We start from the raw sequence: 46107 nt of genomic DNA, 5'->3' as shown, positions 1-46107 counted from the left end.
GGTATTTGTTTTTCCGGGGCGTGTGTCCTGCGCGATGCAGGATACATTTTGAAGTTTACTGATATCCGTGGTTTGAGTCCATGTTGCACCGCCGTTTGTTGATCGCCAAAGGCCGCCGGAATTTGTGCCGGCCAGGATAATATTTTCATCGGTCACATCAATGGCTAAGGCACGTGTACGCCCTCCAACATTATAGGGGCCGCGGGGATTCCAGTTCACCCCTGCTGTTTTAAGATTTCCGGAAGCAAGCATCGCGTCATTGGGAAGGGTTCGTGCAAAAGCCAGTTCAAGTTCGCGTATATGATCAGGTATACGGCCGGTAGCCGGATCGCGCAGGCGCATTAATTCATAGTTATAACGGGCATCTGTGTCATCGGACGATCCGATGCTCATGGGTTCTCCGGCAGGCATTAATTTTATCTGTGTATGCGTGGATACATTATAAAGGAAAAGAGTTGCCACAAAAGCTATAATTGTGGAAAGAATAAACGAATATGATAGTTTCATTGAATTAAAATTTGATCAAATATAGTGAAAATGCTATTCGGTTACCCGGCCTGAAATGCTTCCATTTTCTGCTTCCACAAAGGGGGGATTTCAATTGTCTGGTTTGTTTTGTAGTTTATGCAAACCAAAACCGTCATGCCAGTGGCTACTTCTGTTTCCTGCCCGTTTTCCGACTTCACAATTGAGCAATTCATGTCAAAACTTTTAGTGCCAAAGCGTGACACCCATACATAAACAAAAACTTCATCTTCGAGCAGGATAGGCTGCTTAAAAGTTAGTTCAACTTTTGCCATAATAATTCCTTCTGTACTCCAGTCAATGGTTTTAGTGCCCATCACGGCTTTGAAAAAATTTACACGGGCCAGTTCAAAGTAAGTTAGGTAATTTGCGTTGTTTACATGGCCAAGTTTATCGAGGTCTTTGAAGCGGAGTTGTATTTGGGTTCTGTGGTGTTTCATAATATCAACGAATAACGAATAAAAAACGAATGTGCGAATAAGTCAGGGGAATAACTTCAGGTTAATTTATTGTTTTGCCGGAAGATTAATGATTCTTTTATGAACAACACCCTGATTTGTAAAGTTAATTAGCAATGCAAGTTTGTAATTCTTTGTTTTCAGATATTCCAATACCTGGTCGATATGTGACTTTGAAAATCGACTGTGTTTTTTCATCACGTTTTTTATTCGTTATTCGTTGATGGTGTATCCAACTTCTCGAATACGGAATTATTACTCTTATACTCCGGCACTATATGTTTCATCTTTCCAACAATTGCGAAGTTGTCCTGCTTATCAAATAATGATATCAGCGAATCAATTTCGCCGGAAATAATTTCGTAATCATATTCCCGCACTTTGGCGATAAGTATTTGCGCATGATGCGTTGGTACTATGTTCTCACTGTTGTTCAACAATTCTTCGTAAAGCTTTTCACCGGGGCGAAGGCCTGTGTATTTAATGTAAATGTCTTTGTCAAGTGTCATGCCTGACAGTTGTATCATTTTTTTTGCGAGATCCACGATCTTAACTGATTTACCCATGTCGAAAATAAATATCTCGCCCCCTTTTCCCATAGCACCGGCTTCAAGGACCAGCTGACAGGCTTCAGGTATGGTCATGAAATAACGGGTAATGTCGGGATGTGTAATAGTTACCGGGCCTCCGTTTTCAATTTGCTGACGGAAACGGGGTATCACGGATCCGCTTGAACCTAATACATTTCCGAAGCGGGTGGTAATGTATTTTGTGGTCGACTTTTTGTTCAACGACTGTACATAAATTTCCCCGATCCGTTTTGACGCGCCCATGATACTCGTGGGGTTTACGGCTTTGTCGGTTGATACCAATACAAATGTTTCAGCTTTGTATGTATTGGCGAGGTCGGCAATGATTTTGGTACCTAAAACATTTGTAAGTATTGATTCCGATGGATTGTTTTCCATCATGGGTACATGTTTATACGCGGCGGCATGAAAAATGAGCTGTGGTTTAAATGTGCTGAATAGCTTGTCCATACGCTCTTTAACGCGTATATCACCGATGACGATCTCGAATTGACCGGGTTTTAATTTTTCAAGTATTTCCAGGTCGATCTCGTAAAGCGGGGTTTCGGCCTGGTCGAGCAGGATCAATAATTTGGGTTCATATCGTATTACCTGCCTTACAATTTCACTGCCAATTGAACCGGCTGCACCTGTAACCAACACCACTTTATTGTGAATTTGCTGCCTGATATTATCCTCATTCAGTTTGATCGGGTCGCGTTCAAGTAGCTCTTCAATTTTTACTTTACGTATTTGTTTAAAACTAAGTTCGCCATTGATCCAGTTGTGTACAGGAGGTACATTCAAAACTTTGGTATTGTACTTTAAGCACAGTTCAATGATCTCCTGCTTGCGCGATGGGGGGATGTCCTGCATCGAGATAATGACATGCGCTATATTCCCTCCCTGTAGAAAAGTTTCGAGTTTATCGGCTGGGTGAATGGTAATACCTTCCAGTTTGCGATCTTGTTTCTTTTTATCATCATCAATAAAGGCCACCACTTTGTATTTCGTTCCGGCATCGCGGTCGAGTGTGCGTTTAGTAATAATTCCCGATTCGCCGGCGCCAAAAATAACGACATGACTTTTTCCGCGGCTTGGATTTTTAATTTCGAAGTAAAGGGCCTTGAACATCACGCGCAGACTGATCATCAGAAATGTGGTGGCCATGTAATCGATAATGATAATGGAGAAGGGGATAGGGAATGTATGGTTTACAAACCTGTAGTTCACTAAATTAAATAACACGAAAAATAAACTTCCGACAGTAACTACTATAAAGATCCGCTGGGCGTCTTTTGACCCTGTGTATTTTACAATGCCTTTGTAAGTCCTTGATATAACAAAGCTTAACGCGCGCGTTGCCAGTACAACCGGGAAAACTATTTTAAATGCCTGTATCTCAATAGGAGGAATGGAGAAATTGAAACGCAATAAATAAGCCAGAACAAGGGAAAAAAGGCATATTCCCAGGTCGATTGCGAAAATGATCCACCGTGGAGTATTCCGTTCAAATAGTATGTTTAAACGGTTTGTCATAGGTTGATAAATGCAGTTTTTTAGCCACTAAGGCACTAAAGCACCAAATAGCACTAAATTTTTTTGTGGGATTTAGTGTTTTTGTGTTTTGGTGGCATATATTTATTGCTTTCATAACCGCAGGATTTATTCGCATTAAACTGTATAGATAAAGATAGTACATTTCTTCTTTTTAATTCCGAATAGTTTATATTTGTACTCCATAAAAAAATCCTAATCTTGTGGTGAGCGAAGTCGAACCACCTTTAATCCAACAATCCTAAATCACTAAGTCATGGAAGCAACAGCAACAGAATTAAAATCGACAGCCTTAGAGCAAAAACATATTTCATTAGGAGCTAAAATGGTTCCTTTTGCCGGTTACAATATGCCTGTATCCTACACAGGTTTAAATGAAGAGCATGCTGTTGTGCGTAATGCGGTTGGAGTGTTCGATGTATCTCACATGGGCGAGTTTATCCTCAAAGGCGATAACGCGCTTGACCTGATACAGCGTGTTACATCCAACGATGCTTCAGTATTGACAGATGGAAAGGCTCAATATTCCTGTCTGCCAAATGATAAGGGTGGTATTGTTGATGACCTGTTAGTGTATCGTATTGACGCGAAAACATATATGCTTGTTGTGAACGCATCGAACATTGAAAAGGATTGGAACTGGATTCAAAAGTTCAACACTAAAAATGTTGAAATGCATAATATTTCTGATAAAACATCATTGCTTGCAGTTCAAGGTCCTAAAGCGGTTGCGACATTGCAAAAGCTAACCAGTGTTAAGCTGAGCGAAATCCCTTATTACAGTTTTGTAAAAGGCACATTCAATGGAGTGGACAATGTTGTTATTTCCAACACAGGCTATACAGGTGCAGGAGGTTTTGAGTTGTATTTTGAAAATAAAGATGCGGTAAAAATGTGGGATGCCATTTTTGAAGCCGGAAAAGAATTTGGAATAAAACCAATTGGTTTAGGTGCACGTGATACTTTACGTTTGGAAATGGGTTTCTGTTTATATGGAAATGACATTGACGATACAACATCTCCACTTGAAGCGGGTTTGGGTTGGATTACCAAGTTCACCAAAGAGTTCACCAATTCAAAAGCTTTGCAAGAACAAAAAGAAAAAGGCGTGACAAAAAAATTAGTTGGCTTTGAAATGATCGATCGCGGCATTCCCCGCCACGATTACGAAATAGCTGATGTAAGCGGAAACATAATTGGTAAAGTTACATCGGGCACACAGGCTCCGTCATTACAAAAAGGTATTGGACTTGGCTATGTGGCTACTGCTTTTTCAAAGGCGGGTTCTGAAATTTTCATCAAAATACGTGATAAGGCTATTAAGGCGCAGGTGGTGAAGATTCCGTTTTATGGGAAGAAGTAAGGTCATTATTTAAAATAACGACATCTGGCTGTCATCGTCAGCAGGGGTTTGCTTTTTAACACGCAATTGCTTGGTTGATTTGGTTCCTTCGGTGTAAATTTCCTGCCTCCCATCTGATTTAACAGTTACAGTTTCAACATCGGCAATAGCTAATTCAATTTCGGATAATGTGTCTGGAATATTATTTTCTGCTTTATATGTGCGGGCTTCAATTATTATGCGTTCCATAATATTTAGTAATTCTCCTGCTTTATCGTTACCTGCTTTTTCTGCAAGTAAGTATTGCTGATGGTTGATGCGTAAACGTTTTTTTAGTTTTGCAGCTGATTCTGAAGCATAAAGTTTTACCCACTTATCAAAGTTTTCTGTAGCAAGTTGTATTTTATACTCTGTGGGGGTCATCTCTTAAACTTCAATGGATTTTGATAATGGGTTGTTCCTGAACTATCCATAGAAATATTATCGTTAGATAGTATGGAGGAGTTATCTTTGTAAGATATATCGATTATTTTAATTGATTGGGTAAATTTTTCCTTGTGCTCAGTTTGCAATTTCAAAAAAGCATTTTTGCAACACGTCAAAAATGGAAATAAAAAAAGTGTATTAATTATTGGTTCACCCTTATCACTATTCGCTAAAGAATACCATTCAGAATTGTCTTTGCCAATCTTTAAATAATACCCAGCTGGAAGAGTTAAATTATGAACTAATTTGCTGCGATAGCTTTCATAAAAAGCTTCAAGTACTTTAGAATCTATATCGGAATTATTAAAATATTTTAATTTAATAATTCCGAATGTTTTTTTGTCGCAATCAACCTTAACTCCGTCAATTACTTCTCCATAGAATAGATTCCCAAAGGCATTAACAAAAGAAAAAAGTAAAATAGCTGCAGGATAACCAAGGCAACCCTCATCGTCATTATTCCATCCGGTAGTGTGCGCAGTTTTTGAATAATTTATTAACTCATCTACTGCAATCAATGTTTCATGCATTGCTTCTTTATGTAATTCAAATTTTTCTAAGTGAATAGCCATTTTTATTTTTCTTCTATTATTTTAATTTCTTCTTTCGTTAAATTATATAATTCGTAAACCAATTGGTTTATTTTTTCTTCGCTGTGAGCAATGTGCTGTTTTAGTTGCTCAACATTGCTTTGGAGTTTTGATACCTTTAGCTCCTCATTTGATGCTAATAGCGCATCCACATACTTTATAATTTCAGTTTTTGTTTTTTCTGAAACAATTGGAACTGGTACGGTTTCAACATATTGACTGAAAAACCTCAAATATCCTCCTTGAATACTATTGGTAATACTTGAAAAATAATACTGGAATAAATTTGAGTTAATGATAGCTAACAAATATTTGTCATCAATACCAATATTATAAACGGTATTTACTGAAAAAAATCCCTTTTTATCATAAATTGCCTGTGCTCTAAGTGCAATATCCGGATACATTATCTTTGGTGATTCAAACTTGATAAGATTGTCTGGGCTTGCTTGTAATTCATACCAAGCTTGTTTCCCAGCTCTTGCCTCCAATTTCTTTTTAAACCGATGTAAATGATTTTTTATGGATGGATAATTGGCTATATTCATCCCTCGAATTGTAATAATTAAAAATTTGTCGCTTTGAGGCAATTGATATCTTTTAATATCTCTTCCAGCTAAAAAAGGCTTAATTATTTCGACACATTTTTTATCTTCCTGGATGAGTTTTTTTCTTGTTTCATAATCAATAACAAAAGCTAGATTTTGTTCGTTTTCAGAAGAAAGATTCCAACCTGTATCATCAAGACCGTCTTGGTGTACAAGAGTTTGAGATTCGTTAACAATTTTTTCAAGAGTTGAAAACTGAAGTGTTTTAATATTCGCAACCTTAAAATGTTTGCTGGGGAAAGAGTTTCTGTATATTAAAATACAAGGATAAGCGATGGCTCCCTGAAAAACAGGTAAGTCGCCAAAATCCGTAATTTCTGTAATATCAATCTGCTTTAACCATTTTCTTAATGGTTCTCCATAGTTTGCCCGCATCCATTTGTTGGCAACAATTACTCCGAAGTATCCATCTTCTCTTAACAGAGATTTCCCTTTCTCAATAAAATAGGTATACAGATCACCTGCTCCGTGAAAAACCCGATAATGTTTTTCAAAATATTCTTTATAATCAGCGAGCAGCTCTTGTCTTACGTAAGGTGGGTTGCCAATAACAACATCAAAACCTCCTGCATCACCATATTCTACGATTGGTTCCTCAACTTTTCCGGATAGCTTGTCTAATAAATCATTTGAGGCAGTAGCTTGGTCTTTTACTTTGTTATAATGCTCTTTTAGTTCTTGTTTAGTTGCATCAATAGCAGATGGTCTTTTTTTGAATACGTCCGGAAATGCTTGTTTCCAATTAAATGGTTTAAGTTTTTTCTCTTCACCAAAATTTAACTCATCATCAAAATCTACTAAACTATTTCCGCATTTAATATTATTATCCAAATCGGGTAATACGCGTTCGTGAAAAACGCTTAACTGCTGTTTAACAGAAGCAGCTGTTTCACCATCCATACATTTAAGTAATAAACTAAGCTTAGTTACTTCTACTGCATTGGCATCAATATCTACACCGAAAATATTATTGAGTAGTATTTTCTTTTTCTCAATAGTGGTAAGAACCCCACTTGGTGAAAGTGGATTGTTGTTCCCTTTTTTATCTAAGTATCCTTTTTGTATGTACCAATTTGCATGATAGTTTAAAAGATAATGAAAAGCTCCCAATAAAAACGAACCGCTGCCGCAGGCAGGATCAACAATTTTTATTTTTTCAATTTCTTTGGGAGTTTTACCTTCAATTAATTTACCAACTGTATTTTTTACAATATATTCAACAATGTATTGCGGGGTATAAAATACGCCACCTGCTTTGCGTACTTCGGGCTTTTGCTCAATCCGTGCACTGTGCCCTGGTGTAATGCGTATTACTTTACCAAGGAATTGCTCGTAAGCATTACCAAGGATTTCAACCGGCATTACAGAAAATTCATATTCGCATTTTGGATAGTAAAGTTCGGAGATAATATATTCAAATACTTTATCAGGAATTTTAAGTCCGGGCGTTATGGTGTCTTTCTTGAAATCAAAGAGTCCGGAATTGTATTTATCATCCGCTTGTTTGAACAGGTCGATCAGGTGATTATACGCATTTCCTTTTATTTGCACTGCTTTTTGCAATTGACCGTATTGTTCAACTGCACGATCTTCGCAAAAGCGAAGGAATATTAAACGATCAATTGTTTGTTGAACAGCGTAATTAAGTTCTTCTTCGTTAATTTTTTTGTTGCTTGAAACAATGCTCTTCGCTAAATAGATGCGCCATTCATCAAGGCTGGCAACAAAATCTTTGTCAAGCGTTTGTGTTCCCTTTTTATGTGTATCGCTTTGAACAAATTTATCGAAGCGGCCTTTGGCAACGGCTTCACGAGAAAATGTGTCGTAAATAAAATCAAACTCGGAAGCGTACTGCTCAAAATTAATGAGTTTTAATCGTGCGTTGCTTGCACTATCATTATAGTTTGGTCGTTTAGTGCAATCGTAAACGATAAACTCTTCAAAATTTGTTAGTATTGAAACGGGGGTGTAGGCACTGCGTCCGTACCGCCTGATCTGATAGGCTGATTCTTTATTAACCTTTAACGGAACGGATGGTTTTTTCGCTTCAACAAAGAAAAGGCGTTTATCACTCCCGTTCATACGGAAACCATAATCGGGAGCTTTCAGTTTACCGTGAACTCTTGTTTTGTCTTCGTGTATTACTTCTCGGTATGCTTCGGCAAATCCTTGTTCGTTGTCAATATCCCATCCTAAAGCCTTGAAAAACGGATCAATGAAGTCGCGCCTTGTTTTTGTTTCGTTATAATCGGGCAAATGGTATTCCTCCCGATGTTCGCGGAACCGTTCAACAAGTTTTTGGATTATATTTTTAGCTTCTTCTTTAGTCATTTTTTAAGGAGGATAAATATACGATTTGAGGGGGTATTTTTGGGAATAAAAACGTAGGGGTTTTGAACAATTGGCTATATTCTGAAAGCCTTGACAGGAGTGTGTTTTATGTATTTTTAGGGTAAGGTTATTATACTTTTCAACAGGAATGCTATGGCATGAATACTGTCAGATCATAGTTTGTGTGGCTGTTCTTGTTCTTCGGGATTTGTCTACCGTTGATTTATTTTTAACAAATTGTGCCTAACAATGTTATATCAGTATTACGCAGCACCTCAATTTCGGCACGATGTACATATTGCTCGCATTCTACTTATTCATTATATCAAACACATCCTCTCTCTTAATCCGCAACCCTTTCGCTTTTCCCACAGCAAATTCATAAATATCACCAGCAATAGCAGGCATGGCTTCTTTTAAAAACTCAGCAACGGTAATGCCACTGTGTGTTTGGGTTTTATCAGATATTCTGTCGTGGCCAAGTTCGGTATCAACGCCGGGAGGAGCAATTTCAAATACTTTTATGGATGTCTTTTTAAGCTGGTGACGTAATGTTAATGATAAAGAATGTAATGAGGCTTTTGTAGCACAATACACGGGTATGGAAGCGAGAGGAGCAAAGGCTAAGCCGGAGGTAATGTTTATTATAGCGGACTCGTTTTTTGTTTTTAAAAGTTCAATAAATAATGAGCTTAAGTGCAGCGGTGCAATTAAATTTGTGTCGATCTCCAAGCTCACCTTTTGCATATCCAGCGGCACTGCAATTTCTGTGTTTAACTGAACTCCTGCATTGTTTATTAACACATTTATATCAGAATGGTTTTCTTTGATCCAGGAATAGAGTTCCTCCCGCTGTTGTGCAACAGACACATCACATTTACGGGTAATAATTTCGGGGTGTTTCTCTTTTACTTTGTTAAGCCTGTCTTCTCTGCGCCCGCAAATGATAATTTTATTTCTGAGCTTCAAAAATTCTTCCGCAAATCCCAACCCGATCCCCGCGGAACCTCCGGTGATTAATATGGTGTTGTTGGTTGTTTGCATGTTAGTTTGATGCGCTCCCCTGTTCTCGACAAGCCCGAACTGACTATCGCGCGCTTGTCAGTTCGAGCTTGTCGAGAACGTGCGAAGGTGTGAGATCATTTTTAGAACGGTTCCTCCTCAATATCATTCATCTTCGATCCGCGTGTAATAGTATTTTGAGGAGGTGAGTTGTCAAAATCCGCGGAAGGTTCAATTCCCGCAGATGCATTGTAGTTAAAGTTGTTTGATTCCATATCAGTAAACTTGGCCAGGCGATCAATGAATTTAAGATTGACGCTTGTAGTTGGTCCGTTACGGTGTTTGGCAATAATAATTTCGGCCACGCCATTCGTAGGGTTGCCAGCCGCATCTTCTGTTAAACCATAATATTCCGGACGGTGGATGAAAATTACCATGTCTGCATCCTGCTCAATAGCGCCTGATTCACGTAAGTCGGAGAGCTGCGGTTTTTTATCTCCGCCGCGTGTTTCAACAGCACGACTTAATTGAGAAAGCGCGATTACAGGTATCTCTAATTCTTTAGCAAGGCTTTTAAGCGAACGAGAAATGGTGCTGATCTCTTGTTCACGGTTAAAGCTTTTGTTATCGCCGCCGGCATGCATAAGCTGAAGGTAATCGACAATGATCATGCTTATGTTGTGCTGCTGCTTGAGTCGTCGTGCTTTTGCGCGTAACTCAAACACAGACAGGGCAGGGGTGTCGTCGATAAACAAAGGAGCTTCCGCCAGCTTATGTATTTTGGAATTCAACTGTTGGAATTCATGATCTTCCAATTGTCCCTTTTTTAATTTTTCGGCCGATATTTCCGCTTCGCTGGCTATTAAACGATTCACCAATTGTACAGAGGACATCTCAAGTGAGAATACCGCTATCGGTCTTGTAAAATCAACTGCCGCATTGCGTGCGAGTGAAAGTACAAGAGCGGTTTTACCCATGGCAGGCCGGGCCGCTATAATGATCAGATCGGATTTTTGCCAACCGGATGTTGCCCGGTCAAGTTCTGTAAAGCCGCTTTCGACGCCGGTAACACCTGTTTTCGCGTTACGAGCTGTTTCGATTTGTGAAATGGCCAAACCGATCAATGAACTCATTTTGTCGTAATTCTTACGGATACTGCCTTCAACGACAGAGTAAAGATTTCCTTCGGCTTTGTCGAGCAGGTCGAATACATCCGACGTCTCTTCATACGCGTCGCGGATAGTTTCGGTGGAGATGCGGATTAACTCGCGTTGAATGTATTTTTGTACAATGATACGCGCATGAAACTCAACGTTAGCAGCCGATGCGACACGGTTGGTGAGCTGTGTGATATAATATGCGCCGCCGGCAAGATCAAGCTCCCCTGTTTTTTTCAGTTCCTGGGTTACAGTTAAAATATCAACGGGTTCAGACTTTTCGAACAGCCGGTGTATTGCGCCGAATATGCGCTCATGCGATTCCTTGTAAAAACTTTTAGGTCTTAAAATATCGATCACATTGGTAACAGCGTCTTTCTCAAGCATCAGGGCACCCAATACCGCTTCTTCCAATTCAACAGCCTGGGGAGGCATTTTCCCGATCTCATTCAACTGCTGACTGATTAATCCCGGTTTAGTGGTTCTTCTGCGTGAACTGTCTTTTACATCTACTTCGGCCATTTTAATTCTATTATTTTAAATATGTCTATATTTTTCTTTTTCTTTCAACCTTCAACTTTGAACCTTGAACCTTGAACCTTGAACCTTGAACCTTTTTCAAGGAAGCCAAATGTAGTTTATTCATTCATGCGGTTATTAACATTAGGTCAACATGATTTGAACAAGCCGAAACTTAGCAAAAAATAAAAATGGGTTCAATTCTCGAATCAAATCCGATTTCTTAAGTTATGGATTTTTAATTGTAAATTTAATAGATGCGGAAAGGACTTATTAACATTATTCCCGGTTTCATTTTAATGATGTTACTTATCCAATGTAAGAAGGATAGCGACATTGTTCCGCCAGTTGTAAAAATTTTATCGCCTTATGAAAATCAGATATTCAGCGTGTATGATATATTCACAATTAAAGCCGATATCAGTGATGATAAGCAGTTAACCTCCGTAAATATTAAGCTGTTAAATGAACAGCAGGCCATAATGCAGGTTCCTGTAACATTCACCGCAAGCGGCAAGAAGCTGGCACTCGACCGTAAGTACGAGCTGTATGATATACATTTACCAACGGGTTATTATTACCTGCGTATTGAAGCAACGGATGGAGTGAATTCTGGAGTTGGATACCTGAAGATATTTATTCACGAGGCACCCACATTCAGAACCGGCATTTATGCCATCACCCGATCTTCCTCTCTTTTAAATATAGTTAAGATCGATTCTTCGTTTAATGCGTTGAATAAATTGAGTTATACAAGTGATTATGCCGGCTCAGGAATAAGTTCGTATTACAGGTGTTTATATGTGAGTGGAAATTATACCGGAGCAATAAAAGGCATTGACCTGGAAAGTAATACTGTTAAATGGTTAGTGGATCCTGTGATCTCCGGAGATCCATGTTTCACTTCTTTATACAACAAAGGTGACCGGAATTATGTTTCGTATTATTCAGGTTTTGTAAAGGCGTACGATCATTATGGGATATCGACCTACGAGACACTGCCCGTACCCGCAGGATTTTACCCAATAAAGGTTGTTGAGAATGGGAGCCATGTTTTGGTGGAAGTGAAGGACAAATCCGGCCCGACAAAAAAACTGGTGACTTATCTTTCAGCTACAGGACTTGGGATACAGGAGATCTATATGTACAGAGATGTGGTGGATTATTTGATGAAAAATTCTAACGAGGTATTCGTTTTCAGTAATAACAGCGGACAGGGTACGATGGAAGTGTATGACATTGCAAACAATAGTTTTTTTTCCCCACATGCTTTGAACACAGGTAAAATATGGTCGGCCGTGCAGATCGATGCTGACAATTATCTCATTGGACATGATGATGGCATTATATATCGCTACCAATATTCGCAAAACAGTTTAACAACGTTGGTGAGTGGTGTAAAAGCTTACAGGATGAGGTATGATGTTGTGAATAATCAGTTAATTGTGGCTCAGGCAAAGGATGTGAAACTGTATACTTACTCTCCCTCTGTTACTACCCTTGACAACACAGTCGCTTTAGCCGACAGTATCCTTGATATACACATTTTGTTTAACAAGTGATTTGCATCATGGCGCAGTTAGGTTCACATTTATGCTGCAGCCGTTTTTGTCTTTAATATTTATGGTGTAATTACCCGGGCAAAGTTGGCTCTTGTACCTGTTCACATATCCATCAGGCCATAGGTAGGAGTATGGGCTTGTGCCCCCGATTGCGTTTATCATGATCCATTCTTTGCAACTGCAGCCTGTGCAGTTGGAACTACCTTTGGCATACTGTACCGAAAGGGGTGGGGGTGAAAGAACATCTGCAGATGCGGTGTTAGTACAACCATTTTCATCTGTAACTGTTACGCTGTATGAACCGGCTGAGAGCCCTGAAGCTGTTTGGCCGACTGTACCATTACTCCAGTTGTAAGTTAGCAAGCCTGACCCACCAGACGCTGTAACGACTGCATTCCCATTTGAATTTCCACAGGAGGAATTGGTAATTGTAATTATGGGACTGTTTATCGCCGGAAGGGGAGAAAGTGTAAAAGTTGCCGTTGTTGATGTGCCGGATGCATCCTTGATTGTTACGGTATATGTCCCTGCAGTAAGGTTATTCAATGTATTTGAAGGGGCGTTTGTAGTTGTGCTGGCTCCTGTGCTCCAGGAATAGGTATAGGATGGGGTTCCATTTGTAACAACGACGGTAGCGCTTCCGTTATTGTCTCCGCCGCAAGGAACATTTATTTGTGATATGTTTGCTGAAAGCACTCCACAAGAGTTAACAGTAACCAGTACGGTATCGCTTAGGCTACCACATAATGCATTCATTGTCACAATATATTTAGTTGTAACTGTCGGGGTAGCCACAGGCGCTGTGCAATTTGTGCAGCTCAGACCTGCGGATGGCTGCCAGGAATAATTGCTTCCTCCTGTCACATTTAACACGACACTCCCTCCCGAACAGAGAACAGTGTCTTCCCGTGCTGTTATCAAACAAGCTGCCTGCATATCAATAGAGCTTAAAAACCCTTTCCCACATGCTATTATTTCAGAATTTTTACCAATACATAATCCGTAAACTGTATCCGAAACAGCGGCGCTCGTTATCAGATTAAGATTGCGGTCGTACTTATGAACTTTTTTACCACTTCCAACAAATACATTGCCACAGCTATCGACTGCGATGCCTGAATTAAATTCACTTCTCCCATTGGGAATAACTACCGAGTCCAAAGGAGAACCGGTTCCAATATCGCGTTTAAAAAGGGTGGCTCCATCAGAGGTATAAATGGCACACTTATTTACCGCAATTCCATTTATCGCACCATATCCAAGCGGAGCATACCCTAATTTATCGTAGGTTAGTTTATAGCTGCTTGAAACTGAATAAATAATTGCAAGATTAGGATCAAGAGCGATTAATTTGCCTGCTGTATATGTCCCGGAAAAAAAGTCTTTTGTTCCATGTGTTAAACAATAATAATTGCCGTTGGCAGCGGATGCGGTTGAGCGAATTTCGTTTTGGGCATGCGATGTAGTTGAATTTATCGCTCCGTTCAATAGGTTTACGTCCATTCCCTTACATGTTCCGGAGCCGCCAAATATTTTAAGTTTGCTGTGGATGTTATTATATGTTATCGTCCAGTATTCCCATACCAGATTTCCGTTTCCGGTGGTATTTGTCCAAACGCTAACGCCTCCCGGACTTACTTTTTGAATGTTGATCATGTCGGTAATTGTTGCGTTACCCCCAGGTTCAACAACCAGGTCTCCATAAAAAAAATTATTGTTGGCGCTCGTAAATGACCAGATTAAAGTACCCGATGAGTTATACTTTAATAGCGTATATGGAGCATTACCGCCATATACATATATATTTCCTGCGTTATCTCTTTCAACATCATAAGCTTTATTTGAGCCGGGTAAAATTGGAGTAGTCGTCCAGGGATCAATTGTAATTGTCCGGGATCTGTCATATTCAGCTGTTTTAAAGTTTATAATATTTCCATCCAGGTTGAAGGAAGAGGGAATAATGGTTTGGTCATCATTGTAAAATGTTATTGGCGCACTATCAACAATATCTCCTGCGATAGCAGTAATGCGAATTGTGCCATTTTCTTCAATCCGAATGTTCTTTTGTCCGGTAAATTGAATTTTAACAGCATTAATATCTGCGCCCGGGTGAAGGATCAGAGAATACTTGATCCCATTTTTCTCATGTATTGAATACTCAACATCAATTCCCGGATATAAATTTTTATAAATGATTTTTTTAAAGCCATTGCTTATAATAGTAGAATTTGTTTCGGGAATAAAATAATTATAAGATCCGGCTACTTTGTTCTCGGCAACTATTTTAACATCCGGATTCGCATTTATCCAAGTCATTGTTATTTCTTCCGTAACACTCACCATGTTTTTTATGTGGTCTTCATCTTCGCTCACGTTCCTCATTTTCCTTTTTATGTCGGAGGCCTTTTGTTTAGAATCCGGCATTGTAATAAGATATGTTAAACCTGAAGGCTCAAAAAATACCCGGGTTCCGTAATTATTAAGTTCATATTGAATTTTATTGTTTCCCTTGTTTTTGCCTGGAATAAATTGGCCTTTATTTTCCACAAAAGCTGTAGCCCGTCCAAAGTCCGTATGCCATTTTTGTTTTGGCATTGTTTGAGAGCAAAGTGTGAGCAAAGAAAAAATGAAACTTAATACAGCTAAAACAAGTCGGGAATATATTCCTTTTGATAATTCTGAAAAAGACAGGTTCATTATAATGAATTAGCTATTTAATAATGACAAATCTAACAAAATGAGGAAGAAAAAGGAACTAAAATTCGTTCAGTCAGAATGAAATCTATGGAGCCCTAAAGGTTCATATTTATACTTCAGCCATTTTTATGGCTTACTCCCTTGCCTTCGCCGAAACGGCTATATTCAGGCAGACCGATTTCCACAATGGAAAGAGGGTTGATTTGTGTAACAGCTATCATGGTGCATTTACTAATACATATATGTTACAACCATTTTTATCTGTAATCTGTATGTTATATGCTCCCGGGCAAAGTTGATTCTTGTATCTTTTGACATATCCATCCGGCCAGGTATAGGAATACGGACTTGTACCTCCTGTCGCTGATACCAATAGCCATTGTTTGCAGCCGCATGCTGTACAATTGGCTGTGCCTTTTGAAAATTGACCAAGGAGTGCAGGGGGAGATAATATTGTCGCAACGGAAGTTGCTGTGCAGCCTTTGCTGTCAGTAATGCTTACTGAATATATACCTGAGGATAAACCTGAAACCGAGGAACCTGAAAACCCGTTACTCCAACTATAGGTATATGGTAAAGTTCCGTTGCTTCCTGTTGCTAAAACGGAACCGTTCGTTCCACCATCGCAGGTAATGTTGGTTGGAGTGGTTGTGGCAGTTACTGTGGGGTTTATTGTTGCTATTGCGGTAGAAGTAGCTGTGGCTCCTGTATTGTCGGATATGGTTACTGTGTATGTTGTTGTCGAGGCAGGACACGGATTGATATTTTGAGTAGTGGCACCCGTGTTCCATAAGTAGGTATATGGGCCAGTACCATTACTTGCGGAGGATGTTACGGATGCACATGAACCGGAACAAACCGAACTTCCTGTTGCGGTTACAATGGTGCCGGAGCAATTTACTACAGTAACCGTGCTTGTTACCACAGCCCAACAGGTACCGTCAGTATTTCTTTGAGTAATGGTGTATGTTCCTGCTGTTAAGAAGGTATATGAAAAGGCAATAGTATTCCCGTTTTTAATAGAAGGGGTATTAACGGACCAGTAATGAAATATATTAGTGCCTGTAGAACCGGTATTTGTGAAGTTGACCATTGTGCCCGCACAAATTGTACCTGTTGGAGATTGTGTGAATGTAGCTGTAACAGTGTTTACTGATGCGGCAATAATGGCAGTGTCTGTTTTAACACAACCTGTATTAAGTTCTGTTACTATTACTGTGTATATTCCGGGAGGTGTGTTTATCAAACTCTGGGCTTGTGAACCCACACCTCCGATTGGGTTCCAGGAGTATGTATACATGCCGGTACCAGTTGTTGCGACAGTAGCTGTACCATTGTTTGCCCCGCATGATGTAGTTTTTCCGGTGGCCGAAATAGTGAAGGGGGCAGATTGAGTAATTGTAAGAATGGTTTTTATGGTGCACCCGCTTGCATCGGTAACCGATACAGTATATGCGCCCGCATTTAAGCCCGTAGCCGAAGCGCCTGTTTTCCCTGAAGGGGACCATGAATAAGTATAAGGTGATGTTCCTCCTGTAACAGATATAGTAGCGACCCCGTTGTTTGCTCCGTTACAGATCGGAGATGCAGAGGTGCTTGAAACGGCAAGGCCGGTTGTTGTGGTGATCGTAACTGTAGATGTAACAACTGCTCCTTTTCCGCTTCCCAAACAACTGCCAGGAATACTATTGTCGGATACAAACACAGTATACGTGCCTGCAGCCAATCCTGTGGCCGTTTGAGTAGTCTGTCCATTGCTCCACAGATATGAATAGGAGCCACTCCCGCCGGTCACTGTTGCAGTTGCCGTTCCGTTGTTAGTGCCGGCTCCGCATGAAACGGGAATGGTGTTAACTGTTAAAGTTAACGGAGGCTTAGGACAAGAGACTATTGTGGAGAATGATTTAACAAAACCAATACCGCATGCGTAGAGCGTATTATTAGGAGCCAACTTTAGATCGACGGGGGTATTTGGAACCGAGAACGTATTTATTTGAGAAAGAGCCGAGTTGTATTCTTTTATTGATCCTGCATTGGTAAGATAATTCCCAACACCTGCGTAAACATTATCGCAATCATCGGCAGCAAGTCCCCCTGCACTGTATATGGTTCCGCCTGTATTCACCTGTGCAATAAATGCACCTGTCGTTTTATTCCATTTTTTCAGTATGGAACCATCATAGGTATAAACAAAATTCGGACTAATTGCAATACCATTAAACGCAAATCCTCTTGTATTGCTTGTTGTACCCATTACTGAATTGTGCGTACCAAAATAGTTGGCATTCCCTGTTTCAACAAAGCCATATCCTGTTGGGACAGAAAAGGTGGAGGGGATGATCGTTGAAACAGGAGCTTTGAAAAGTTTGTTAGCTTGTGCTGTGCTCCCTGATGTCGGGATCCCGGGAATGAAATAAAAATAGTTTGGATCATAATCATCTTGTGCTAAGAGATTTATATCATTAAACGGGCAACAGGAAGCAACTGCATTTTTTGGAGATATTATCACGTTAAAATTTGTATCGAGAATCGCGGATTGATTGGTTTGAGCTGTACCACCTCCTCCAATGATCAATTTATTGATACATCTGTTGTAATCAAGCCTGATGATCTCAAGCATAGTGGCTCCGAAGCCTGCAAAGGAACCTGTTAAATTACCTGCTGTATTTATTTTAAACATTCGGGCTCCTGTTGTGCTGCCATTTCCGCCAAATCCATCTGAATAATACGTTGTGCCGCTAACTTCATCTGTAGCAATATCGCCGTGATAGTTTTCACTGAAAAGTGAATAGACCCACTGAATGACTCCGCCGCTATTGAATTTTATTAATTGCGGAGATTTTAGCGATCCGCCGTATACATATACGTTTCCTGAAAGATCATATTCCACTTCATAAGCCGAATTAAAGATTGAAAAATTCGGATTTGTCAGCCAGGGGTCAATTATTAATGTTTTCGAACGGTCATAGTTGCCATTAAGTGTAAAGCCTACTTCATCACCATTAACATTAAATGAGGAGTTCACAACAGATCTGTCCGATTCATAAAAGCTAAAAGGGGTATGATCGGTAAAATTTCCAAAATCACTTTTAATAATAATATTTCCCAACCTGTCGGGTGTAATGCTTTTTGCATTTTTATATTTCATTTTAATTTTTGAAATGTCGGCTCCCGGTTGAAGGGTGAGTGTATATTTCAAGCCTCCCTGTTCATGAAATATGTATTCAACATCTATCCCTGGATATACGTTTTTATAAATAAGTTTTTTGTAGGCTGAGGCTTTAAAGGATGATCTGTCATCACCATAGCAATAATATTCGGTGGCGATATTTTCAGAAATTAACTTCACCTCTGGATCTGCACCTTCCCATTCCATATCGAGGGTATAGCTATATATTTTCTTGTTTTTTACTCTTTCCATTTCCCGTTCTGCTTCATTTTCTTTTCTTTCGTTCTCCTTTTCTTCAGGAAATTCAGTTTTATCAAAATGATAAGTTAAGCCTTTAGCTGTGAAATAGATCTGTACCCCGTGATCAATTCCGCCAAAAAGAATACGGGAGCAGGTCCTTTTGTCAATTTTGTCAAACTGCCCCTTGTTTTCAATAAATACATTATGTTCAAATGGGTTTGTAACGAAGCCATTGATACCTGAAAAAACAGTGTGGCATAACAGTAAAAGGGCTAATGTAATCAGGCGGGCATATTTCATCGAATGCATTTTTCTCTAAAGTTCATCTATTTAAAACAGAAAGTCAACCCAATATTTCCCAATATTCAGGTGAGTACGGAAAGGTAATCGGAAAAAAACAATTATATTCGGTATAACATTGGTTAAAGGTATGGCAAAAACATCATCCGACGAATTGTACAAGTTGATAAAATCCTTGTCAAAGAGGGAAAAGATATATTTTAAAGTACACCTGAAATCTGTTGATGGTACTGTGCCTGTTTATATGCAGTTATTTGACTTTATTGATAATCAAAAGCAAAATGACGATGCACTTATTTTGAAGCGATTTAAAGGACTTAATATCCAGCGATTATCCGCGCAAAAAAAATACCTACATGATAAAATACTTGAACAGATCAGTTTTTTAAATAATGGGCCGGTTAAAATCATTTCCGATCTGCTCGTAAAAGCGGATATGTTGTATGATAAGGCGTTATACAGGCAGTCGAATGCATTAATAAAAGAGGCAAAAATGCTGGCTGTTAAATTGGAATTATTCCCCGAGCTATTAATTATACTGGATTTTGAGCGGAAACTGATCGTAAATATTACTCCCGACACGGCTGTTTTGGAAAAAAATTACCGTGATAATTTTAACGAAAAAAAAACCACTCTTAAAAATATAGCTGATCTCGAGACATATCAGCAATTAAACGATAAGATATTTATCTCTCACTTTTCTCAATCCAGGCTAAGAGATAATGCACATCTGAAAGAATTGAAAAAGTATGTCAAACATCCCTTGCTGAATATAATCCCCGGTGACCTTTCATTAAAAGTAAAGGGACTGATATATTCGACGAAGAGTATTTTATTGGCTTCATTAAATGATTATAAGAACAGCTATAAATGGAGCAGGGAAAAGCTGAATGTGACTGAACAATTGACTGAAAGGGGTTTGTATTACACGGAAAATTATATAAAAACACTTGCTAATTATATTCTTGCATGTTTTTATGTGAAGAATTATAAAGAAGCCCTGCAAGCCATCGAAAAGCTTAAACAGGTAAAGGCCGTTGAGAAAACACTGGATGGGATAAAGAACGATTATGTTTATACCAATACAATATTTTTACATCTTGCAACTTTTCAATACTCAAAAATAATTCTGCTTGAAAAGGAAGTTGAAAGTGTATTTGCCCGTTTCGGAGATATAATAAATAACAAGCGACGATCTGTGATCTGTTTTTATATGGCTTTCGCGTATTTTTGCGGGAGTGATTTTGCGGGATCAAAGAAATGGGCCCTGAAAATTATTAATGAGGTGAGAGATTCGGAGGCAAAAGAATTTGTTAGCGCCGCAAGGGTCTTGTTGCTTTTTGTATATTATGAATCAGAAGAATTGAATTTCATGCAATCACTTGTAAAAAACATATACCGGTTTTTTAAAACGAGGGACCATTTATATAAAACGGAAAAACTTTTGCTTGCCTTCATGAAAAAGGATATTTATAAAATAAACAGCAGGGAAGAAGAGAAGCGCGCCTTTTTAACGCTTAAGGCTAGATTAGCTGAAATAATAAAAGATCCCTTAGAACAGAATTTTCTTAAGATATTTGATATTCTTTCCTGGATCGACAGTAAAATAGAGGACCGCTCCCTTGCGGAAGTGTTGAAGAGAAAGAAGTGATTTTTATAATCTGATTTATGGTTTGTTTTCCTAATGCTAAAATAAATATCGGACTAAATGTTATAAAGAAACGTTCCGATGGTTACCACGACCTCGAAAGTGTTTTTTATCCTATTGCTTTATGTGATATATTGGAAGTGATAGAGAATCCGCGAGCCTCAGAGCCTGTTGAGTTTTATTCCACCGGTATTTCTATTCCCGGGAGCGTGAATGATAATCTGTGTATCAGGGCCTATAATATGATTGTGAAGGACTATCAGTTACCTAAAGTGAAAATTCATTTGCATAAGATCATTCCGATCGGAGCCGGCCTTGGTGGAGGTTCGTCTGATGCAGCTTTTTTTATTAAGTTGCTGGATGAAAAATTTGAGCTTGGATTAAGCTGGGGTGAGCAGCATAACTATGCCCGGCAATTGGGCAGCGATTGTTCTTTTTTTGTTATTAATAAACCTGTGTTTGCCGAGGAAAAAGGTGATAAATACGAAAGGATTGAACTTGATCTGAATGGATATTATCTGGTACTGGTCTATCCAAACATACATGTTAATACCGCCAATGCTTATGCCGGTCTTGTCCCAAAGAAGCCGGTTTCGTCATTGGAAAATGATGTGCTAAAGTTGCCGGTTGCCAAATGGAAGAGTGTGGTTAAAAATGATTTTGAAGAATCTGTATTTGCAAAATATCCTGTTGTGAAAAATCTAAAACAATCATTGTATAGACATGGCGCTGTTTATGCTTCTATGAGTGGTAGCGGTTCGGCGCTATACGGGTTGTTTGAAAAGGCAGTTGATCTGGGAAATGAGTTCAAGGATTGTTTTGTGTGGATGGAAAAGGTTTCAGGTTCAAAGTTTCAGGTTCCGGGTTAAATATATTCCTCATAAATTTAATTAAACACCGATCTGCATGTGCAAACAAACTTGTAACTTGAAACCTGAAATCAGTCAACCTGAAACCAAACAATGAATCAAATAGAAGTATGTTTCACCCCTAATAATTTTTCTCTGTTTTACAATGAGAAGGCCATTGTTGTTGTCATCGATATTTTGAGAGCTACTTCCGCAATCTGTACTGCCTTTCATCATGGCGTTGAAAAAATAATTCCGGTTGCCACTGTTGATGAGGCCAAGGCCTATCTTGCTAAAGGGCACTTAGCCGCCGCTGAACGAAATGGTGAAGTAGTTGAAGGGTTTACACTTGGCAATTCTCCTTTCAGTTATATGAGTAATGATATTAAAGGCAAAACACTGGCATTGACCACTACAAACGGTACGCTGGCCATTGAAGTGGCGAAACATTCGCATAAAATAGTTATCGGTTCGTTTTTAAATATGGCTGTGCTTGCTCAATGGCTGATCAAAGAAGGTAAAGATGTTATTCTCCTTTGTGCTGGCTGGAAAAATAAGTTTAACATCGAAGATTCTATGTTCGCAGGCGCGGTTGTTAAAAGCCTTTTAGCTTCGGATAAATTTGTTACCACGTGCGATTCGGCTGTTGCATCGCGGTATTTATATGAGCGTGCCGAAGGTAATTTGTATGATTTCCTGGAGTGTTCCTCTCATCGCCGAAGGCTTGAAAAGTTAAAACTTGAAAAAGACATTCGTTATTGCCTTACACCCGATTCTGCCCCCGTTATTCCTGTTTTGCAGGGTAATTGCCTGGTTAAGATGGTTTGAATTCTAACGTATTTATCATGCGTAAGTTTTTATTTGCCACATTAATTATTTTTCTTCTTGGTCTTATTATAAGACCTTTCGCTTTTTCCTGGGGATTTTTTGCGCATAAACGGATTAACCGTATGGCTGTATTTACCCTGCCTCCGGAAATGATCGGCTTTTATAAAAAACATATCGACTTCATTGCCGAGCATGCAGTTGATCCTGACAAGCGAAGATTCCGGAATGTGAATGAAGCCCCGAGGCATTATATTGACATTGATCATTTTGGTGTTTCACCATTCGACTCAATGCCGCAACAATGGAGCAAAGCGGTTGAGAAATACTCTGAAGATACATTGAAAGCTCACGGCATCCTGCCCTGGCACCTGGAGCGTATGTTGAATAATTTAACAGATGCCTTTAAGGAACAGGATGCACAAAAGATCTTGCACGTTTCAGCTGATCTGGGTCATTACATTGCAGATGCGCATGTGCCATTGCACACCAGTCAGAACCACGACGGGCAGCTCACTAAACAAAAGGGCATTCATTCTTTTTGGGAGTCACGCATACCTGAGCTTAAGGCGGACAGTTACGATTATTTTGTTGGCAGGGCCGGTTACGTTGATAAACCAAAGGATATGATCTGGAAAATTATAAAGGCGAGTCATGCTGAAGTGGATTCGGTTTTACTATTTGAAGCTAAGTTGAATGGGGAGTATGCGCAGGATAAAAAATATTCTTTTGTAAACAAGGGAAAAAAGACCGTTAAAAGTTATTCTGAATCTTATACGTTGGCCTATGATAAAATGCTAAACGGAATGGTTGAGCGAAGAATGCGCAGCGCCATTCATATGATTGGATCTTTTTGGTATACAGCCTGGGTCAATGCCGGCCAGCCTGACCTCGGAAAATTAGATGATAAAACCGTTCGTGATCCTGTAGTAAAAAAGGAGGATAGTGTCGCGGTTAGAATCGGTGTTGAAATTTTAAAGGGGCATGAGGAGTGAGGGGGGCGGTTGTTAGTTGTTAGGTGTCAGTGATCGGTAATTGGTATCTTTTTAGCACCTAACAACCAACAACCAACAACCAATCTCTCCCAAAAATGTATTACTTTCGCTAAAACGATCTTAAAACAAAGGACTATGAACAAGAAACTACTTATCATTTCATTCGCTGTTTTGGCTCTGTTCGCTAAGAAGGTAGCTGCACAAGAAGCACAGGAGTATGCAAAAAATATTGTAAAGCTTAACCTTTTTGGGTTAGGTGTAAGCAATATTTCATTACAATATGAACGGGCGCTGCACAAAAATATTTCAGTGGCTCTTCAGGCTGGTTTTATCCCTTCTCATGGCTTACCTTCACAAATAAGTTCAGCTGTGCCTTCAGATGTAAGCAGTATTAAAATTTCAGGATTTAATATATCTCCTGAATTTCGCTGGTATCCGGGTAAAAAAGCTGTAAAGCAGGCTCCGCGCGGATTTTATATCGCTCCATACCTTCGTTATTCAAGTTATACTGCTGCCGGTTCATTTACCTATGATGATTCTACATACTATCCTGCTTTTATCCAGAAAAAGGTCGCTTCAATGAGTATTACTTATGCGGGATTAGGTTTTGGCGGCATGATAGGTTATCAGTGGGTAATAAACAACAAGATATCCATTGACTGGTGGATAGTAGGCGGTCATGGTGGTGCCAGTAAGGTAACCGCGCGCGTAGATGCTGAAAATGCGGGACAAAATGATGATATCAGGAAAAATCTTGAAGAGATGGATGTAAATGGTGCTACAAAAACAATAACGATGTCAGGCAATACTGTAAAACTGGAAGTTGCCGGGCTGCCTTTCGCGGGTATGCGAACGGGATTGTGTATTGGTATTGCATTTTGATCATAGTTAATAAACTTTTGGAAAATGTATTCTGTAATGGAAGGCATTTTTGTCTAGCCCGTGTGTTCTGAGTTCCTGCGGGAATCGAAGGGTATTTATGCCTGTATAGGTTTTGCATCTTTCCCGGAAGACAGGCATTTGCGACAGTTTGTCAGTTTATTGTTGCTGGCACATGGTTTGACATAAGAAAGCGTAAATTTAAACCCATTTAAACCGTATATCAATATGAGTACCGGAAAGATCAATGTACAAACCGAGAACATTTTCCCTATTATTAAAAAATTCCTTTATTCCGATCACGAAATATTTTTGCGTGAATTGGTTTCAAATGCTGTGGACGCCACGCAAAAGGTAATTGCTATCTCCAAGTTGGGCGAATTCAAAGGTGAAGTTGGTGAAACCGCCATCGAAATAAGTATTGATAAAAAGGAGAAGACCATTACCATTAAAGATAAAGGTATCGGTATGACGGCTGAAGAGGTTGAAAAGTATATTAACCAGGTAGCTTTTTCAGGTGCCGAAGAGTTTGTGCAGAAGTATAAGGATAAAACCGATGTAAATAATATCATAGGTCATTTTGGTTTAGGCTTTTATTCTTCTTTCATGGTGTCTTCTAGGGTGGAAATAATTACAAAGAGCTATAAAAGTGAAAAAGCTGTTCACTGGGAGTGCGATGGCAGTCCCGATTACAAAATAGAAGAACACAAACGTAAAAAGAGAGGTACTGATATTATTCTTCATATCGCGGAGGATTCAGTTGAATTCCTTGAGCCGTCACGTATACAAACACTTTTAACCAAATACTGCAAGTTTTTACCCGTTGAAATTAAATTCGAGGATAAGGTTATTAATAACACACAACCGGCCTGGACAAAAGCGCCCACCTCTTTAACAGATGAGGATTACAAAAAGTTTTACAAGGAGCTTTATCCGATGACGTTTGAAGATCCCTTGTTCCACATTCATCTGAATGTTGATTATCCTTTTAATCTCACGGGTGTTTTATATTTTCCTAAAATAAAACAGCGTTTCGAAACACAAAAAGACAAGATACAATTATACTCACGCCAGGTTTTTATTACCGATGAGGTTGAAAATATTGTGCCTGATTTTTTAATGTTACTGCGTGGAGTGCTTGATTCACCGGATATTCCTTTGAATGTATCCCGCAGCTATTTGCAAAGTGATGGTAATGTGAAAAAGATAAGCACACACATCACCAAAAAAGTTGCCGATAAGCTGGAAGAGTTGTTTAAGAAGGATAGAAAAGATTTTGAATCCAAATGGGAGGATATTAAGGTTTTCATCGAGTACGGCATGTTGTCGGATGAAAAATTCAATGAGCGCGCGAAGAAATTTGCCATGTTTAAAACGACAGATGGCAAGTTATATACAATGGATGAGTTTGCCGAAAAAATAAAACCTTTACAAACAGATAAAGACAAACGTTTAGTGTACTTATATACAACCAATGAAGTTGAGCAGCATAGTTTTGTTGAAACAGCAAAAAGCCGCGGATATGAAGTACTGGTGCTTGACACGGCGATCGATTCACATTTCGTTAATTTTCTTGAAACCAAACTGGAGAATGCCAGTTTTGTTCGAGTGGATGCGGATACTATTGACAGGTTGATCAAAAAAGAAGAGGCCCAGCGATCGAAATTAACAGAACAACAGCAGAATGCATTAAAACCAATTGTTGAAAAAGTTGTTCCTAAAGAAAAATTCACGGTTGTGTTTGAAAGCCTTAGTGAAAAGGACAGTCCGATACTTGTTACTCAACCCGAATTTATGCGTCGTATGAAAGATATGAGCGCACTTGGTGGCGGTGGGATGGGTTTTATGGGTGCGGCTCCCGAAATGTATAATCTGGTTGTAAACTCAAATCATCCGCTCATAAGTAAAATAGTTGCGGAGGCTGACGCTTCAAAGCAGGAACAGCTGACAAAACAAGCTACAGATCTGGCACTTTTATCGCAAAATCTTTTAAAAGGAGAAGAACTTACAAAATTTATTAAACGAAGCGTGGACTTGATAGGATAGAAGTTATTAAGTTATTGAGTTATTCAGGTAGAAATTTGAAAATAATAACCAATTAACCCAATAACTCAATAACCCAATAACCCAATAACCCAATAACCCAATAACTCAATAACCCAATAACTCAATAACCCAATAACCCAATAACTCAATAACCCAATAACTCAATAACTCAATAACCCAATAACTCAATAACCCAATAACTCAATAACTAACCAACTAACAAAATGAAAAAAAATTTAATAATAATTGGAGGTGTCTTAGGATTTATCTTCGTCATCTTTATGATGTACAGAAATTCTTATAACACTGCGGTAACTTTGCAGGAAAATGCGGTAGCAAAATGGGGTGATGTAGGTGCCATGTATCAGCGAAGAGCAGACCTGGTACCACAATTGGTGGCAACGGTAAAGGGTGCAGCCGCGAATGAGCAAACGATACTCACTAAAGTTACTGAAGCGCGTGCCGGAATAGTAAGTGCCAGGACCCCCGAGGATATGGAGATTGCCGGAAAAAAGATAAATACAGCGATCAACCTGGCTTTTGAAGCTTATCCCCAGATCCGATCCACTGAAAATTTTGGCGCTCTCCAGGCTCAATTGGAAGGAACGGAGAATAGGATAGCTGTTGCCCGCCAGGATTATAACGATGCAGTTAAAAGTTACAATTCGCATGTACGTGGTTTTTTTAACAGCATGTTTTTAAATAAAGATGTATTTGCTAAAAAAGAACCATTTAAGGAAGCTGCCGGAACGGAAGTTGCTCCAAAAGTGGATTTTGAAAAGAAGTAGTATTTGAAGGTAGTTATCAGTTGATAAACTATTGAGTTATTTAGGCTGTACCCATGTTTATGAACCCAATAACTCAATAACTAAATACCCCAATAACTTATCCATGCCTACTGCAAAAGATTTTTTTACACTTCAACAGCAGGACGCTCTTAAGCAAGCGATAATTGACGCAGAGGATAACACTTCCGGCGAAATACGATTGCATATTGACAATAAGTGTCCCGGCGAGCCAATGCAAAAGGCGGTTGATGTCTTTGCCATACTTAAAATGCAAAAGACCGAACTCCGGAATGGAGTTTTATTTTATCTCGCTGTGCAGGACAGGAAATTCGCTATACTTGGTGATGCAGGTATCCATGCAGTTGTTCCTGATAATTTCTGGGACAACATCAAATCAGAAATGCAAAGCTATTTTAAAGAAGAAAAGTTTACCGAGGGATTATGTATTGCAATTGGAAAAGCGGGTGAGCAATTAAAAAAGCATTTTCCCTATAAGCAAAACGACGTGAATGAATTAAAAGACGAAGTATCCTTCGGCAAATAACTCCCCTCTTTGTATGGCCTTGTGTGTAGGCGAGGGGGGTAGCGTAGGCTTATGTGTTTGCGGGGGTGTGTTATTTCCAATTTATGATAAAATCAATTAAATACATATTAGTTTTTCTTTTTAGTACATTCAACTTTTTATTGAATGCGGCTGATAGTAATGGTTTGCCCGAAAAGCCAAATCCTCCCCGTCTTGTAAATAATTTATCAAAAGAGTTCCCCGATTTTATATCCGCTTCCGAACAAAATGATCTGGAGCGGAAGCTCTTACATTTTAATGATAGTACTTCCAATCAAATTGTAATTGTTATTGTCGATGATCTGAATGATATGGATCCCGAACAGTTTGCGACAGGTGTAGGCAGAGCCTGGGGCATTGGTCAGAAGGACAAGGATAATGGAATTGTAATATTGGTTAAGCCTACAGGGGGCAAAGGAGATCGAAAAACTTTTATAGCGGTTGGCAGGGGTCTGGAAGGAGCAATTCCGGATATTATTGCCAGGCGTATTGTTGATCGGGAGATCATTCCACATTTTAAGGCAGGTGATTTTTATGGAGGTTTAAATACCGCGACGGATGTATTAATGAGCCTTGCAAAGGGAGAGTATAATTATAAAGATTATCAGAAACAACATCGTACTGAAAAGTATATGCCCGTAATAATTGTTATAGCAGTTATACTTCTGATTATTTTCAGCACATTAGGAAGACGTTTTTCCGGTTATACAATGGGAAGGCGGGGTATGTATCATGGCGGCACATTTTTTGGTGGTGGTCGGAGGACGTTCATCAGGAGGCGGCTTCGGAGGCTTTGGAGGCGGTAGTTTCGGAGGCGGTGGGTCGGGGGGAAGCTGGTAATATTTATATTACAAATAAATTTTTCAAACGACCTTATTTTTTTGGATTACTAATGCGATATAATAGAGCATTGGTCGGGATGTATTGTGTATACATCGTTAATTTTTTAATCTGTTTGTTATCAACATATTGTGTATATTTTTTGCTTTAATTATGTAACTTTATTGTGAGTTATTGCGTACACATGGCGTGTATAAGGTGTTTTTTGGTTTTGTGAGTAGAGATTGGGTATAAATACCAATGAATATTAGTAGGAGTTAATACCAGGCAGTCAACAAGAATGCCAAATGCCGAGGTATAAGTATCTATTGGAACTAGAACAGTATTAATCAGTAAATAAAAAGGCGATGAAACAGACAAAACTTACGTTATCAATAGTAGCAACCACATTATTCGTTTTTTTGTTAAGTCCAATGGCAGATGCCCAGGGCTTTGGAATTGGAACACCTAACCCTACCGAAATCCTTCATTTATTAAAGAATGGTGATGCCGCTGTTCGTTTCCAGGGACAAACATCAGGCGGTGGCGCAACAGACGGCCCTCAGAGTCCTACTGTGGGAGCAAGCGCGGGTGGCGGTTCAGTGGCATGGACAAGTCCGACAAATATATACCTTAATGATGGTGTTAATTACGCCACAGCAACAACTGGTGTTTCCCAGTATCTTAAAGCTACAGGATTTAATTTTTCAGGAATACCGGTAGGTGCTTCAATTGATGGAATTGAGGTTACTGTAGATCGCAGCAGAAATGATATTACTTATGTTGCGCCGTTAAGCGCATGGACCTTTGATGATGATCCTTCGTTTACACTGGACGCAGGTACAGGAACGAATCGGTTAGTTGTGCTTTTTGTCGGTACAATTGAAGCTTCTGCTTACCAGACTGTTTCATCGGTTACTTTTGGTACACAAAGTATGATATCAGCAGGGATGGTGGCTCAAAATAACGGTGATGGTGAATGGGTAAATTTTGAAGTATGGTACCTGCCTGAAACACTTATCGCAGCTGCCGGAACAGGAGTGCAAACAGTTACTGTTAATGGAACAGGAGGATCTGATTCGCAGTTATTTGCTATTGCCTCTTTCCAGAATGTTGATCAAACTAATCCCATTTCAGATACAGAGCCGCGATCTGCTACCACTACAAATCCGCTTTCATTCAGTTCCGCTCTTAGTTGTGTTAAGGGCGACCTTGTTCTTGCAGGTGCTTTGGCAAGTGACGATACTAATTCAAATCTGGATAATGATAATACTGATGATAACTTTGATAATACCCCGGCCGGGTATACAGAAGTTGGTGATATCAGTGATGACCAGGGAGGAAATGATGAAGACGAATTGGCAATGAGTATAGTTCAAAAAGCTGATATACCGGCTACACAAACGGAAAATCCGGCTTTCGATTACCAACCGACAGCGGATGACGACCCAACCAACTTTTTAATTGAAGGGATTGTGCTCCATAGCGTCAGAACCGTTTACGATACAGAAGTAAAGCTTATTAAGGCGGATGGAACGGTTGCAGGAAGTAATAAAGCCGCTACTTCAACCGATTGGCCTGCCGCGGACGCTTCCGTTACTTATGGATCCAGCACCGACATTTGGGGACTTAGCTGGACTGATACAGATGTTAAAGATGCTGATTTTGGTGTTGCTCTTTCCGTTACCGCAAATAATGCTACTGCCAATGTCGACCATGTTACAGTTAAAATTTACTATACTCCATCAGGCAATTACACAAATTTTGCAATAGGTATTGATCAAAGTGCCTCTGGTAATTTTGTAATCTCTAATAATGCTTCACTGGGTACGAATGATCGTATAATTATTGATGCCGCCGGAAAAGTTGGTATTGGAAGGGTGCCATCTGCCAATATGTTTGAAGTGGAAGGAGATGCTTCAAAAACTACCGCAACTGCCTGGTTAGCCAATTCTGATAAAAAAATAAAAACCGATATTAAAGACATTGAGAGTGCCATCGAAACAATTAAACTATTACGTCCTGTTACATTTAAATACACAAATGAGTATAAGTTAAAGCATCCTTCGGTAAAAAGCTACAATTATTACAATGTAATTGCACAGGAGTTTAAAAATGTTTTTCCTGATTTTGTTAAAGATGATGGTGAAGGCTTGTTGCAGGTGGATACATATCCGGCTCTTATTGTAGCCATTGCTGCGATTAAGGAACAGCAAAAAATAATAGATGGACTTAAGTTAAAGTTGGAGGAGACTTCTGCTAGGGCCGCTAAATGTGATGCGCTGGAAATACGGATTTTAAAAATTGAGGACATGTTAAACACGTTGAAGAATGTTTCTGTGGAAGCTAAAAAATAAAGCAATTGATCTTTTGTTTGATATGTTGCAAATAAAACTACATTATTGTTTCGCGTATATATTGGGAATTATTTTCCTATGTCATCCGCTAAATGCACAACTTATAGCATATAATGACGGATTGGCCGTTGTGACCGTTGCATCGGGTACATTAATCACGATACAGGGAGGCTTGACCAGTAAACAGAATGGAGTAGACGGTCAGATCGACAATCAGGGTACAATACAACTTACCGGCTCTGTTATAAATAATAATTCTTCCGCAAATATTTTTCTTACGTCTGTTTCCGGCACAGTTATTCTTAACGGAACATCTATGCAAAATATTGGCGGTTCCGTTGTAAGTGATTTTTATTCATTGAATATTAATAATACCAGCGGGCTATCGAATGGAATTACATTAGACAAAAGTATTACGGTAACCAATACTTTGGATCTTAATACCGGTGTGATAAATACTTCGTCTGCTAATATTATTACACTTAACGATGGCGCAACAACATCTATTGGAAATGATAGCAGTTATATTGATGGGCCTATGAATTATAAAATGGGTATTGCTTCATCACGGACATTAAATATGCCTCTTGGGAAAAACAATGACTGGCGACCGGTTGAACTCACGCCCACTCATAGTGCCTCAACCGTTTATACATATACGTCCGAATTATTTAATGGTGATGCAAATAATTTAGGAAACACTTTGCCGGGTACTTTTGACCATGTTTCTCATCTGCATTATTACCAGATAAGCCGTTCAAGTGTATCTGATTTAACCGGTGCTGTCATTAAAATATATTACAGCGCGACAAATGGAACAGATGACAAAGTACTTGATTCGCCTAATTTGGGTGTTGCCAAAAGCAATGGTTCAGGCGGCTGGGTTGATTATACATCGGGAGCCGGTAGTGCTAACGGTACTGGCAGTATTACCTCCGCGAGTTTTACTTCTTTCAGTCACTTTTCTTTAGCGAACAAAATCGGATCAAATAATCCTTTACCTATCGAATTATTAATGTTCTCTGCAAAGCCAAATAAAAGCGTGGTTGATATAAATTGGTCCACTGCAACTGAAATAAATAATGACTACTTTACAATAGAACGTTCTTCAGACGGATTAAACTTTGAATCGATCGCCAAAGTCGCCGGTGCGGGTAACAGCAGCAAAAAATTAAATTACTCAACAATAGATCAGAAGCCGTTAATGGGTGTTTCCTATTACAGGTTAAGGCAAACCGATTATGACGGGAAATACAAGCACAGTGATCTTGTAGCTGTTGAGTTTAATCCCTCCGAAACTTTATTATTTACAATTTATCCCAACCCGGCATCTGCGGGTGAAGCACCTCAGTTAAAATTTAATTCAGATGAAACAAAAAATGTATTGGTAGTTGTATTTGATGCTGATGGTAAAGAAGTGTTTTCTAAGGTTACAATTGTAGAAAAAGGTCCTGATCAAGTAGTGGCGATTGATCCTTCCAATATTTTGCCTGCAGGTATATATGTTATTTCGGCTTCATCCGACAATACGATGTATAGGCAGAAATTGATTATCAAATAAAAATAGTGCTTCTTTTTTACGTGAAAAAATAAAGTATAACTCATTTTTCATAGGAATACCATTGTAAATCTATCCTTCAAATATTTTCTTTTGGACCCATGACTTCTGATATTATGTGTTGTAAATCAATAATTTAGCGATGATTCATTTCGATCAGATTGTTATTAACAACTTAAGTTAATATTATACAGTCGAAATGGGTAACTTTCCTCGGCTTCTTACGTATAAGTACTTAGTTTATATTGATAATGGATATTTGTGTCCAACTTAATTTTGCCTTAAAATCAATTATGGTATGATATCTTTTTTAAAGAAATTTTTTTTTATTTCAGCACATGCCTGTTTGATCTTTATGTTTCAACCTAAAGAATTAAGTGGAGCCAACTATTATTTAAAAGTTAATGGCGGAGCTTGGAATGCCGCTGCCACTTGGTACACCGATGCCTGTGGAGGCGTCACTGTTGCCGGTTCTGCACCTGGTGCCGGAGATAATGTTTATATATGTTCGGGTATTACCGTTGATATAGATAATTCAGGTACTCCTCAATGCAATAATCTTACTATGCAGGGTGGAACCATTTCTTATTCCAATAATAAAACTTTAACTGTAAATGGTAATTTGACCGTTACCGGTGGCGTAACAAGTACTGTCGTTATTAGCGGCGGCGGAGCGAACCCCAATAGAAAGTTTAATGTGACAGGCATATGCCAGATTGATGCAGGTTCAACTCTGGACATGGGTGGGGCATCATGGACCCAAACGGGTGCTGTAAACATTGATGGAACGCTTAATTTTACCGTTACTGCAACGGGTAACAAAACGTTTAATAATAATATTGTTATTTCTGTAACAGGAACATTCAACAATAGTACAGGTGAAACGCCGACAATAAACGGAAATATTACAAATAATGGCAGCTGGATAGGATGTACCGGTGGAACATGTACATATACCATGGGATCTGTGGCGGGTACGTATACAATAACCGGAAATGCAATTGCGATGTCGGTACTTAGCGTTTCAAGCAGCACGACTGTTATTAATACAGGCATATTGGTTCTGGATGGTACTCCCGGTAACATTTTGACCGGTAATGGAACATTTACAAACAGTACAAACGGAATATTATATGTTTCCGGAGGAGTTGGCGGTTCCCCTGTTACCGTTACTACTTTTAATTCTACAGCTTCTCCCAATACGGTTTATTACAACGGTTCAGGTAACCAGGCTGTCCGCACTCCGACAGATGGAGGATATTATGATTTGGTTATCGGAAATAGCGGAATCAAAAACTATCAGAATGCTGCTACTACTATTGTTATTTCTAATTCCCTGATCATAAAGGATGCAGCTGTTTTTGATATTGATGGCAATACATTAAATGGAGCGGGTTCCTTAACTATGACTGAAACTTCCGACTTTCAAATCTCAAAATTAGCTACAACGGTTCCGGAGTTAACCGGCACTTATTCTCTTACAGCAGGCACTATAACATTGGATGGCGGTGGAGCCCAAACTCTCAGAACTTCAACAACAGGGGGGACTGCCTGCTATAATTTGATATTGGGTAATAGCGGCGCTAAAACAATTACAGGTTTACTTACAGTAAATGGCGACATGACAGTTTCCGGTAATGCTACTATTGCTGCTCATTCTGCCTTTGTGCAAAATTGTTCAAAAACTTTCACATATTCATCGGGCGGCACCACTACATTAACTGCGGCTACAGATATAGGGGTGGGAAATTTTTTGCAAACTACAGGTACTTTGAACGATAATTCCAATACCATTACTTTTTGCGGTTCAACCTTTGTATATAACGGAGGCACATTCACGGCCAATGGCCGGGCAACGTTTAATGCCGCAGCAACAACAGTAAGTGGTTCGTCAACAACAACATTCAATAATGTTACCATAAATGCAGGCATGACGCTTGTTGGCCATGCCACAAGTATGAACATAAAAGGAGCGGATTTTACCAATAATGGCACTTACACGCATAATAGCGGAACAGTTGCAATTACAGGTAACGTTACCATTGCAGGGACAGCCACAACTTCGTTCTTCAACCTCAGACTGACAAGTGGAATCCTTACCGGGCACGCCACTAATATGAATATTGAAGGGACCTTTACAAATAATTCAACTTTTGCTCACAATAACGGGAAAGTTACATTTACAGCCGGCAATGCTCAATCCATTGCAGGTTCTACAACTCCTACAACATTCTATAACCTTGAGATCAATAAAACTGCAGGCACCACAGTGACTCAAACTGTAACTACAGTTACGGTTTCCAATTTACTTACTATGACTGAAGGGATATTTGATATAAACACCCTTACATTAAATGGTGCCGGTGGTCTTACCGCCACAGGTGGTGATCTTCAGATTGGAAAAACGACAACTGTAGTGCCGGAACTAACAGGAACTTATACTCTTACAGGCGGAACTATTACCCTTGATGGAGCCGGAAACCAAACTTTGAAAACTGCTACATCCATTCCTTCTGCAGTAGGGGCAGATGTTTATTACAACCTTGTTTTTGGCATAAGCGGGGCTAAAACAATTGCCGGCCTGTTAACTATTAATGGTAACGCAACGGTTTCTGGTTCTGCAACTATTGCTGCCACCAACTCCGCGTTTGTTCAGGCTTGTGCCAAAACATTTACATATGGTTCGACCGGAAATACAACATTAGCCGCAGGCGTTAATGTTACAGTTGGCAGCTACACGCATACCGGATCCGGCCAATTAAATAATGGTAGCAATAGTAATTTCATTGTTACCGGCAGTGCCTGGAATAAATCAGCCGGCACTTTTTCAACCGCCGGAACAGGTAGAGCAATTTTCCAGGGATGCGCCATAGCCCAAACATTTACTGAAACAGCTGCGACTACTTTTATTTACGTAACGATTAATAATGCAAGCGACATCACATTGAATAATAATATGACCATTAGCGGCGATCTTAATTTTACTGCTGGAAATATTGTTACCGGATCAAATTTTGTTATACTTAATGCTACAACTACTACTGTTACCCGTACCAGCGGTCATGTATACGGTAATTTGCGCAAAGCAATTGTTGCCGGGGTTTCAAGCAGAACATTTGAGATCGGTTATGGTGCTGATTATTTGCCAATTGATTTTACTTTTGGAGGTGCAACTACAGCCGGAAATTTAACATGTTCCGCCAACAACGGCGATCATCCATTTGTATTTTCCTCTACAATTAACTCATCCAAATCCGTAAACAGGTATTGGTCTGTAACAAACAATTCAATTGCAACAATTAATTACAGTGCTGTATTTAATTTTCTTGCAGGAGATGTTGATCCTGGCGCAACAACAGGTAATTTTGATGTGCAGCGTTATGACGGGGTTGCATTTTGGACTGCAACAACGGTTGGAACTAAAAACGCAACCAATACACAAATTACCGGGGAATCTGTTCCGGCCAGCGGAACAACCAGGGCTTATGGGATAGGAGAAAATTTTGGCACACTGTATACTTACAACCGGCTGTCGAACGGAACGTATAATTGGAGCGATCTGACAACCTGGATCCAGGAACGTTCAAATTCTATTACAGCCACAAATGGATCTGTCAATGTTGTTTGTCCCGGAAGTAACTGCAATTTCACAACAAGTTTAATAGCGGGTGATGTGCTGATGTTTCAGGCAACGCCCGGAACAGTTATTGGTGTAATTTCATCAATTACAGATGACAATAATTTAGTTTTGACTGCCGTATATGGAGGTGCCACCACAACCGGCTCATATGGACGTGAAAAGGTTCCCACATCAACCGATATGGTAAGAATTGGAAATGATAATGCGAATGCAGGGGCAACAACAATTACTGTTGATGTAAATGGAAGCGCTGTTAGAATTGAATTTTTGGCAACGACTATTGCCCGCAACAATATTTTACAGCACAATTCAGGGGTTGATCTTGCTATTGGCAGCAGTATAATTATTAATCAGCCGAGCTCAGCCACAAATGCGCACCAATGGGCAATTAATGGCGGTACAGCGACTGTTCAGGGTAATGTTCAAATTGGAAGCGGAATATCGACTCCAAACAGGGTATCAAGGGTTGACATTACCACCGGAACATTAACTATTGTAAGTAATCTGGTGTTTTTTCCGTCAACAACGGCCGCAAACGCGGTTTTAACATTAAACGGCGGTGCCGGAACAGCAACGGTTAATTTAGCCGGAGTTCTTAACCTTGATGGAGCCACATATTATGGAACTTTTACAGCCGGATCAAACAGTATTTTTAATTATAATGGGACATCGGCTCAAACTGTTAATATGGGAGTTAATTATGCAAACTTATATATAAATAATACAAATATCGCAAGCGGAGCTACGCTGGCTGCAGCGGTAACAACAACCAATGTAACTCAGAATTTGTTTGTGCAATCAGGTACCTTAAAAAATGGTGGTTTTCCGATAGCCGGGAATGGCACCAAGACATTCCAGGTTTCAAACGGGGCAAAGTTTTATATGACGGGGACTTCAACTTTTCCCACCGGTTTTGGAACATTTACTTTTGGAGCCAGCAGTAATACTTATTATGAACAAACTACAAATCCCATTACTATAACTAATGTTGCTTCTCCGGGCTATGGCAATTTGTTCCTGCACCCTGCAGGAACGGCAACGCAACGTTTTTCTAATACTACTTATTACATGCAGGGTAATTTAACAGTTGGAGATGCTACTAATACTACAACAGTAAATGCTACAGGTGCTACCGCAACTGTTAATATTTCCGGAAGTGTTATTATAAGCGCCAATGCTACATTAAATTGCAGTACCAATGCAATGGATCTGAATGTCGGAGGCGATTGGACAAACAGCGGAGGAACATTCACACCCGGAACAAGGACTATTAAATTTAATGGGTCAGGTGCGCAACAAATCAATGGGACTGCTGCGTCACAAACATTTTATGATATTAATGTTGATAAACCGGCCGGAGCCTTAACTGTTGGCGGATCAACGATTGCTATAACATCTAATGATATTACACTCGCAGCTACAAATGTGGGAAGCTTTACAGCACCGGCCAGCTTAAGTCTTAATGCAACCGCATCAGCTTCTGATCTGATCCTGTCAGGCGGGACATTTATAGCCGGTGCAACCATCAATATTACCGGTAATTGGACACGTAATAGTACTTTAACAGCCTTTACTCATAACAGTGGTACGGTTAATTTTACAGGCACTGCAGGGCAGATCATCAATGGCACTAATTTATCTGAAACGTTTAATAATATAGTACTTGCAAAAACTGCGGGTCAGACATTGAGCACCGCAGGAAGCATTGCCACAATTACAACAAATAACTATACCCAAGCTACCGGTAATTTTACCGCTCCTGCCACAATGAACATTGGTGGAAATATGCTATTGACAGCTGGCACTTATACAGCCGGGGCTAATACTAATTTATCCGGCAATATGACTTATAATGGAGGGACTTTGACACCGGGAGCTAATACATTTACATTTAATGGAAGCGCAAGTCAATCGGTCAGCGGAAGTGCAACATATCCGGATTTTAATAACATTACTATTGATAACAGTTTTCCGGGTAGCGCTGTTGTTTTAAGTAAGCCTGTTAATGTAAATGGTGTCTTTACTTTAACGGATGGACACATGATCACCACTTCAACAAACATATTGACATTGGGCGCAACAGCAACGGTTACATTAAATGCACCTGTTACACAGGACAGTAGTTTTGTAAAGGGGCCTGTAAATATTACTTATGCTACAACTTCTTCTCTTACAAAGATTTTACCCATTAGTAAGGATAACAAATACCGTAGATCTGAACTTACTATTGCTCATACTGCCACTACTTCTACTCAGTATACCTGTGAATATTTTCATCTTGGAGCCCGTTCCCTTGGCTGGACCAAGCCTGCGGGTGTAGATAGTGTATCGTTAATGGGTTATTGGGATTTGAACCAGGGAGTAGGGGCTTTAGTTGCATCTGCAAGTATAAAACTGTATTATTTTCCTGAGAATGGCGTAACCGACCCTGCAAATTTGTGTGTTCTTAAGGGTAATCCATCCGTATGGACAAATATCGGGGGAACAGGAACCGCAGTCGGAACGGGAACTATTACATCAACAATTAATTTTACAACATTCAGTTACTTTACTTTTGGCAACAGAACAGGCGGGACCAACCCTTTACCTATAGAACTTCTTTCATTCACTGCGATAAAAAATGTGAATAAGGTTGATCTGAATTGGACCACTGCAACGGAAACAAACAACGATTATTTTACCGTAGAAAACAGTGCGGACGGGGAAAAATTTGAAGTCATAGCCCATGTTGATGGGGCAGGAAACAGTGTGAAAGCAATCAAGTATTCGACAGTCGACCTCAAACCATTTAATGGAATTTCATATTATCGCTTAAGACAGACAGACTTTGACGGGAAATATACCTATTCAAATATAGTGTCAGTTGATTTTGCAAGTAATGAAACCTTCTTTACAATATTCCCTAATCCTTCAGTTGTAGGTGAGGCACCTCAATTAAGATTCACTATTGATGAAGTCAAAGGTGTTCTGGTGGTTGTTAATGACATTAACGGGAAAGAGGTTTTTTCTAAAGTTACAATTGTAGAAAAGGGAGATGATCGGGTTCTTGCAATTGATCCCACGAATACATTGCCGGCCGGGACCTACATTATTTCGGCTTCTTCAGATAACTCTATATACAGACAGAAGCTGATTATTAAATAGGAATACATAGTGAACAAGAAAGCTCCCCTTTCACTCGTCCCTTTCACTCGTCCCTTTCACTCGTCCCTTTCACTCGTCCCTTTCACTCGTCCCTTGTCCCTTTACCAATACAAACACATCCTCATTGTCCTTTTTCATCAGGTATTTTTCCCTTGCAAATTTTTCGAGATTTTTCGGGTTCGTCATAAGATCTTTCATGTCGGATTTATTCTTGCCGATCTCCGTTACAAAATAATTTTTTTCTCCCTCCAGCTTTTTTACTTCTTTTCGAAGTTCCATTTGCGATAATAGATCGTTTTTGTCGAAAAAGGAAACCCAGACAACGAAAGCCAATAAAGTCAACGTGTACTTGTTTTTAATATATGGAAGTGTTTTTTTTAGCATAACAATAATATAAGCTAAAAGTAGTTTTATGCTAAGCCGTAATAACCGGGTGCAAACTAAAGTTTTGAACATTTAATTTTTAATTTCAGGTCAGATTTATCGATAAATCAGATTAATATGATTCGCAGATATTTCATAGTTGCAGTAACGGGTTTAGTCTGTTTATCTTATACCGGCAACTCGTTTAAAACTGAGCAATTGAAATTTAGCCGGGTTAAAACGGCTTATGGCGAAAAATGGAGTACAGTAAAAGGCAAGTTGGTAAAGGCCGGCATTGATACTTCCCGTTTTGAGATATTTATAAGGGCATTCAAACGCGAGGCTGAATTGGAAGTATGGGCCAGGTCGAAAAAAGAACGGTACAAACTGGTTGAAACATACGCTATTTGCAGTTCATCGGGCGAATTAGGTCCTAAGCGACGGCAAGGTGACGGACAGGTCCCTGAGGGTTTTTATCAGGTCAGCGTATTCAACCCGACAAGCAGCTATCATTTATCGCTGGGAATAAACTATCCGAATAAATCTGATAAGATTATTGCAGGTAATGCGAACGCGGGCGGCGATATCATGATACATGGAAATTGCGTAACAATTGGTTGTATACCATTAACGGATGCCAAAATAAAGGAAGTATATATAATGGCGGTGGAAGCGCACGGAGGCGGCCAGCAAAATATACCAGTTCATATATTTCCATCCCGTTTAACCGAAGATCAATTTACATGGTTAAAAGCCAAAACGGGTGATGGAAAAATGCTGGCTTTCTGGACTAATCTCAGGGAAGGATATGTCTTTTTTGAGAACAAAAAAAATTTGCCATCAATAACTGTCGATCAAAGCGGAAAATATACATTCAAATAGGAAGGGTGAGCGCCTGTAGGTTTCGGTACTTTCGGTATTGCAAAACGCGCCGTAAGAGTTGGCCGTAATTCTCAAACCGGAAAAGAAATTAAAATTGCTGTTGCTTCTATCTCAACGAGCATTCCGGGATCTATCAGCGCTCTTACTTCAATCATTGTTGTAACCGGCTTTATGTCGCCGAAAAATTCGCCATGTGCCTGGCCGACTTTTTGCCACTGCGAAATATCAGTTACATATAAACGTGTACGTACCACATCACTTAATTGCGCTCCGGCATCGGTGAGTGCTTTTTCAATTCTTTGCAGAATGTATTTGGTTTGTAAATAGGCATCGCCGGGGCCAATTATTTTTTCGCCGTCAATTGCAGTGGTTCCGGCAACCTCTATGATATTGCCAATGCGTACTGCTCTTGAATAACCAACAATGTTTTCCCATTTCGCGTTCGAGGAGATGTTGATTCGTTTTATCATCGTTCAGTTTATTAAAAGATTACAGCCTCTAAGGTCACTGTTATCAAAACGGCCCAATACTTCAAAGCTACGTTCATTGTGCATTTTTCCCAGGTCTTGTGTCGCAATAAACGAGCAAGAGTATATGTTGGCCAGGTCAATGATGTTAATTCCGCCGGTTTGGCCAGGCTGCACTAATCTAAAGGGGTCATTGGTATCCCTTATCATCACCTTCATCCAGGGCGGGCAATTGAATATTCCGTTTTCTTTCGAATAGGCCTGTGATAAAAGTTCTGTCATTCCGTATTCGGAGTGTATGGCTGTTAAACCAAATGCGCTTTTCAGAATTGTATGTAATTCAGCTTTTACAAGTTCCTTGCGTATGCCTTTCATGCCGCCGGTTTCCATAACAATAGCATATTTCAGTTTTGGAAATTTATTTTTCATCACTTTTTCAGCGAGATCGAGTAAAGCATAAGTTACTCCAAGCAATATGTAGTTTTGGTCGGCTTGTTCCAGCACTATTATCTTATTTAGCAGTTCATCGGTGTTTCGCAAATAAAACCCGCTGTCGGTACAATCACTAAGATGAATTAGGTTACCGACCATATATACAAGAGATGAGTCTTTCCGATCAAGGTAGGAAGGTAAAAGGCCGAGGAACGTATATTGCTGAGGCTTTCCGTAAAATAATTCGAATCCCTTTGTAAAGCTTTGTTCATATAAGGTAAGGTCACATACCTTGTGTTTGCTTCTATTGATATCAATGGTTCCGCTGCTTAGAAAGACACTCTCAATAGGCCTATTCCCACTTACAATTGTATGTGTTTTGAAGAATTCAACGGGCAAAAACGGAATTTGGGACAACCGGGTAATACTTGCCGGGTCAATGTTTAATAAATTGAGATACTCTTTATAGACTGCGTTTTGCCGGGATTGAAAATAGAAAATTTCAAGCGCAATATCCGTGAATGAAGTTTCGTTGGTTACCGAGAATATGCTATTTGCGAGCTGTTTGGTATTCACCTTAATGTGCTTTGTATAATCAGGTTAAATTTGTAATTTTAATATCAAATGTTCATAAGGACAAAAATACAATTATTGTTCGTAGGTATTGTTGCCATGAGTTTATATGGCTGCATCAAAACGCAAAGTGTTCCCAACACCCCTTCTATAGTTTTTAAGGATTTTGTTAAGTATGGTAAAGATTCAGCTGATATGATCATTACATTCAGGGATGGCGATGGCGATATCGGCTTGGTTGCGGGTGATACTGCTCCTCCACACAATGTTAATGGTAAGTATTATTATGATATGGTAATGGAGTACAATTATAAAGGGGTGGATGGTAAATTTCATCGGTTTAAGTCAGCAACAGCAACAGATTCAATGATAATAGGCTACCATATACCATACATAACACCAGTGGGTCAGAATAAAGTTTTGGATGGTGAAATACGGGCCCATATATTGGCCCCCTATTTTGTGGTTGACCCTCTGGTAATTCCCGCACATAAAGTGATACGTTTTGATGTATATATTTACGATCGGGCTCTTAATAAGAGCAATGTTATTACTACTCCCGAGATTAATGTCCCATAGGCATATTATCAGCCATTTTTCTGCTTATTTCCTAATCTTAAGTTAACCCTTCCTTAACACAGATATTGTCTGTATTGCTCTATTTTCGGGGCTATTTATATTCATTTTATTTCCATGCGCCTTAATAATTGCAATAAGATACTGGTTGTTGACGATGATTTGGGAATAGTACAGGATATTAAGCAGCTACTATTGATAGAAGGTTATAAAGTTGAAGCGGCCCTGAATGGCAGGCAGGCTGTTGAAATTGCGCTGCACTTTAAACCCCACCTCGTATTAATGGATGTTGCAATGCCTGTTATGGATGGTATTGAGGCCTGCATAGAAATGCGTGCTGTCAATTCCATTAAAAAAATGTTAATTGTATTTTATACTGATCGGAATGAAGATTATTCTCAAATAGCGGGTTTTAATGCCGGAGCGGACGATTACATTATTAAACCGGTAAAGCCTAAGGTATTACTTACCCGGATCCGGGTTCTGCTAAAACGATTGAATGGTACTTTAAATGAACTGCAGGTTAATGAAAAATCAACTATTAAAATTGATCGCGAACGGTATGTTGTAATTAAAAATGGAGAGGAGATAGCTTTTCCGCGTAAAGAATTTGAATTACTTTCACTCTTATACTCTTCACCGCGCAAAGTATTTACACGTAATGAAATCTCCAATTTAATATGGGGTTATGAAATTGTTTCAGCAAACAGGACAATTGATGTTCACATCCGGAAACTGCGTGAGAAATTAGGGAATAACTGTATTAAAACCGTAAAGGGAATTGGGTATAGTTTTGCATCATAAGGCCCTGTTCATTGCTATTATACCGAGCGAACTTGATTTTAAGGATTTTGAGATTCGGGAATTCTTAAATTGACTAAAAACCGGTATACCTGTAATTTTGTTTATCATATTGAATTTTTATCAAAAGAATTGTGCGATTTTTCATGTATCAATGGTTCTTTTGAATGGTTAATTCCGGCATTTCTATTCACTAAGTGAGTAAATGTTAACTTTGTAGAAAATATTTTATAAAGAGTTTGGTTTGGCAAATTGTGGTTTGAAAGGCGTTTGTCTTTTGTAAACAGCGTAATATTATGGTAATGTTTTATTAACATGATTTGGTGGAGGGAAGCGTAGTTTTACGTATAAAAATTTCATTTTAATGGACAACAATAATTATAAAATACTTTTAGTTGATGATGAGCCGGATATCCTTGAATTCCTGAGCTATAATATTAAACGCGACGGATATGCAGTGTTTACAGCGAATAATGGTAAGGAAGCCATAGCAATTGCAAAGAGAGAAAAACCCCATCTTATTATTTTAGATGTGATGATGCCGGATATGGATGGTATTGAAACCTGTCGTGAAATAAGAGCTTTGGAGGGATTGAAAAATGTAATGATTGCGTTTTTAACCGCCAGGAATGAGGATTATTCACAAATTGCCGGTTTTGAAGTTGGAGCCGATGACTATATCAACAAACCAATTAAACCAAGGGTTTTGTTGAGCCGAATAGCGGCTTTGTTGAGAAGGCATTCGAATAGTGAGGAAGAATTTGCTGATAATATGAACGTTGGAGGACTAAAAATAGACCGAGAGAGATACGTTGTTGTGAAGGATGATGTTGAAATAAATCTCCCCAAAAAAGAATTTGAATTATTGGCCTTGTTGGCGTCCAAACCCGGAAAGGTTTTTACCCGCGATGTTATTTTGGATACTATATGGGGAGATGATGTAGTTGTTGGTGACAGAACCATTGATGTGCACATCCGGAAATTACGGGAGAAGCTGGGCGAGCATTTCATTAAAACTGTAAAAGGTATTGGATATAAATTTGAATTTTAGTGCTTGTTACTGAATCAGCAGGTTTCCGTATGCCTGTGCGAAAAAACTGTTTAAATTCAGTTTTGCCACATTCGATTTTTCTTATATTAGAAGTGGCGCATTTATCATGAATAAACTCTCTCCTCTGTTATTTTCAATTCTTACTGCAACACTCACCGCAACTGTCTTTTATTTCAGTCTTTTTCAGCTCTTGTCATTCTCCCGATCATCAGATCTGTTGTTTGCAGGTGGATTAGTGTTTGTATTGATATTTGTTATAGTGTACCTTTTGACTAGAATTTACATCTATAGCAGACTTAAGCAATTATATGTAACAATACATAACTATAGAAAAACGGATATTGATGAGCAGGAAGTTGAAAAGATTGAATTCAGTAATGATGTGATCGAAGATATTGATAAAGAGGTAAATGTTTGGGCCGAGGAGCGGAAAACAGAGATTGATCGTTTGAAAAAACTCGAAACATATCGTAAGGAGTATCTTGGTAATGTGTCGCATGAGCTTAAGACACCCATATTCAATATACAAGGTTATATCTCAACTTTATTGGATGGAGGATTAGAGGATAAATCCATTAACCGGGATTATCTGCAGCGGGCTGAAAGTAGCGTAGATAGGATGATCGGAATTGTTGAGGACCTGGAAGCTATTTCGCAGTTGGAAGCCGGACAATTAGAACTTGAATTTGAGAAATTCGATGTTGTCGCACTTGCAAAAGAAATTTTCAGATCGCAGGAGATGAAGGCAACCGACAAAGGGATCATATTGAGTTTTAAAGATGTTGATGAAAAGCCGGTATACGTTTTAGCCGATAAATTCAGGATAAGGCAAGTGTTGACCAATCTCGTGGTTAATTCTATAAAATATGGTAAAGAGTATGGGGAAACTACATTGAAGTTTTCCGATGTAGGTGAAAACATACGTATAGAGATCTCGGATAACGGGATCGGTATAAGTGAAAAACACTTGCCGCGCTTATTTGAGCGGTTTTACCGTGTTGATAAACATCGTTCAAGAGAGCAGGGGGGGACTGGTTTGGGTTTGGCTATTGTTAAACATATCCTTGAAGCACATAATCAAATGATAAATGTAATGAGTACAGAAGGTGTTGGTTCTGTGTTCTCATTTACGCTTAAAAAGGCATAATCGATCTATTCAAAGTAATTTCTTCTTTTGCTCCTTTTCACTTTAAATTATTTCTGCTGATTTTTTCAAGGTGTTTCAATTTGTGATTGAAACTGCTTTTTTTCACATATAATAATGGTAAAGTAAAATTCGGATAATGATTTAATAATTTGTCCATCGTTACTTTATGTAAGAATAAATTAACATGGATACCAGTTTGACAAAGAGAATACTTGTTATTGATGATGAGCCAGATGTGCGTGAAATCCTCTCTTATAATTTTTCAAAAAAAGGCTTTAAAGTTTTTGCAGAGCCCGATGGCCTTTCCGGTCTGCTGTCTTTAAAAACAACAAAGCCAGACCTTATAATACTTGATATCATGATGCCATTTATGGATGGCTTAAGTATGAGCAGGGAATTAAAAAAGAATCCTGTGTTTTATAAAATACCGGTTATATTTTTAGGTGCTGCGACAAGTAATACCAATTATAAATATTAATTAGTCCAATTTATATTTGAAAAAACATACCCAAATCCACATGTTTTTTTTATGCTTTGTTCTGTGAGGTTGCTAAGTTCAAGTGTAATAAAGTCACTTACTTCATCAAGGGTTTT

34 protein-coding genes are annotated in these 46107 nt (G+C 39.1%); 21 read left to right on the top strand and 13 right to left on the bottom strand.

The window, feature by feature from the left end; genetic code table 11:
- The 4 genes from HYU69_01755 to HYU69_01740 form a co-directional block, all read right to left on the bottom strand.
- Nucleotides 1-507 (bottom strand): hypothetical protein (locus HYU69_01755; GenBank protein MBI2269062.1); only part of this gene is annotated, 507 nt, incomplete at its 3' end.
- A gap of 41 nt (nucleotides 508-548) precedes the next feature.
- A complete protein-coding gene (locus HYU69_01750) occupies nucleotides 549-965 on the bottom strand; it encodes an acyl-CoA thioesterase (protein MBI2269061.1) in 417 nt (138 codons plus the stop codon).
- A 66-nt stretch (nucleotides 966-1031) separates the two neighbouring features.
- On the bottom strand, nucleotides 1032-1181 hold the full coding sequence (locus HYU69_01745) for a hypothetical protein (protein MBI2269060.1): 150 nt from the start codon (nucleotides 1179-1181) through the stop codon (nucleotides 1032-1034).
- Nucleotides 1182-1189: 8 nt separating this feature from the next.
- Entirely contained in the window at nucleotides 1190-3091 is a 1902-nt protein-coding gene (locus HYU69_01740; protein MBI2269059.1) for a polysaccharide biosynthesis protein, read from the bottom strand.
- Nucleotides 3092-3365: 274 nt separating this feature from the next.
- On the opposite strand from HYU69_01740, the gene gcvT reads away from it, so the two are divergent.
- On the top strand, nucleotides 3366-4472 hold the full coding sequence (gene gcvT, locus HYU69_01735; GenBank protein ID MBI2269058.1) for a glycine cleavage system aminomethyltransferase GcvT: 1107 nt from the start codon (nucleotides 3366-3368) through the stop codon (nucleotides 4470-4472).
- A 9-nt stretch (nucleotides 4473-4481) separates the two neighbouring features.
- Here the strand turns inward: gcvT and HYU69_01730 are convergent, their stop codons facing one another.
- The 5 genes from HYU69_01730 to dnaB all read right to left on the bottom strand — a co-directional run bounded on the left by HYU69_01730 (nucleotide 4482) and on the right by dnaB (nucleotide 11147).
- The gene (locus HYU69_01730) at nucleotides 4482-4874 is read right to left on the bottom strand and encodes a hypothetical protein (protein MBI2269057.1); all 393 of its coding nucleotides are present in this window, start codon (nucleotides 4872-4874) and stop codon (nucleotides 4482-4484) included.
- The gene (locus HYU69_01725; protein MBI2269056.1) at nucleotides 4871-5509 is read right to left on the bottom strand and encodes a hypothetical protein; all 639 of its coding nucleotides are present in this window, start codon (nucleotides 5507-5509) and stop codon (nucleotides 4871-4873) included. The genes HYU69_01730 and HYU69_01725 overlap by 4 nt, the downstream gene beginning before the upstream one ends.
- A gap of 2 nt (nucleotides 5510-5511) precedes the next feature.
- Nucleotides 5512-8466: an Eco57I restriction-modification methylase domain-containing protein gene (locus HYU69_01720; protein MBI2269055.1), complete on the bottom strand. Its 2955-nt coding sequence runs from the start codon at nucleotides 8464-8466 to the stop codon at nucleotides 5512-5514.
- Between the two features lie 309 nt (nucleotides 8467-8775).
- Complete coding sequence (locus HYU69_01715) at nucleotides 8776-9510, bottom strand: SDR family NAD(P)-dependent oxidoreductase (GenBank protein ID MBI2269054.1); 735 nt, start codon at nucleotides 9508-9510, stop codon at nucleotides 8776-8778.
- Between the two features lie 101 nt (nucleotides 9511-9611).
- Nucleotides 9612-11147 carry a replicative DNA helicase gene (gene dnaB / locus HYU69_01710; GenBank protein ID MBI2269053.1) on the bottom strand — a complete coding sequence of 512 codons (1536 nt, stop codon included), beginning with the start codon at nucleotides 11145-11147 and terminating at the stop codon, nucleotides 9612-9614.
- Nucleotides 11148-11401: 254 nt separating this feature from the next.
- Here dnaB and HYU69_01705 point away from each other — a divergent pair, with 254 nt between their 5' ends.
- Nucleotides 11402-12706 carry a hypothetical protein gene (locus HYU69_01705; GenBank protein ID MBI2269052.1) on the top strand — a complete coding sequence of 435 codons (1305 nt, stop codon included), beginning with the start codon at nucleotides 11402-11404 and terminating at the stop codon, nucleotides 12704-12706.
- Between the two features lie 6 nt (nucleotides 12707-12712).
- Here the strand turns inward: HYU69_01705 and HYU69_01700 are convergent, their stop codons facing one another.
- Nucleotides 12713-15301, bottom strand: a complete 2589-nt coding sequence (locus tag HYU69_01700) for a hypothetical protein (protein ID MBI2269051.1) — start codon at nucleotides 15299-15301, stop codon at nucleotides 12713-12715.
- 319 nt (nucleotides 15302-15620) lie between these two features.
- On the bottom strand, nucleotides 15621-19121 hold the full coding sequence (locus tag HYU69_01695) for a SprB repeat-containing protein (GenBank protein ID MBI2269050.1): 3501 nt from the start codon (nucleotides 19119-19121) through the stop codon (nucleotides 15621-15623).
- A 121-nt stretch (nucleotides 19122-19242) separates the two neighbouring features.
- Between HYU69_01695 and HYU69_01690 the strand changes: the two genes are divergently transcribed.
- The 12 genes from HYU69_01690 (at nucleotide 19243) to HYU69_01635 (ending at nucleotide 39221) form a co-directional block, all read left to right on the top strand.
- The gene (locus HYU69_01690) at nucleotides 19243-20763 is read left to right on the top strand and encodes a hypothetical protein (GenBank protein MBI2269049.1); all 1521 of its coding nucleotides are present in this window, start codon (nucleotides 19243-19245) and stop codon (nucleotides 20761-20763) included.
- 17 nt (nucleotides 20764-20780) lie between these two features.
- Nucleotides 20781-21629 (top strand): 4-(cytidine 5'-diphospho)-2-C-methyl-D-erythritol kinase, encoded by an 849-nt coding sequence (locus HYU69_01685; GenBank protein MBI2269048.1) that lies wholly within the window; start codon nucleotides 20781-20783, stop codon nucleotides 21627-21629.
- A gap of 93 nt (nucleotides 21630-21722) precedes the next feature.
- Complete coding sequence (locus HYU69_01680) at nucleotides 21723-22436, top strand: 2-phosphosulfolactate phosphatase (GenBank protein ID MBI2269047.1); 714 nt, start codon at nucleotides 21723-21725, stop codon at nucleotides 22434-22436.
- A gap of 17 nt (nucleotides 22437-22453) precedes the next feature.
- Nucleotides 22454-23428 carry a S1/P1 Nuclease gene (locus HYU69_01675; protein ID MBI2269046.1) on the top strand — a complete coding sequence of 325 codons (975 nt, stop codon included), beginning with the start codon at nucleotides 22454-22456 and terminating at the stop codon, nucleotides 23426-23428.
- A 135-nt stretch (nucleotides 23429-23563) separates the two neighbouring features.
- Entirely contained in the window at nucleotides 23564-24310 is a 747-nt protein-coding gene (locus tag HYU69_01670; protein ID MBI2269045.1) for a DUF3575 domain-containing protein, read from the top strand.
- A gap of 225 nt (nucleotides 24311-24535) precedes the next feature.
- On the top strand, nucleotides 24536-26353 hold the full coding sequence (htpG, locus tag HYU69_01665; GenBank protein ID MBI2269044.1) for a molecular chaperone HtpG: 1818 nt from the start codon (nucleotides 24536-24538) through the stop codon (nucleotides 26351-26353).
- Between the two features lie 224 nt (nucleotides 26354-26577).
- A complete protein-coding gene (locus tag HYU69_01660; GenBank protein MBI2269043.1) occupies nucleotides 26578-27141 on the top strand; it encodes a LemA family protein in 564 nt (187 codons plus the stop codon).
- Nucleotides 27142-27244: 103 nt separating this feature from the next.
- Nucleotides 27245-27685, top strand: a complete 441-nt coding sequence (locus HYU69_01655) for a TPM domain-containing protein (GenBank protein MBI2269042.1) — start codon at nucleotides 27245-27247, stop codon at nucleotides 27683-27685.
- 83 nt (nucleotides 27686-27768) lie between these two features.
- A complete protein-coding gene (locus tag HYU69_01650; protein ID MBI2269041.1) occupies nucleotides 27769-28509 on the top strand; it encodes a TPM domain-containing protein in 741 nt (246 codons plus the stop codon).
- Nucleotides 28510-28890: 381 nt separating this feature from the next.
- Complete coding sequence (locus tag HYU69_01645; GenBank protein MBI2269040.1) at nucleotides 28891-30879, top strand: tail fiber domain-containing protein; 1989 nt, start codon at nucleotides 28891-28893, stop codon at nucleotides 30877-30879.
- The gene (locus HYU69_01640) at nucleotides 30854-32440 is read left to right on the top strand and encodes a T9SS type A sorting domain-containing protein (GenBank protein ID MBI2269039.1); all 1587 of its coding nucleotides are present in this window, start codon (nucleotides 30854-30856) and stop codon (nucleotides 32438-32440) included. The genes HYU69_01645 and HYU69_01640 overlap by 26 nt, the downstream gene beginning before the upstream one ends.
- A gap of 295 nt (nucleotides 32441-32735) precedes the next feature.
- A complete protein-coding gene (locus HYU69_01635; protein MBI2269038.1) occupies nucleotides 32736-39221 on the top strand; it encodes a T9SS type A sorting domain-containing protein in 6486 nt (2161 codons plus the stop codon).
- A 69-nt stretch (nucleotides 39222-39290) separates the two neighbouring features.
- Here the strand turns inward: HYU69_01635 and HYU69_01630 are convergent, their stop codons facing one another.
- The gene (locus HYU69_01630; GenBank protein MBI2269037.1) at nucleotides 39291-39605 is read right to left on the bottom strand and encodes a septum formation initiator family protein; all 315 of its coding nucleotides are present in this window, start codon (nucleotides 39603-39605) and stop codon (nucleotides 39291-39293) included.
- Nucleotides 39606-39722: 117 nt separating this feature from the next.
- On the opposite strand from HYU69_01630, the gene HYU69_01625 reads away from it, so the two are divergent.
- Nucleotides 39723-40466: a L,D-transpeptidase family protein gene (locus tag HYU69_01625; protein MBI2269036.1), complete on the top strand. Its 744-nt coding sequence runs from the start codon at nucleotides 39723-39725 to the stop codon at nucleotides 40464-40466.
- Nucleotides 40467-40502: 36 nt separating this feature from the next.
- Nucleotides 40503-40793: a hypothetical protein gene (locus HYU69_01620; protein MBI2269035.1), complete on the top strand. Its 291-nt coding sequence runs from the start codon at nucleotides 40503-40505 to the stop codon at nucleotides 40791-40793.
- Nucleotides 40794-40939: 146 nt separating this feature from the next.
- Here HYU69_01620 and HYU69_01615 read toward each other — a convergent pair whose 3' ends face one another.
- Nucleotides 40940-41941 carry an acyl transferase gene (locus tag HYU69_01615; GenBank protein MBI2269034.1) on the bottom strand — a complete coding sequence of 334 codons (1002 nt, stop codon included), beginning with the start codon at nucleotides 41939-41941 and terminating at the stop codon, nucleotides 40940-40942.
- A 48-nt stretch (nucleotides 41942-41989) separates the two neighbouring features.
- On the opposite strand from HYU69_01615, the gene HYU69_01610 reads away from it, so the two are divergent.
- The 5 genes from HYU69_01610 (at nucleotide 41990) to HYU69_01590 (ending at nucleotide 45991) form a co-directional block, all read left to right on the top strand.
- Entirely contained in the window at nucleotides 41990-42517 is a 528-nt protein-coding gene (locus tag HYU69_01610) for a hypothetical protein (protein MBI2269033.1), read from the top strand.
- A gap of 114 nt (nucleotides 42518-42631) precedes the next feature.
- Nucleotides 42632-43318, top strand: coding sequence for a response regulator transcription factor (locus HYU69_01605; GenBank protein MBI2269032.1), 687 nt, complete (start codon nucleotides 42632-42634; stop codon nucleotides 43316-43318).
- A gap of 361 nt (nucleotides 43319-43679) precedes the next feature.
- Nucleotides 43680-44366 carry a response regulator transcription factor gene (locus tag HYU69_01600; protein ID MBI2269031.1) on the top strand — a complete coding sequence of 229 codons (687 nt, stop codon included), beginning with the start codon at nucleotides 43680-43682 and terminating at the stop codon, nucleotides 44364-44366.
- A 106-nt stretch (nucleotides 44367-44472) separates the two neighbouring features.
- Complete coding sequence (locus HYU69_01595) at nucleotides 44473-45513, top strand: sensor histidine kinase (protein MBI2269030.1); 1041 nt, start codon at nucleotides 44473-44475, stop codon at nucleotides 45511-45513.
- A 184-nt stretch (nucleotides 45514-45697) separates the two neighbouring features.
- Nucleotides 45698-45991 carry a response regulator gene (locus tag HYU69_01590; GenBank protein ID MBI2269029.1) on the top strand — a complete coding sequence of 98 codons (294 nt, stop codon included), beginning with the start codon at nucleotides 45698-45700 and terminating at the stop codon, nucleotides 45989-45991.
- Nucleotides 45992-46107 lie beyond the last annotated feature (116 nt).

Source organism: Bacteroidota bacterium, assembly GCA_016183775.1.
GTDB lineage: Bacteria > Bacteroidota > Bacteroidia > JABDFU01 > JABDFU01 > JABDFU01.
Note: the sequence above shows the minus strand (reverse complement) of the source record. Positions and strands in the feature narration are given on the sequence as shown.

What these genes read in the sequence shown, in the direction of transcription:
- HYU69_01750 (MBI2269061.1), bottom strand. Translation starts at nt 965, where the DNA reads ATGAAACACCACAGAACCCAAATACAACTCCGCTTCAAAGACCTCGAT.
- HYU69_01745 (MBI2269060.1), bottom strand. Translation starts at nt 1,181, where the DNA reads ATGAAAAAACACAGTCGATTTTCAAAGTCACATATCGACCAGGTATTG.
- HYU69_01740 (MBI2269059.1), bottom strand. Translation starts at nt 3,091, where the DNA reads ATGACAAACCGTTTAAACATACTATTTGAACGGAATACTCCACGGTGG.
- gcvT (MBI2269058.1), top strand. Translation starts at nt 3,366, where the DNA reads ATGGAAGCAACAGCAACAGAATTAAAATCGACAGCCTTAGAGCAAAAA.
- HYU69_01730 (MBI2269057.1), bottom strand. Translation starts at nt 4,874, where the DNA reads ATGACCCCCACAGAGTATAAAATACAACTTGCTACAGAAAACTTTGAT.
- HYU69_01725 (MBI2269056.1), bottom strand. Translation starts at nt 5,509, where the DNA reads ATGGCTATTCACTTAGAAAAATTTGAATTACATAAAGAAGCAATGCAT.
- HYU69_01720 (MBI2269055.1), bottom strand. Translation starts at nt 8,466, where the DNA reads ATGACTAAAGAAGAAGCTAAAAATATAATCCAAAAACTTGTTGAACGG.
- HYU69_01715 (MBI2269054.1), bottom strand. Translation starts at nt 9,510, where the DNA reads ATGCAAACAACCAACAACACCATATTAATCACCGGAGGTTCCGCGGGG.
- dnaB (MBI2269053.1), bottom strand. Translation starts at nt 11,147, where the DNA reads ATGGCCGAAGTAGATGTAAAAGACAGTTCACGCAGAAGAACCACTAAA.
- HYU69_01705 (MBI2269052.1), top strand. Translation starts at nt 11,402, where the DNA reads ATGCGGAAAGGACTTATTAACATTATTCCCGGTTTCATTTTAATGATG.
- HYU69_01700 (MBI2269051.1), bottom strand. Translation starts at nt 15,301, where the DNA reads ATGCCAAAACAAAAATGGCATACGGACTTTGGACGGGCTACAGCTTTT.
- HYU69_01695 (MBI2269050.1), bottom strand. Translation starts at nt 19,121, where the DNA reads ATGCATTCGATGAAATATGCCCGCCTGATTACATTAGCCCTTTTACTG.
- HYU69_01690 (MBI2269049.1), top strand. Translation starts at nt 19,243, where the DNA reads ATGGCAAAAACATCATCCGACGAATTGTACAAGTTGATAAAATCCTTG.
- HYU69_01685 (MBI2269048.1), top strand. Translation starts at nt 20,781, where the DNA reads ATGGTTTGTTTTCCTAATGCTAAAATAAATATCGGACTAAATGTTATA.
- HYU69_01680 (MBI2269047.1), top strand. Translation starts at nt 21,723, where the DNA reads ATGAATCAAATAGAAGTATGTTTCACCCCTAATAATTTTTCTCTGTTT.
- HYU69_01675 (MBI2269046.1), top strand. Translation starts at nt 22,454, where the DNA reads ATGCGTAAGTTTTTATTTGCCACATTAATTATTTTTCTTCTTGGTCTT.
- HYU69_01670 (MBI2269045.1), top strand. Translation starts at nt 23,564, where the DNA reads ATGAACAAGAAACTACTTATCATTTCATTCGCTGTTTTGGCTCTGTTC.
- htpG (MBI2269044.1), top strand. Translation starts at nt 24,536, where the DNA reads ATGAGTACCGGAAAGATCAATGTACAAACCGAGAACATTTTCCCTATT.
- HYU69_01660 (MBI2269043.1), top strand. Translation starts at nt 26,578, where the DNA reads ATGAAAAAAAATTTAATAATAATTGGAGGTGTCTTAGGATTTATCTTC.
- HYU69_01655 (MBI2269042.1), top strand. Translation starts at nt 27,245, where the DNA reads ATGCCTACTGCAAAAGATTTTTTTACACTTCAACAGCAGGACGCTCTT.
- HYU69_01650 (MBI2269041.1), top strand. Translation starts at nt 27,769, where the DNA reads ATGATAAAATCAATTAAATACATATTAGTTTTTCTTTTTAGTACATTC.
- HYU69_01645 (MBI2269040.1), top strand. Translation starts at nt 28,891, where the DNA reads ATGAAACAGACAAAACTTACGTTATCAATAGTAGCAACCACATTATTC.
- HYU69_01640 (MBI2269039.1), top strand. Translation starts at nt 30,854, where the DNA reads ATGTTTCTGTGGAAGCTAAAAAATAAAGCAATTGATCTTTTGTTTGAT.
- HYU69_01635 (MBI2269038.1), top strand. Translation starts at nt 32,736, where the DNA reads ATGATATCTTTTTTAAAGAAATTTTTTTTTATTTCAGCACATGCCTGT.
- HYU69_01630 (MBI2269037.1), bottom strand. Translation starts at nt 39,605, where the DNA reads ATGCTAAAAAAAACACTTCCATATATTAAAAACAAGTACACGTTGACT.
- HYU69_01625 (MBI2269036.1), top strand. Translation starts at nt 39,723, where the DNA reads ATGATTCGCAGATATTTCATAGTTGCAGTAACGGGTTTAGTCTGTTTA.
- HYU69_01610 (MBI2269033.1), top strand. Translation starts at nt 41,990, where the DNA reads ATGTTCATAAGGACAAAAATACAATTATTGTTCGTAGGTATTGTTGCC.
- HYU69_01605 (MBI2269032.1), top strand. Translation starts at nt 42,632, where the DNA reads ATGCGCCTTAATAATTGCAATAAGATACTGGTTGTTGACGATGATTTG.
- HYU69_01600 (MBI2269031.1), top strand. Translation starts at nt 43,680, where the DNA reads ATGGACAACAATAATTATAAAATACTTTTAGTTGATGATGAGCCGGAT.
- HYU69_01595 (MBI2269030.1), top strand. Translation starts at nt 44,473, where the DNA reads ATGAATAAACTCTCTCCTCTGTTATTTTCAATTCTTACTGCAACACTC.
- HYU69_01590 (MBI2269029.1), top strand. Translation starts at nt 45,698, where the DNA reads ATGGATACCAGTTTGACAAAGAGAATACTTGTTATTGATGATGAGCCA.